This is a genomic window from Halomonas sp. V046, from assembly GCF_052645355.1.
Genome location: NZ_JBQXYF010000015.1, coordinates 55,759 through 113,429, shown reverse-complemented (window position 1 = coordinate 113,429; position 57,671 = coordinate 55,759). Strand labels below are relative to the sequence as shown.

At 64.1% G+C, this 57,671-nt stretch carries 47 protein-coding genes (2 of these 47 only partly in view); 22 read left to right on the top strand and 25 right to left on the bottom strand.

Features of this window, described 5'->3' with window-relative positions; genetic code table 11:
• On the top strand, positions 1-643 hold the 3' portion of the coding sequence (locus ACUN9Y_RS18790) for an oxidoreductase (protein ID WP_445462258.1). 215 nt of this gene lie to the left of the window's left edge; 643 of the gene's 858 nt are visible here — the last part of the coding sequence; the start codon falls outside the window, past its left edge; it ends in the stop codon at positions 641-643.
• A gap of 27 nt (positions 644-670) precedes the next feature.
• Here ACUN9Y_RS18790 and ACUN9Y_RS18785 read toward each other — a convergent pair whose 3' ends face one another.
• The 17 genes from ACUN9Y_RS18785 to ACUN9Y_RS18705 all read right to left on the bottom strand — a co-directional run bounded on the left by ACUN9Y_RS18785 (position 671) and on the right by ACUN9Y_RS18705 (position 20,777).
• Complete coding sequence (locus ACUN9Y_RS18785; RefSeq protein ID WP_445462257.1) at positions 671-1,810, bottom strand: isocitrate/isopropylmalate dehydrogenase family protein; 1,140 nt, start codon at positions 1,808-1,810, stop codon at positions 671-673.
• Positions 1,807-2,532 carry a transporter substrate-binding domain-containing protein gene (locus ACUN9Y_RS18780; RefSeq protein ID WP_445462256.1) on the bottom strand — a complete coding sequence of 242 codons (726 nt, stop codon included), beginning with the start codon at positions 2,530-2,532 and terminating at the stop codon, positions 1,807-1,809. The genes ACUN9Y_RS18785 and ACUN9Y_RS18780 overlap by 4 nt, the downstream gene beginning before the upstream one ends.
• Positions 2,533-2,587: 55 nt before the next feature.
• Positions 2,588-4,114 (bottom strand): tripartite tricarboxylate transporter permease, encoded by a 1,527-nt coding sequence (locus tag ACUN9Y_RS18775; RefSeq protein ID WP_445462255.1) that lies wholly within the window; start codon positions 4,112-4,114, stop codon positions 2,588-2,590.
• The gene (locus ACUN9Y_RS18770) at positions 4,114-4,569 is read right to left on the bottom strand and encodes a tripartite tricarboxylate transporter TctB family protein (protein WP_445462254.1); all 456 of its coding nucleotides are present in this window, start codon (positions 4,567-4,569) and stop codon (positions 4,114-4,116) included. The genes ACUN9Y_RS18775 and ACUN9Y_RS18770 overlap by 1 nt, the downstream gene beginning before the upstream one ends.
• A complete protein-coding gene (locus ACUN9Y_RS18765) occupies positions 4,566-5,543 on the bottom strand; it encodes a Bug family tripartite tricarboxylate transporter substrate binding protein (RefSeq protein WP_445462253.1) in 978 nt (325 codons plus the stop codon). Before ACUN9Y_RS18765 ends, ACUN9Y_RS18770 begins: the two co-directional genes overlap by 4 nt.
• Positions 5,544-5,860: 317 nt before the next feature.
• Positions 5,861-6,874 carry a Bug family tripartite tricarboxylate transporter substrate binding protein gene (locus ACUN9Y_RS18760; protein WP_445462252.1) on the bottom strand — a complete coding sequence of 338 codons (1,014 nt, stop codon included), beginning with the start codon at positions 6,872-6,874 and terminating at the stop codon, positions 5,861-5,863.
• Positions 6,875-6,952: 78 nt separating this feature from the next.
• Positions 6,953-8,008, bottom strand: coding sequence for a lactonase family protein (locus tag ACUN9Y_RS18755; protein ID WP_445462251.1), 1,056 nt, complete (start codon positions 8,006-8,008; stop codon positions 6,953-6,955).
• A gap of 67 nt (positions 8,009-8,075) precedes the next feature.
• On the bottom strand, positions 8,076-10,784 hold the full coding sequence (gene acnA, locus ACUN9Y_RS18750) for an aconitate hydratase AcnA (protein WP_445462250.1): 2,709 nt from the start codon (positions 10,782-10,784) through the stop codon (positions 8,076-8,078).
• Positions 10,785-10,934: 150 nt separating this feature from the next.
• On the bottom strand, positions 10,935-11,819 hold the full coding sequence (locus ACUN9Y_RS18745; RefSeq protein WP_445462249.1) for a LysR family transcriptional regulator: 885 nt from the start codon (positions 11,817-11,819) through the stop codon (positions 10,935-10,937).
• A 266-nt stretch (positions 11,820-12,085) separates the two neighbouring features.
• Positions 12,086-12,952 carry a transporter substrate-binding domain-containing protein gene (locus ACUN9Y_RS18740; protein WP_445462248.1) on the bottom strand — a complete coding sequence of 289 codons (867 nt, stop codon included), beginning with the start codon at positions 12,950-12,952 and terminating at the stop codon, positions 12,086-12,088.
• 116 nt (positions 12,953-13,068) lie between these two features.
• Positions 13,069-14,568, bottom strand: coding sequence for a tripartite tricarboxylate transporter permease (locus ACUN9Y_RS18735; RefSeq protein ID WP_445462247.1), 1,500 nt, complete (start codon positions 14,566-14,568; stop codon positions 13,069-13,071).
• 27 nt (positions 14,569-14,595) lie between these two features.
• Entirely contained in the window at positions 14,596-15,135 is a 540-nt protein-coding gene (locus tag ACUN9Y_RS18730; protein ID WP_445462246.1) for a tripartite tricarboxylate transporter TctB family protein, read from the bottom strand.
• Complete coding sequence (locus ACUN9Y_RS18725) at positions 15,132-16,097, bottom strand: Bug family tripartite tricarboxylate transporter substrate binding protein (protein ID WP_445462245.1); 966 nt, start codon at positions 16,095-16,097, stop codon at positions 15,132-15,134. Before ACUN9Y_RS18725 ends, ACUN9Y_RS18730 begins: the two co-directional genes overlap by 4 nt.
• Before the next feature lie 258 nt (positions 16,098-16,355).
• On the bottom strand, positions 16,356-16,886 hold the full coding sequence (locus ACUN9Y_RS18720) for a chromate transporter (RefSeq protein ID WP_445462244.1): 531 nt from the start codon (positions 16,884-16,886) through the stop codon (positions 16,356-16,358).
• Positions 16,883-17,482, bottom strand: coding sequence for a chromate transporter (locus tag ACUN9Y_RS18715; RefSeq protein WP_445462243.1), 600 nt, complete (start codon positions 17,480-17,482; stop codon positions 16,883-16,885). Before ACUN9Y_RS18715 ends, ACUN9Y_RS18720 begins: the two co-directional genes overlap by 4 nt.
• Positions 17,482-19,125, bottom strand: coding sequence for a gamma-glutamyltransferase family protein (locus ACUN9Y_RS18710; protein ID WP_445462242.1), 1,644 nt, complete (start codon positions 19,123-19,125; stop codon positions 17,482-17,484). The genes ACUN9Y_RS18715 and ACUN9Y_RS18710 overlap by 1 nt, the downstream gene beginning before the upstream one ends.
• Positions 19,126-19,307: 182 nt before the next feature.
• Positions 19,308-20,777 (bottom strand): Na+/H+ antiporter NhaC family protein, encoded by a 1,470-nt coding sequence (locus tag ACUN9Y_RS18705; RefSeq protein ID WP_445462241.1) that lies wholly within the window; start codon positions 20,775-20,777, stop codon positions 19,308-19,310.
• Positions 20,778-21,071: 294 nt separating this feature from the next.
• Here ACUN9Y_RS18705 and ACUN9Y_RS18700 point away from each other — a divergent pair, with 294 nt between their 5' ends.
• The gene (locus tag ACUN9Y_RS18700) at positions 21,072-21,764 is read left to right on the top strand and encodes a GntR family transcriptional regulator (RefSeq protein WP_445462240.1); all 693 of its coding nucleotides are present in this window, start codon (positions 21,072-21,074) and stop codon (positions 21,762-21,764) included.
• A 60-nt stretch (positions 21,765-21,824) separates the two neighbouring features.
• On the opposite strand, the gene ACUN9Y_RS18695 is transcribed toward ACUN9Y_RS18700, so the two are convergent.
• Positions 21,825-22,538, bottom strand: coding sequence for a GntR family transcriptional regulator (locus ACUN9Y_RS18695; protein WP_445462239.1), 714 nt, complete (start codon positions 22,536-22,538; stop codon positions 21,825-21,827).
• A 154-nt stretch (positions 22,539-22,692) separates the two neighbouring features.
• Complete coding sequence (locus tag ACUN9Y_RS18690) at positions 22,693-24,495, bottom strand: IlvD/Edd family dehydratase (RefSeq protein ID WP_445462238.1); 1,803 nt, start codon at positions 24,493-24,495, stop codon at positions 22,693-22,695.
• A 461-nt stretch (positions 24,496-24,956) separates the two neighbouring features.
• On the opposite strand from ACUN9Y_RS18690, the gene ACUN9Y_RS18685 reads away from it, so the two are divergent.
• The 14 genes from ACUN9Y_RS18685 to ACUN9Y_RS18620 all read left to right on the top strand — a co-directional run bounded on the left by ACUN9Y_RS18685 (position 24,957) and on the right by ACUN9Y_RS18620 (position 40,574).
• Positions 24,957-25,895, top strand: a complete 939-nt coding sequence (locus tag ACUN9Y_RS18685) for a tripartite tricarboxylate transporter substrate binding protein (RefSeq protein WP_445462237.1) — start codon at positions 24,957-24,959, stop codon at positions 25,893-25,895.
• A gap of 207 nt (positions 25,896-26,102) precedes the next feature.
• Positions 26,103-26,612, top strand: coding sequence for a tripartite tricarboxylate transporter TctB family protein (locus ACUN9Y_RS18680; RefSeq protein WP_445462236.1), 510 nt, complete (start codon positions 26,103-26,105; stop codon positions 26,610-26,612).
• Positions 26,613-26,721: 109 nt separating this feature from the next.
• Positions 26,722-28,233, top strand: a complete 1,512-nt coding sequence (locus ACUN9Y_RS18675) for a tripartite tricarboxylate transporter permease (RefSeq protein WP_445462235.1) — start codon at positions 26,722-26,724, stop codon at positions 28,231-28,233.
• Positions 28,234-28,490: 257 nt separating this feature from the next.
• On the top strand, positions 28,491-29,612 hold the full coding sequence (locus ACUN9Y_RS18670; protein ID WP_445462234.1) for a mandelate racemase/muconate lactonizing enzyme family protein: 1,122 nt from the start codon (positions 28,491-28,493) through the stop codon (positions 29,610-29,612).
• 61 nt (positions 29,613-29,673) lie between these two features.
• Positions 29,674-30,603, top strand: coding sequence for a dihydrodipicolinate synthase family protein (locus ACUN9Y_RS18665; protein ID WP_445462233.1), 930 nt, complete (start codon positions 29,674-29,676; stop codon positions 30,601-30,603).
• A complete protein-coding gene (locus tag ACUN9Y_RS18660; RefSeq protein WP_445462232.1) occupies positions 30,596-31,639 on the top strand; it encodes a 2-hydroxyacid dehydrogenase in 1,044 nt (347 codons plus the stop codon). The genes ACUN9Y_RS18665 and ACUN9Y_RS18660 overlap by 8 nt, the downstream gene beginning before the upstream one ends.
• Complete coding sequence (locus tag ACUN9Y_RS18655; RefSeq protein WP_445462231.1) at positions 31,636-32,814, top strand: alpha-hydroxy acid oxidase; 1,179 nt, start codon at positions 31,636-31,638, stop codon at positions 32,812-32,814. The genes ACUN9Y_RS18660 and ACUN9Y_RS18655 overlap by 4 nt, the downstream gene beginning before the upstream one ends.
• A gap of 306 nt (positions 32,815-33,120) precedes the next feature.
• Positions 33,121-34,041, top strand: coding sequence for a 50S ribosomal protein L11 methyltransferase (locus ACUN9Y_RS18650; protein WP_445462230.1), 921 nt, complete (start codon positions 33,121-33,123; stop codon positions 34,039-34,041).
• Between the two features lie 33 nt (positions 34,042-34,074).
• Positions 34,075-35,370 (top strand): hypothetical protein, encoded by a 1,296-nt coding sequence (locus ACUN9Y_RS18645; RefSeq protein ID WP_445462229.1) that lies wholly within the window; start codon positions 34,075-34,077, stop codon positions 35,368-35,370.
• 15 nt (positions 35,371-35,385) lie between these two features.
• Positions 35,386-36,258: an aKG-HExxH-type peptide beta-hydroxylase gene (locus tag ACUN9Y_RS18640; protein ID WP_445462228.1), complete on the top strand. Its 873-nt coding sequence runs from the start codon at positions 35,386-35,388 to the stop codon at positions 36,256-36,258.
• A 2-nt stretch (positions 36,259-36,260) separates the two neighbouring features.
• Positions 36,261-37,154 carry an aKG-HExxH-type peptide beta-hydroxylase gene (locus ACUN9Y_RS18635; protein WP_445462227.1) on the top strand — a complete coding sequence of 298 codons (894 nt, stop codon included), beginning with the start codon at positions 36,261-36,263 and terminating at the stop codon, positions 37,152-37,154.
• Positions 37,148-37,918, top strand: a complete 771-nt coding sequence (locus ACUN9Y_RS18630; RefSeq protein ID WP_445462226.1) for an aspartyl/asparaginyl beta-hydroxylase domain-containing protein — start codon at positions 37,148-37,150, stop codon at positions 37,916-37,918. Before ACUN9Y_RS18635 ends, ACUN9Y_RS18630 begins: the two co-directional genes overlap by 7 nt.
• On the top strand, positions 37,915-38,649 hold the full coding sequence (locus ACUN9Y_RS18625) for a hypothetical protein (RefSeq protein ID WP_445462225.1): 735 nt from the start codon (positions 37,915-37,917) through the stop codon (positions 38,647-38,649). Before ACUN9Y_RS18630 ends, ACUN9Y_RS18625 begins: the two co-directional genes overlap by 4 nt.
• The gene (locus ACUN9Y_RS18620; protein ID WP_445462224.1) at positions 38,646-40,574 is read left to right on the top strand and encodes a RiPP maturation radical SAM C-methyltransferase; all 1,929 of its coding nucleotides are present in this window, start codon (positions 38,646-38,648) and stop codon (positions 40,572-40,574) included. Before ACUN9Y_RS18625 ends, ACUN9Y_RS18620 begins: the two co-directional genes overlap by 4 nt.
• A gap of 102 nt (positions 40,575-40,676) precedes the next feature.
• Here the strand turns inward: ACUN9Y_RS18620 and ACUN9Y_RS18615 are convergent, their stop codons facing one another.
• Complete coding sequence (locus ACUN9Y_RS18615) at positions 40,677-41,099, bottom strand: SpoIIAA family protein (protein ID WP_445462223.1); 423 nt, start codon at positions 41,097-41,099, stop codon at positions 40,677-40,679.
• Between the two features lie 290 nt (positions 41,100-41,389).
• On the opposite strand from ACUN9Y_RS18615, the gene ACUN9Y_RS18610 reads away from it, so the two are divergent.
• Positions 41,390-41,863: a hypothetical protein gene (locus ACUN9Y_RS18610; RefSeq protein ID WP_445462222.1), complete on the top strand. Its 474-nt coding sequence runs from the start codon at positions 41,390-41,392 to the stop codon at positions 41,861-41,863.
• A 129-nt stretch (positions 41,864-41,992) separates the two neighbouring features.
• Here ACUN9Y_RS18610 and ACUN9Y_RS18605 read toward each other — a convergent pair whose 3' ends face one another.
• Both ACUN9Y_RS18605 and ACUN9Y_RS18600 read right to left on the bottom strand, forming a co-directional pair.
• The gene (locus ACUN9Y_RS18605; RefSeq protein WP_445462221.1) at positions 41,993-45,106 is read right to left on the bottom strand and encodes an efflux RND transporter permease subunit; all 3,114 of its coding nucleotides are present in this window, start codon (positions 45,104-45,106) and stop codon (positions 41,993-41,995) included.
• Positions 45,106-46,245, bottom strand: coding sequence for an efflux RND transporter periplasmic adaptor subunit (locus tag ACUN9Y_RS18600; protein WP_445462220.1), 1,140 nt, complete (start codon positions 46,243-46,245; stop codon positions 45,106-45,108). Before ACUN9Y_RS18600 ends, ACUN9Y_RS18605 begins: the two co-directional genes overlap by 1 nt.
• Positions 46,246-46,578: 333 nt before the next feature.
• On the opposite strand from ACUN9Y_RS18600, the gene ACUN9Y_RS18595 reads away from it, so the two are divergent.
• Positions 46,579-47,754, top strand: coding sequence for an NAD(P)/FAD-dependent oxidoreductase (locus ACUN9Y_RS18595; protein WP_445462219.1), 1,176 nt, complete (start codon positions 46,579-46,581; stop codon positions 47,752-47,754).
• Positions 47,755-47,915: 161 nt separating this feature from the next.
• Here ACUN9Y_RS18595 and ACUN9Y_RS18590 read toward each other — a convergent pair whose 3' ends face one another.
• From ACUN9Y_RS18590 to ACUN9Y_RS18580, 3 genes are read right to left on the bottom strand one after another with little or no spacing between them, the layout of a single operon-like run.
• Positions 47,916-49,157 (bottom strand): c-type cytochrome, encoded by a 1,242-nt coding sequence (locus ACUN9Y_RS18590; protein WP_445462218.1) that lies wholly within the window; start codon positions 49,155-49,157, stop codon positions 47,916-47,918.
• The gene (locus ACUN9Y_RS18585; protein ID WP_445462217.1) at positions 49,158-49,706 is read right to left on the bottom strand and encodes a (2Fe-2S)-binding protein; all 549 of its coding nucleotides are present in this window, start codon (positions 49,704-49,706) and stop codon (positions 49,158-49,160) included.
• Complete coding sequence (locus ACUN9Y_RS18580) at positions 49,699-52,524, bottom strand: xanthine dehydrogenase family protein molybdopterin-binding subunit (RefSeq protein WP_445462216.1); 2,826 nt, start codon at positions 52,522-52,524, stop codon at positions 49,699-49,701. Before ACUN9Y_RS18580 ends, ACUN9Y_RS18585 begins: the two co-directional genes overlap by 8 nt.
• Before the next feature lie 641 nt (positions 52,525-53,165).
• On the opposite strand from ACUN9Y_RS18580, the gene ACUN9Y_RS18575 reads away from it, so the two are divergent.
• The 4 genes from ACUN9Y_RS18575 to ACUN9Y_RS18560 all read left to right on the top strand — a co-directional run.
• Positions 53,166-54,191, top strand: a complete 1,026-nt coding sequence (locus ACUN9Y_RS18575; RefSeq protein ID WP_445462215.1) for an Ldh family oxidoreductase — start codon at positions 53,166-53,168, stop codon at positions 54,189-54,191.
• 176 nt (positions 54,192-54,367) lie between these two features.
• Complete coding sequence (locus tag ACUN9Y_RS18570; RefSeq protein ID WP_445462214.1) at positions 54,368-54,919, top strand: RNA polymerase sigma factor; 552 nt, start codon at positions 54,368-54,370, stop codon at positions 54,917-54,919.
• Positions 54,916-57,090 carry a YfbK domain-containing protein gene (locus ACUN9Y_RS18565; protein WP_445462213.1) on the top strand — a complete coding sequence of 725 codons (2,175 nt, stop codon included), beginning with the start codon at positions 54,916-54,918 and terminating at the stop codon, positions 57,088-57,090. Before ACUN9Y_RS18570 ends, ACUN9Y_RS18565 begins: the two co-directional genes overlap by 4 nt.
• A gap of 124 nt (positions 57,091-57,214) precedes the next feature.
• Positions 57,215-57,671, top strand: partial view of a CHAD domain-containing protein gene (locus tag ACUN9Y_RS18560; RefSeq protein WP_445462212.1) — the beginning only. 542 nt of this gene lie beyond the right edge of the window; only the first 457 of its 999 coding nucleotides appear in the window; the start codon lies at positions 57,215-57,217; the stop codon falls past the right edge of the window.

Genomic DNA, 57,671 nt, shown 5'->3' with positions numbered 1-57,671 from the left:
CGCGCTTACCGTCATCGATCGCGAGCAGCACCGCCTCGATGCATTGGTCAATAACGCCGGTGTTGGCGTCTATGGGGCCCTCGAAGAGCTGCCGATTGACCAGGCGCGTCGCCAGTTCGAGGTCAACGTCTTCGGCCTGATGGAGCTGACGCAGCGAGTGCTGCCTGGCATGCGCGAGCGCGGTGCGGGACGTATCGTCAATGTCGGCTCCATGGCTGGGCGCATCTGGATGCCGGTCGGGGGCTGGTATCATGCGTCCAAGTACGCCCTCGAAGCGCTCAGCGATGCCTTGCGCATGGAAACCCGGCCCTTCGGCATCCATGTCAGCCTGATCCAGCCGGGGGTGATCCGCAGCGAATGGGCCGATATCGCCCAATCGAATCTGGCCCAGGGAAACGACGACTCGCCCTATGCGTCGATCAAGCGCCAGGTGTTAGGGGCGCTCAAGGACAGGCGCTTCGCCGGCCAGCCCGATCAGGTGGCCGATGTGGTGGCGAAAGCCCTGAGTGCGCGGCGTCCACGACGGCGCTACGCGGTGCCGCTGGATGCCAAGCTCTTCATCTTCCTGCATTGGTTGCTCCCGACCTTCGTCTATGAAGCCGTGCTGAAGGCGATGCTAGCGCGCTACGATCGGCGTCGTTGAACCTGGGTACGCTATTTTCGCCAGACCTCAGTCCTTTATCCGGTTCGCGACCCTACCGGCAAACGCCTGGCAGCCGAGTGTGCCACCGAGATCAGCGGTGCGTGTTGCGGGATTTTCCAGCACGGCGTCTACGGCAGCGGTCATCGCGATGGCGGCGTCGGTCAGCTTGTGGCTTTGGTGGCGTTCGCCCAACCAGCCGATCAACATGGCAACAGAGAGCATCATCGACGTCGGGTTGGCCTTGTCCTGACCTTGCAGGGTAGGAGCCGAGCCATGTTGCGCCTGGGCGCAGCAATGGGTGTCGCTGGCCATCATCGAGCCGGCGAGCCCCAATCCGCCGCTTAGTTCACTGGCTAGGTCACTGAGGATGTCACCATAGAAATTGGTGGTGACGATGACATCGAAGCGTTCCGGGGTGCGCACCAGGTGGGCGGTAGACGCATCGATCAGCAGATCATCGACGTCGACGTCAGGGAACTCTCGAGCGATAGTCTCCACTGCTTCTAAAAACAAGCCGTCGGTCATCTGAAAGCTGTTGGCCTTGTGAACGGCGGTCACCTTTTTTCGTCGGGTCATTGCGAGTTCAAAGGCCCGTCGGGCGATTCGCTCACTTCCCTGGCGGGTGATCTTTCGTGTCGATAGCGCCATGTCCGGTGACGGCATGACCTCGCCCCAACCCCGGCTCATGTTGCGGTCCGGGTAGAACCCCTCGGTGGCTTCGCGCATGATCACCAGATCCATCGACCTTCCTGGCGCCATATTGGTGTCAAGAAAGGCGCGTGTTCTGGCGGGTCTTACGTTCGCATACAGATCCAGGCCGAGGCGAAATCCGGCCGATACGTTCTTGCCACCGTTATCCGGGGCGGGGTAGTCGGCGTGGGACTGGGGACCAAGGAGGATGCCGTCGTGGCGCTTAGCCTTGTCGAGGACATCCTCGCGCAGCGTGGTGGCGTATTTCTCCAGACTGGCAAAACCGACATCGTCGTAGTGATAGCTGAGGCCGAGAGCATAGCGTCGATCGACTTCATGCAGGACAGTCATGGCCGCCGTGATGATCTCTGGCCCGATGCCGTCTCCTGGCAGGACGAGAAGCTTCATTGAGGTGATCTCCTGGAGGCGTTGGTAGCCGCGTGGCGGGGTATCTGGCCGGATCGGGCTGACGTTCACGGAGCAACGTCGACATCGGATTGCCCCGATTCGTCCAAGGCTAATCGGACTTGGCCCTCGGCCTTGGTGTCCGTCAGCAGGGACGACAGAAGGACGAGAGCCTCGGTGCGTTCGGCGGGAATGGCCATCGCTTGCTCGATACGGGTGAAACTGCCCTCGATCACTCGATAGCCGGGGTGCTCCTTGGCGTAGCGCTCGAGTGGTTGACGGACACCGGCGGCGGCATCCAAGTCGCGCTGAACTTTCCACATCACGGCATCGGCGGAGGTCGGCGCTCGAACGATGTCTGCGTGTTGCAGGGTCCTCGACAGGTAGAGGTCGTAGGCAGCGCCTTCGCCAACGGCGATGGCGACGCCATCTCGGTCCAGATCGTTGACACGCTGGTACGACGAGGCACCATCGACCAAGTAGGTGCCTTCGATGATCACGTAGGGGGCGGTGAAGGCAAGAGTCTGTGCTCGTTTCGGATCGCGTGCCAAGAAGGCGAGGTCCCAGGTATCGCTTGCCCGCGCGGCGACGACCTTGCCTGCGGCGTCATAGACGACGAACTCGATGTCGACGTCCAGGCGCTCGGCCAGGGTCTGTGCCAAGACCACGGAGACGCCACCGAGTGTCCCGTCGTCACGGCGCTGTGCCAGCACGGGGTTCCCCAGGTTGATGGCGGCACGCAGGGTGCCACTGGGGGCAAGGATCCGACGCAGATGATTCGGTACGGTGTGCATGGAAGTTCCCGGAGGGAGGGCGCCGGGGAGTACCCGGTGACGCCCATTGGAAGGGTCAATCGGGGAGGCTATGGGATTCGCTGGCTCCGGCCTGCATGCGCTTGCGCAGGATAGGACCGACGATATACGGCAGGACCAGGCCGATGATGGCGAACGCCCACAGGCCGATGGCCAGGCCGCTGCCCCACAGGATGGTCCAGTCGCCGTCGGAGATGTCCATGGCGTGGCGCAGGTTCTTCTCCATCTCCGGACCGAGCAACAGGCCCAGGATCACCGGCACCAGCGGTATCTCCAGCTTGCGCAGCAGATAGCCACCGACGCCGAAGGCGACCATGAAGTACAGATCGAAGGTGGTGTTGCTGATCGAGTAGATGCCGACGAAGGCCACCATGGTCACGATCGGCAACAGGAACATCGGCGGCACCGACAGCAGCTTGACGAAGATTCCCACCATCGGAATGTTCAACAGCAGCAGCAGGAAGTTACCGATCAGCAGTGCCGCGATTACCCCCCAGACGATGTCCGCATGCTGGGTGAACATCAGCGGGCCCGGCGTGATGTTGAGCGAGATCAACAGCGCCAGCAGCACCGCGGTGGTACCACTGCCCGGCACGCCCAGGGTCAGCATCGGCACCAGGGCACCGCTGGAGGCGCCGTTGTTACCAGCCTCGGGGGCGGCCACACCGCGCGGGTCGCCTTCACCGAAGTGGCCCTTGCTACCAAGCACCTTCTTTTCCAGGGTATAGCTGATGAAGCTGCCAAGCGATGCCCCGGCGCCGGGCAAGACGCCGGCGACGAAGCCGAGCACACCACCCCGGATGCTGGTTGGCATGATCGCCTTGATGTCCTTCCACGACAGCTTCAACTTGTTGACGGTGATGGTCTTGTGGCCCTTGCCGGCACGGTCCTCGATGAAGAACAGCAGCTCAGAGATGGCGAACAGGCCGACGATGGCGATGATGAAGTCGACGCCCTCGAACAGCTCAAGCACGCCGAAGGTGTAGCGCTGCACGCCGGTGTTGTCGATGCCGACGGTGGCGATCATCAGGCCGATACAGGCCGCGACCACGGTCTTCATCGGGTTCTTGCCGGTAATCCCCCCCAGGGTCGCGAAGGCCAGCAGGAAGAGCGCGAAGTACTCCGCCGGTCCGAAGGTCAGGGCGAAATCGGCCAGAATCGGCGCCAGCAGGATCAAGCCCACCGTGGCGATCAGGCTACCCATGAACGAGGCCACGGCGGAGATCGCTAGTGCCTCTGCGGCCTTGCCCTTCTGGGCCATGGGGTAGCCGTCCAGGCAGGTCATCATCGCCGGCTCATCACCGGGAATATTGAGCAGGATCGACGAGATGCGTCCGCCATACATGGCGCCGGCGTAGACGGCCGTGAGCATGATCAGCGCCGTTTCCGGCTTCAGCCCCAGGGTGAAGGCCAGCGGGATCAGGATGGCGACGCCATTGGCCGGACCGAGCCCCGGCAGCGCGCCGATCAAGGTACCCAGGAAGGCCCCCATCAGCGCAAACATCAGGTTTTCCGGGGCGAGGGCCACCCCGAAACCATCGATCAGATAACCGAGCGTTTCCATCAGTCCACCTCCAGGAAGGACAGCAGACCCAACGGCAGTTGCAGGTCCAGCAAGAAGTTGAAGATGACGAACACCACTACACCCGACAGCGCCCCGGTGACGAAGGCCTTGAGCGGCCGAGCGCCCATTCGCCAGCACAAGGTACCCACCGCGAGCGTCGTGCTGACGATGAAGCCGAGTGGCTCGAGCAGGCCGGCGTAAAGCACCAGCACGATCACCGCCACGATCAACTCGACACCGGTCCGGCTCCAGGGCCAGGCATTGTCGGGGTCGGGACGTAGCATCAGGTACAGACTTGCGATACCTAGCGTGGTGGCTAGGAGATAGGGGAAGGTCTCGGGACCGATGGCCTCCGAGCCGCCGCCGAACGGCTCCGGAAACTGCGAGGCACCCCAGCCGTACGCGACGGCCAGGATGATCAGCAGCACACCGAAGAATCGGTCGTTGTAGGTCATTCGGTGATCATTCCCAATTCGACGGAGAGGTCACGAATATCGGTTACCTGCTGTTCCATGAAGTCTCTGAACTCGTCGCCGCTGTAGTGAAAAGGCATCAGGCCGTTGGTCGCCATGACTTGCTTCCACTCGTCGCTCTCGTACATGGTGTTGACGGCCTCCACCCAGTATTCATAGGCTTCGTCGCTGATGCCTGCCGGCATGTAGAAGCCTCGCCAGTTGGGTCCGATGGCGTCGATGCCTTGTTCTTTGGCGGTGGGGATCTCGCTGAACTCGCCCGGTAAGCGTTCCGGCGCGAGAACGGCTAGAATGCGTAGGTCGCCAGACTCCCAGAAGCCACGCGCCTCGGAAATATCGCCGGTGAAGGCGTCGAGATGTCCACCGACGACCTGAGTCAGGGCTTCGCCGCCGTTGTTGTAGGACAGGTAAGGAATCTCGCGCAGGGTCTCGACGCCGGCTGCCTTGGCGGCAATCAGTGCCTTGAGATGGTCCCAGCCGCCCTTGGCGCTTGCCCCGGCGAACTTGACGGCACGAGGTTCGCTCTTGATGGCGTCCATCAGCTCACCAAGGGTTTGATAAGGCGAGTCATTGGTTACTGCGATGACGCCATAGTCAGAGCCTACGGTGCCGATCCAGCGCACCATGTCCATGTCCATGCCGGGGAATTGCCCTTGCGCCAGGCGGGTGGGAACGGCAGTGGATGCGGCGATCACCAGATCCTCGTCACCTTCACGCTTGCTGACGACATGGGCATATGCCACACCGCCACCGGCGCCGGCCATATTGATGGTCTGCACGTTGCCGGGCACGAGGTTCAGCTCGGAGAGCACCTGACCGCCGGTGCGGCAGGTAAAGTCCCAGCCGCCACCCGGATCAGACGGGGCGATGCATTCGACGCCTTGGCCGGGCTCGAAGGCGAAGGCAGTCAGGGGCAGGGCGGTCAGAGCGGCCAGGGTGATCGTGGCGGTGCGCATAGTGGATTCTCTCTTGTTCTCATGGATGTGGATCGAGGTGCGGTGGTCGGGCCCGAATGCGATTTTCGGTGTCAGCAACCGTGGTGCCTTGTCAGGCTAGAACGACGTGGCAGCGGCGAGAATTGGCCATTGCACAAGCGTGCGTTCTGCTTAGAGCAATGATCTATTGTGTTGAAAGTTATGTGTATTTTCTGGCGGCCCTAGAGTCGTTCGACGATGGTCTAGTACTGCGGTAGGCGACCCCACATAGGCGAAACGATGCAGGCTCCTGAAAAGGAGCCTGATCGTCGTCATGGAATTGAGAGGGTGGTCATCGATCAGCGTAGACTGAGCATCACGTTCTCCAATGAGGCGATTTGCTCGCGCAGGAACTGGTCGAACTCCATGCCAGTGAGGTGGAAAGGGGTAAGGCCGTTACGGGTCATGATTTCCTGCCAGGCGGCGCTTGCGTAGACCCGATCGAGAGCCTCGATCCAGTATGCCTTGTCGTCCTCACTCAACTCGGCGGGCGCGTAGAAACCACGCCAGTTGGGTGCTACCACATCGATGCCTTGCTCGACTGCAGTGGGCATCTCGGCCATCGGCGCGGGGAGACGCTCGTCGGCGAGTACCGCCAAGACCCTGAGATCGCCACTATCGACGAAGCTTTTGACCTCGGAGACGTCTCCGACCACGACATCCAGGTGCTGTCCTAGGACTTGGGTGATGGCGCTGGCGCCGTTGTTGAAATCCAGATACGTCACCTCCTTCAAGGAGGGAACCTCGGCGGTGAAGAGTACGCGTAGCAGGTTGAGCTGGTCCCAGCCCAGCGGACCGCTGCCTCCGGAGAAGCTGACCGACTTGATGTCCTCTTTCAGCCGATCCGTCATGTCGCTGAGATCCTGGATCGACGAGTCACTGTTGACCGCGAGCACGGCGTAGTCGGCGCCGAGGGTGCCGAGCCAGGTCATATTGTCGACGGTCAGTCCGGGGTACTGATCCTGGGCGAGTCGAGTGGCGTTGGACGAGGAGGCCGCCACGATCAGGCCATCGTTGCCGCGGCGCTTGCTCGCCACGTGGGCGTAGGCCACTCCACCCGCTGCACCGGCCATGTTGATGGTCTGCATGCTGGCATCGGTTAGACCGGATTGCTGCAGCACCGAGGCAAATTGGCGACAGGTGAAGTCCCAGCCGCCGCCGGGGTCCGCTGGCGCGATGCATTCCAGGCGATTTTGTGGAGGTTCGGCCGCATTGACAGCCGTAGTGACACCGAGGGCGGACACCACTACTGCGGTAAACATGGCTCCGTAAGGCCTGGACCGAGAGCGAGTCGAGCGGGTTGGCGTGGTCATGAGAAAGATTTCCTCGTTGTTGTGGCGCTAGCGAGACGACCGTTTTCCTGTCGAACTGTACGTCGTCCTGTGTCCTGCTCAGTCGGGTCGAAAGGCCAGGCATACCGGGCTGGGAGTCGACAGCTGGTGCACGGGCTTTGCCAGTGCCGATGGGCTCTGGGCATCGAAGGTGGCGATGTTGTCGCTGTCCTCGTTGGCCACGTGGAGCTGCCCGTCGGGGTCGAAGCCAAGGAAGCGAGGTGTCTTGCCTCCCGAGGCCACGGTCTTGACGTATTCAAGGCGGGCGTGGCGCGTATTCACTTCGAACAACCCCAGGCTATCCTCGCCGCGGTTGGTCACCAGGACGTAGCGGCCCGACGGTGAGACGACGATGCCGGCGGCGCGATTGTCACCGGTGTAGAACGACGAAACGCTGGGGAGAACCTGTAGCGCCGTCAATTGGCCGCTGTCGGCATCGAAGCGGTAGCTGGTCACGGTGGAGTCGAGTTCGTTGATGGTGAAGGCCAGCGGCTCGCTGGGGTGAAAGTCGATGTGGCGCGGTCCGGCTCCTTCGCGGCTGCGTACCGTCTGTTCCGGGCGTGGCTCAAGGTGTCCGCTCTGGGCGTCGAAGGCGAATACCAGCACGCAGTCGAGGCCCTTGTCGGGCACCATCAGGTAGCGCCCATCCGGCGAGAAAGGGTTGGCATGGGGCTTGGCAAAGGGCTGCTCGACGCGATGAGGCCCTAACTTGCCACTCAGTTCCACGAGATCGACGACCCGTTCCAGGTGACCATCGCCGCCCAGCGCGATCACCGCGACGGAGCTCGAGATGTGGTTGGAGACGACGATGAAGCGCTCGCTGGGATCGAGCGCGAGATGAACCGGGTTGGCCCCGCCGGTGCTGGCCTGGTTGAGTACGCGCAGTTCGCCGGTCACCGGGTGGACGGCGAAGGCGCTGATGTCGCTGCGATCACCGTGGAGGCAGTAGAGACGATCGCCGTCTCTGTTGAGCACCAGATAGGACGGGTTGACCAGACCTTCCATACGCTGAAGGTGCTCCCATTCACGCGCGTCTTGGGTCACTCGGTAGACCTCGATGCCCTTGCCTCTGGCGTGACGTCTCTTGGTCGTGCGACAGCCAATATAGGCCAGCATGGTCGAATTCCTCTGTGTCTCTTGGGGCAATGACGTGGCGAACCGGGTGTCGATTCCAGTCACTGACTTAAGCGGTTCGAGCCAGGTTCTTGCGCACGACGTAGGGCAGAATGCCGCCGTGGAGCAAGTAGTTCATTTCCTGCTGTGAGTCGATCTTCAGCCCGACGATATGGCTCTCCTGGCCCGAGACACGGTCGATGGAAAGGTGCACGTCGTTGTCTCCGACCATAAGGCGATCCGGCATTGTGATGTCCAGGTGTTCTTCGCCGGTCAGCTCAAGCGCCGCCGCGCTGAGGCATTCGGGCAGGCGCAAGGGCAACACACCCATGCCGATCAGGTTGCTGCGATGGATGCGCTCGAAGCTTTTCGCGATCACTGCCCGAATGCCCATCAGTGCCTGAGCCTTGGCCGCCCAGTCACGGCTCGACCCGGCGCCGTAGTTGCTGCCCGCAATGACGACGAGGGGTACTTGCTCGTCTAAATAGCTTTGCGTGGCCTCGAACAGCGGACGTGGTGCACCCCCGTGCCAAGGGCGAGCCCAGACGCCCTTGCCCTCTGTCGCGGTGCCCGGCAGACGGTTATCCACACGGGCATTGGTGAAGGCACCGCGCAGCATGACCTCGTGGTTGCTGCGACGCGTGGAGTACTGGTTCAGATCCTTGGGATTCTGACCGTGCTCGATCAGGTAGCGACCGGCCAGGCTATTGGCCGGGATCGCTCCGGCAGGCGAAATGTGGTCGGTGGTGACGTTGTCGCCGAGCACCATGATGACCCGTGCATTCTCGATGCTAAGGCTGGGCCATGGGTCTTGTGCGACCGCCTCCAGATAGCGTGGTCGACGCAGATAGGTGGAGGCTTGATCCCAGGGGAAGTGCAGGCTGCCATCAGCGTTCAGTCGTCGCCACTCTTCGGTGCCTTGCCATAGTGTCGTATTGCGTTCGGTGAAGCCCTCCGGGGTGACGAAGCGATCCACCATCGCGTTCACCTGCGTGTCGTCGGGCATGATGTCCTGCAGGTACACCGCCTTGCCGTCTTTGTCTAGGCCCAGCGGCTCTCGGGTGATGTCGCGAGTCACATTGCCGCACAAGGCGTAGGCCACGACCAGCGCGGGAGACATCAGATAGCCGGATGATACCTTCGGGTTGACCCGCCCCTGAAAGTTGCGATTACCCGACAGCACGGCGACGCCGTCGAGGCCATTGGCCACGAGCCGATCCACCTCGGGAATCAGGCCGCCGGAATTGCCGATGCAGGTCATGCAGCCGAAGCCGGCGAGGGCAAAGCCCACTGCGTCGAAGTCACGCTGCAGTCCCGAGGCCTCCAGATAGTCACCGACCACCCTTGAGCCCGGCGAAAGCGAGGTCTTGACCCAAGGCCGGCGGCGTAGCCCCAACTCGTTGGCGCGACGGGCCAACAGCCCCGCCTGAATCATCTCGGCTGGATTGGCTGTGTTGGTGCAACTGGTGATAGCGGCGATAACCACGGCACCGTGGTCCAGGGCCTGTGCCCAGTCCGGTGCATCGTCAGCAAGCTCGCAAGTACGGCTGGTGGCGACAACGGTGCTCGCCTTCTTGCCGCCGTTGTCACCGGTAGTTGCCTCGAGCGTCCGGGCGTAAGAGGTGGGCACGTCGCCCAGGGCCTGCCGTTCGTGGGGCTGGTGAGGGCCGGCGGCGCTGGGTTCGATGCAGGACAGATCGATGTGCAAACAGGTGTCGAATCGTGGCTCGGGGTCGGCGTCATGGCGCCACAGACGCTGTTGCTCGAGATAGGTCTTGACCCGCGTCTGCAACGCCGGATCGCGACCAGTGAGCGTTAAGTAGTCCATGGTGATATCGTCGAAGGGGAAGAACATCACGGTGGCGCCGTATTCCGGCGCCATGTTAGCCACCGTTCCGCGGGCAGCCCAGCCTAACTGGGACAACCCCGGCCCGCAGAATTCAACGAACTTGCCGACCACGCCGATGCCACGCAGCAACTCAGCGACATGCAGCGCCAGGTCCATGGCGGTAACGCCAGGCGCCAGACGTTCGGTCAGGCGGATGCCAACAACCTCCGGCAGTGTCAGGGTCACCGGTTCGCCGAGCATGGCAGCCTGGCCCTCCAAGCCCCCTACGCCCCACGCCAGAACACCGAGGGCGTTGACCATCGGCGTATGACTGTCGGTCGCCACCATATTGTCGGGGTGGATCCAGTGCCTGCCGGCCTCATCTTTATCGGTCCATACCACCGTGGCCAGCGACTCCATGTTGATCTGGTGAATGATGCCCGTCCCCGGGGGCACGACGTTGAAGTTGTCCAGGCTACGTTCGGCCCATTTGATGAAGCGATAGCGTTCGCCGTTGCGATGAAAATCGAGGCGCAGATTTTCATCGAAAGCGTCGGGCTGGTCGAAGTGTTCCACGATCACCGAATGATCGATGGCGAGGACGGCGGGGATGGCCGGATTGAGGGCTCTAGCGTCACCGCCTAGCTCACTGACGGCGTCTCTTAAACCGGCGAAGTCCGCCAGCGCTGGTAGACATGTCGTATCGTGAAACATCAGCCGGTTGGGATAGTAGCTGACCTCACCACTACGGGTACGCCCGTCGATGAAGGCGATGAAGTCCGCCAGCGCCAGAGGAGAGCGGCGAGCGACGTTCTCGAGCAGGATGCGCATGGAGTAGGGCATACGGCGCAATTGATCCGGCGAAGCGACATCGGCGAGGTCGATGTAGTGGTATACGCTACCGTCGACCTCGAGCCGGCGAGGTACTACCTGGGGAAAAGATGACGCCATGGGATCCTCGAGCCTTGAACAGGGGATGCTCGAACCATAAGGCAGCGGATGAGAGAAAAAAATTGCGCCTTGGGCAAGGCAAGCTTCCCCAGGCGAGAACGATCGTCGTGAAGACGCAGCGGAGCGGCTCTTGCACTAACCTCGCACTGATCAACCGGCGCGCAGGTGTTCGACGAAAGCCTTGGCCGTTGGCGACAGTTGCCGGAAATCCTTGACTCCGATTCTCAGGCGCCGAACCGCCCAACTTTCATCGAGCGGGATGGCGACGATGGGCACTGACTTGGCGTAGATGCGAATCACGTGCTTTGGCAGCAGGGCAATGCCTAGCCCACCGGCGACCAATTGACACATGCAATCGAAGCTGCTCACTCGCACCTTGATTCTCGGAGTGGCTCCAAGCTTTTCGGCTTCATGAATCAGAAGCGCATAAAGCGCGCTCTCGGCGTGGGAGGCGATGAGGTCATGATGCAGTACCTCGGAAAAGCGAACGACATTGCGTTCGCTCAACGGGTGCTGCCGGGCTACGGCGAGGGCAATTTCATCGCTGCGATAGTCGAAGACTTCTAGATCATCGGACAGCGTGTGATTGGCGAATATGCCCACTTCCGCGCGTCCATCACTGACCGCTCGGACGATGGCCGCGCCGACCCGTTCCTCGATGTCGAGGCGGATACCTGGAAACTGGTGGGAGAAATCCCTGATATCCTGAGGCAGGAACTGCGCCAGGGCCGATGTCGTAGCGTGTAAGCGAACCTGGCCCTTGATACCGTCGGAAAAATCGCCTAATTCCTCTTCCATGCGGTAGAGCGTCTCAAACACTTGACGCGTGTAGGTCAGCATAGATTGGCCCGCCGGAGTGAGTTCCACGCCGCGAGCATTGCGAGTAAACAGCGGCGAGCCAACGCGATGCTCGAGCTCTCCGATGCGGCGGCTGATTGCGGAGACAGCAAGGTGGGCGCGCTTCGAGGCCCGAGTGAGGCTCTTTTCCTCGGCAACACAGAGGAATATCTGTAGGGAGGTCAAGTCAAAACGCATACCGACGCACTCGAGGGGATTTTGCCGCTATTGGTACCATGGGCAGGCACAAGCGTCCATTGCGAGCGGCGTGGTTGGTCAGGTGCTCGCTCTAACGACTCAAGACGAGAGGCGCAATCGTCAGACGCTGGGCTTCTCGGCATCCTGTGATGCGCAGGTACGTCCTGTCTTATCCAGCGATTATCGCCAGTGGTGGGCTTGGGTCACGAAAGAAAGCGCCAGACAAGGCAAAGACTGACTGGGCCAATGTGAGGTCATACAAGGGATTATAGTCGGCTGTCCGGACGCAGATCGTAGTCGAAGTACTGCGTCATCAGGCGCTCGAAGGTGCCATCGGCGTAGACCTCATCGAGCGCTGCGTTGAAGCGCTCCGCCAGAGCTTCGTCCCGGGGACGCACGGCGATGGCGTTGCCGCGACCGAAGATCGACTCGGGGCTATTGATGCGCTCGCCGACCTGGGTGAAGTCGCTGTCGGGGTCGTTGATCGCCAGGCTGTCGATGGCCACCGGGTAGTTGATGAAGGCAAGGTCCAGGCGCTGGCTTTCCATGTCGAGGGCCACGTCATCGGCGGTGGCATAGCGGCGCACCGTAACAATGTCGTCGAAGCGCTGGGTGATGTAGGTGTCCTGGGTCGTGCCGCGCTGGACACCGACGGTCTTTCCTTCCAGCGTCTCGGGTGCCTCGGGGTCGAGTTCGGCGCCCTTGCGTGCCACCCACACTTTGGGCGACATGGCGTAGGGCTCGCTGAAACGGACCTGGCGTTCGCGTGCCTCGGTGATCCGCATCGACGACAGGATGGCGTCATATTTGCGCGCCAGGAGCCCCGGAATGATGCCGTCCCAGCCTTGCACGATCCACTCACAGTCGAGATTGGCGCGCTGGCACAGTTCGTTGCCAAGGTCGATCTCGAAGCCGGCGAGTTCGCCGTCGGCGGTACGGTATTCAAACGGTGGATACGGCACGTCGACGGCCAGGCGAACCTGGCGCGGCTCGTCGGCGGCGTTGGCGGCACTGGTGGTGAGCAGCGTAGCCGCCAGCGCGGTGGCGGTGAGCGTGGCCGAGGCGAGGCGGCGAGCGAGCGTGGTCTGACGGCGCCTGGCACCGAGAGTGGAAGTGTCAGCGGAGAGAAGCATGGCATGTCCTTGTCGTTGTGTGACGCCATGCCGCGGCGAGGGAGGCGCCGCGGCATGGGCCTGTGAGAGTCGAGAACGGCGCGTGGGTGTGCCTCGGGTCTGCCCTTGGGGCCGGCTCAGGCCATGGCCGCCCGTTTCTGGCGGCGGTGGTGGCGAATCGCCAGTCCCACCGAGATCGCCGCGAGCACCAGCAGGGCCAGCGAGATGGGCCGGGTAAAGAACAGCGTCCAGTTCTCGTCGGTCATCAACGCCCGGCGCAGGTTGGTCTCGGCGATGGGCCCGAGAATCACGCCCAGCACCAGCGGCGCGAGGGGATAGTCGAGCTTGCTCAGCACATAGCCGAAGACGCCGACGCCGAGCAGCAGATAGATGTCGGTGACGCGATTGTTCAAGGCGAAGGCGCCTACCACGCAGCAGGTCAGGACCACCGGCACGATCACCGAGCGGGGGACGTCGGTCACGCGCAGAAACAGCTTCATGCTGAACAGGCACACCACCAGCACCATGAAGGCGGCCAGCAGCATGGCCATGAACATGCCGTAGACCAGGTCGCCGTGATCGAGGATCAAGCGAGGACCCACACCGATGCCGTGGACCATCAACGAGGCCATCAATACCGCATCCACCGCACTGCCGGGGATACCGAGGGCGATCATCGGGATCAGGCCGCCGCCGGAGGTGGCCGAGTTGCCGGATTCCGAGGCGATCACGCCTTCCGGGTTGCCGGTGCCGAAGGTTTCCGGTTGCTTGGAGGCGCGCTTGGCCTGGTCATAGGCCAACAGGTTGGCGATGCTGCCGCCGGCGCCGGGCACCGCGCCGATAAACACCCCGACCAGCGATGAGCGGATCAGATTGACCGGATACGACAGCGTTTCGCGCAGGGCGTCCAGGGGGCGAAACGAGACGTCATCGGGAATCAGCGCCTTGCCGTGCTGTATGGCGTCGGCGTCCTCGACCTCCGAGAGCAGCTGGCTGACGGCGAAGATGCCGATCAGCACCACCAGAAAGGGGAAGCCGTTGGCCAGCAGATCGGCGTCGAAGGTGAAGCGCGGCACGCCCATCATCGGGTCGGCACCGACGGTGGCGATAAAGAGCCCGAGCAGGCCGGTCATGAGTCCCTTGAGCATCGACTTGCCGACCAGGCTTGCGACCACGGTCATGGCGAAGATGATCAGCGAGAAGTATTCCCAGGCGCCGAGCTTGACCGCGATCAAGGCCAGCGGCGGGGCGGCGATGATCAGCACCACGGCGCTGACCAGGGCACCGAAGAACGAAGCCCAGATGCCGAGCGCCAGGGCGCGACCGGGTTGACCGTTTCTGGCCATGGGGAAGGCATCGAAGGTGGTGGCCACCGACGAGGGTGTGCCCGGAATGCCGAGCAGGGCGGCGGAGATCAGCCCGCCGGTGTAGCCGCCGACGTACACCGCGAGCATCGTGGCAACGCCCTGCAGGGGGTCCATGGTGAAGGTCAGCGGCAGGGTCAGCACGATGGCCATGGTGATGGTGAAGCCGGGGATCGCCGAGGCGATGACGCCGGCCACCACGCCGAGCAGCATCGTGATCATGGTCGAGAGGGTAAAGAGCTGATCCATGCCGGCCAGCAGTGCATCCATCATGTCGGATAATCTCCCACAGTCGAGTCGTTAGCCCAGCAGGCCGCGCGGCAGGCTGATCACGAAAACGTCACGAAACAGCGTGTCGACGCCGAACGAGAACACCAGGGCGACCACCAGGCCGATGAGCAGGGCCTTGCCCGATCGAGCGCCGAGCAGCCACTGGCCGGCCAGCAGGAAGCCAAGAGATGCCAGGGCGAAGCCGAGCATGGGCACGGCGAGAATGTAGAGGCTGAACAGGGCCAGCACACCGAACGCCAGGCGATGACGCCAGCACCAGCGCCCCACCAGGCCCTTCTCGGCCGGTGCCAAGGCGGCGAAGGTGCGGGCCTCCTTGAGGATGAGGGCCAGGTTGATCGCCACCAGGGCGGCCAGCACCAGGCGCGGGAAACTGCCGGAACCGAGCGGCTCCCACATCGACGATGGCAGCGCGCCGGCGCGCACAAACAGGATGGCGAACACAGCGGCCAGCGTGGCGTTCAAGATCAGATGCGCCAGCGGTCCGCTGCGACCGGTGTTTTCGCTGGACCGCTCCCCCTGAGGGGAGCGGGTCGAGGTGGGCGAGCTCATCGTGCCAGCTTCCCGGCGAGGCGTTCGATGGTGGCGTCGGTGGTCTCCAGGTAGTCGCCGAAGGCCTCGGGGCCTTCGAAGACGACGCTGGCGCCGGCGTTGTTGACCGCGGTGATGAAGTCTTCATTCTGGCTCATGGCCTCGAAGTCGCTGGCCAGGGTGGCGATGCGATCGGCCGGCGTGCCTTTCGGCGCGAGAATCCCCCGCACGATGTTGAGCTTGAGGTCGTCATGACCTAGCTCTGTAAAGGTCGGCACATCTGGCGTCACCTCCTGACGCTCGGCGCTTCCCACCGCCAGAAAGCGCAGGTCACCGTTCTTGACGAACTCGCCGCTCGAGGAGATATCGCCGATGGCGGCATCGATGTGGCCACCGACCAGCGCCCGGATGCGCGGACCGGTGCCTTCGAAGCCGACGTAGCGGAACGACAGGTCTTCGGCGTCTTCCATCATGGCGGCGTGGACGTGGGGCACGCCGCCGAGGGTCACGCCGAAGCGGATCTCGCCAGGATTGGCCTTGGCGTACTCGACGAACTCCTGATAGGTGGTGTAGGGGCTGTCGGCGTTGACGGTCAGGTATTGGGGCGATTGGGTGACCGCGGCCACCGGTTCGAAGTCGTCCCAGTTCTGTGCCGTGAGTCCGGTGTGGTGAGCCACCATCAAGCCCTCGTGCACCTGGCCCACGGTGTAGCCATCGGCGTCGCGACGGGCCAACTCCTTGAGGCCAGTGGTGCCGCTGACACCGGGCATGTTGATCACCGGCATGGCCTCGCCGAGATACTCCTCGGCATGGGCAGAGACCAGGCGCATCAGGGTGTCGCTGCCGCCGCCCGGCGACCAGGGCACGATGAATTCGACGGGCTTGTCGGGGAAGGCATCGTCCTGGGCAATGGCGACGGAGGTGGCGGCGCAGCCGATGCCGGCCAGTGCCAGGCCAAGAGTGATGTAGGTGTTTGTTTTCATGGGTGTTGTCCTTGTTGATCGGCATTTGGTGTTGAAGCGGAGCGCCTTAGGGTCGCCCCTGGGTCCGGGCGGCCTTGGCAGCGCCCGGTGAACGCGGGTCTTGAACCGTTACCCCAGCAGCTGGGCGTCATAGCCGAGACCGAAGCACACGACCAGCGCCGGGTGACCGCGGGTCTTGAGCCGTTACCCCGGTAGCCCAGTGCCATAGCCGAGACCGAAGCACACGACCAGCGCCGGGTGACCGCGGGTCTTGAGCCGTTACCCCAGCAGCAGGGCGCCATAGCCGAGACCGAAGCACACGACCAGCGCCGGGTGAACGCGGGTCTTGAGGAGTAGCCCGGCGGCGACGGCGGCGATGATCAGGGTATGTATCAGCCCCGAGCTCGCCATGCCCTCGCGCAGGAAACTCCAGGTCAGGTAGGCCATCAGCACCATGACCACCGGACGCACCCACTGGCTCATCGACTTGACCTTGATCGAGTCGCGATAGCGGTAGAGCGTGCCGAGGGCGGCGAGCATCAACAGCAGCGACGGCCCGACGGTGGCCAGTACCGCGACGAATGCCCCGCCGGCGCCCGCCACGTCATAGCCGATGTAGCCGGCCATCTTGGTGGCGATGGGGCTGGGCAGGGCATTGCCCAGCGCCAGGGTCTCGGCGAAGGCCTGGTGGGTCATCCAGCCGTAGTTGCCGACCACCTCGTTCTCGATCAGTGGAATGATCGCGGGGCCGCCACCATAGCCGACGATATTGGGCACGAAGAACGCCAGGAACAGTTGCCAGTAGATCATCGGGCGGTCTCCTTGTTGGCGTCGGCGCGGCGCTGCTTGGCATCGGGGTCGGGCCTTAGCAGCGCGGCTACCAGGATGGCGCCGATGACCAGGCCCGGGTGGACGCCGAGCCCGTAGATCAGACCGCCGGCGACGGCACCCATGATCAGGGTCGCGATCACGCCGAGCCCAGCTCGCGACTTGTGAAAGAAGTCCAGCGTCAGCTGGGCCATCATCACCATGACCACCGGCACCACGCCCTGGCCCATGCCCTGGACCCAGCGTTGGTCACCGTAGCGGCCATAGAGGCCAAGCACGGCGATCATGGCCACGATGACCGGCACGATGACCGCCACCACGGCGATGATGGCGCCGAGTGTGCCGGCGACGCGAAAGCCGATATAGCCAGCCATCTTGGTGGCGATGGGACCGGGCAAGGTGTTGCCGATGGCGAGCACATCGGCGAAGGCATCGTCATCCATCCAGGCGTGGCGCTTGACCACCTCCTGATGCACCAGGGGAATCATCGACGGGCCGCCGCCGAAGCCGAAGATGCCGATGCGAAAGAAGGCCATGAACAGCTCGGCCTGGGTGGACAGGACGGAAGGCGTTGCCATCACAGCACCGCGATGGTGGCATCGGTGCGGGGCTCGGTGCCGCCGCAGTAGATGCCACTGTCAGGATCGCGCAGGATCACCTGGCCGCGGCCATAGCTGCGGCTGTCGGCGTCGACCTTCATGGCATGTCCGCGGGCGAGCATGGCGCGCACCAGTTGCGGTGGGTAGCCGTGCTCGATACCGATGGTCTTGTCGCCCATCCACTGCCAGCGCGGGGCGTCGAGCGCGGCCTGGGGATTGAGGCCGAAGTCGACCAGGTTCATGACCACCTGGACGTGTCCCTGGGGCTGCATGAAGCCGCCCATCACGCCGAATGGCCCCATGGCCTTGCCGGCCCGGGTCAAGAAACCCGGAATGATGGTATGGAAGGTCTTCTTGCCCGGGACGAGGCAGTTGTCGTGGGCTTCGTCGAGGCTGAAGTCGTGGCCGCGGTTCTGCAGGGCGATGCCGGTACCGGGCACGACGACGCCGGAGCCGAAGCCGTGATAGTTGCTTTGGATGAATGACACCATGTTGCCATCGCCATCGGCGGTGGCCAGGTACACGGTGCCGCCGGCGTTGGGCTTGCCCGCTTCGGGACTAATGGCGGTGTTACCGATCAGCGCACGGCGCTTTTCGGTGTAGGCGTCTGACAGGAGCTGCTCGACTGAGTAGGTCATGGCCGCCGGTTCGCTGATGTGGGCCTTGCCGTCGGTGTAGGCGAGCTTCATGGCCTCGAGCTGGCGGTGCAGCAGCTCGGGGTCATCGCGGTGCGATGGCGCGTAGCCATCGAGCAGACGCAGCGCCATCAGCGCGACCAGGCCCTGGCCGTTGGGCGGAATTTCCCAGACGTCGACGTCGCGGTAGCGTGCCGAGATCGGCGTGACCCACTCCGGGTGATAGCCGGCCAGATCTTCCTTGCGCAGGTAGCCACCGGTATCGCGCGAAAAGGCGTCAATGCGCTCGGCGAGCTCTCCCCGATAAAAACTCTCGGCACCGCTGTTGGCGATGGCTTCCAGCGTTTGCGCTTGGTCCTCGCAGCGGAACCATTGGCCGGCCTCGGGGGCGCGGCCGTCCACGGTGAAGGTGTCAAACCATGCCCGTGTTGCGTCACCTTCCAGGTGGCGCTCGAAGTTCGCCGTGTCGCGCTGCCACAGGCTCGCGATCACCGGCGATACCGGGAAGCCCTCCCGGGCCAGACGAATGGCCGGCGCCAGCAGGGTGGTGAAGTCGAGCTTGCCGAAGCGTCGCGAGAGCTCCGCCCAGGCCGATGGCGTGCCCGGCACGGTGACCGGCGTCCAGCCATAGAGCGGTACGTCCGTGTGGCCCTGGGCCAGGACGGCTTCCCGGGTCAGGGCGGCGGGGGCGGTGCCACTGGCGTTCAGCCCATGCAGCTCGCCATTGCCGTCGCCGTCGCTGGCGATCCAGACCAGGGCGAAGGCGTCACCGCCGATGCCGCAGCCGGTGGGTTCGACCACCGTCAGCGCCGCGGCGGTGGCGATGGCCGCATCCACGGCATTGCCACCCATGGCGAGCATATCGCGCCCGACCTGGGCTGCCTGGGGCTGCGATGCCGCCACCATGCCATGGCGAGCATAGGTGGGGCTGCGGCGAGACGGATAGGGGGTGCTGTCGGGATAGGGGCGGTTTGCCAGGGACGTCATGACGACTCCGAAAATGTGAAATCGGTATTGTGAAAAAAATCGATTTTATGTGATGGGACTATGCCGTGCCTCGTCAGGGGCGTCAATGGCGTGAGGGAAATTGCTCCCTGCATGCCGAAGCGCCCCGGGGTTCACGGGGCGGGGCTCACAGGGCATCAGCCCCGAAAGCCCACTCCACAAGTCTAGGCCTGTTGGGCGCCGGTGCTTCGCACGGGACGCTGGCCGAGACCGATACCGGTCACCACATAGAATAGCGAGAACAGGATCGCGCCGTAGCAGAGTATGGCGTAGAGGAAGAAGTCGGCGGTGGCCACGCCCAGGGTCGCGGCGGTGAAGGCGCCGGTGACGCCCCAGGGCACCAGCGGCGACAGGGTGGTGCCGGTGTCTTCGAGGATGCGCGACAGGTTCTTGGTCTCGGCGCCGCTGCCGGCGACCAGTGGTCGCAGCATCGGGCCGAGCAGCGAGAAGGTGACGTAGTAGCTGCCGGTGAGCAGAAACGCCAGGCTATGCAGGGCCATGGAACCGCCGAGGACATGGCGACGGCCGGCGTGGCGCTTGGCCAGATAGGCGATGGCCGCGTCCAGGGTACCGGCGCTCTTGAACGGCGTGCCGAGCACCGAGGCCGCGATCAGCACCGCCACCGTGGACATCATGCCCTGTAGCCCCCCGCGGGAGAGCATGTTGTCGACCATGGCAACGCCGGTATCGACGCTGTAGCCGCCGTTCATGGCGCGGCCGATTTCGCCAAGCGATGCGCCTTGCAGCAGCAGGGCGATCAGGGCACCACTGGCGATGCCGAGCATAAAGGACGGTAACACCGGCTTCTTGAGCAGGATGCAGCCGAAGACCACCACCGGCGGCAGCAGGGTGATCAGGTTGGTGCTGAACAGACCCGCGATGGTGTCGACGATGGTCTGAGTTTCGCCACCGATGCCGGATGCGTCATTGGCCACGCCGGCGCCGAGCCAGGCGTAGACCACCAGGGCGATCAGGTACGCGGGCAGAGTGGTGTAGAGCATGTGCTTGATATGGGTGACGATATTCACTTCGCACACCGCCGAGGCCATGACCGTGGTATCGGACAGCGGCGACATCTTGTCGCCGAAGAAGGTGCCGGTGATGATGGCGCCCGCGGCATAGGCCGGCGGCACGCCAAGCCCCACTGCCACGCCCATCAAGGCCACGCCGATGGTGCTGAGGGTGCCCCAGGACGTGCCGGCCATGATCGACATCAGCGAACACGACAGGCAGGCAACGACCAGGAACAGTCCCGGCGATAGTGACTTCAGGCCGAGGGTGACCATGGCCGGAATGGTACCCGAGAGCATCCATACGCCGACCATCATGCCCACGCACATCAGAATCAGGATCGGCACTAGCATGGATTGAATGCCGGCGAGCAGGTCGGCTTCGAGCCTCGCCCAGGGCACGCCCCAGGCCAGACACAGCGTCATGGCCAGGCTACCGGAGACAATCAGCGCCACCGCCGTGGGGATCTTGAGCGCCATGATGGCGATCAGCAGGCTGCCGATCGCGACGGTGAGCAGAATCAAGTGGCGGCGACCACCGAGCTGGCGAGGCGGTGACATCTGGTCGTCGGACTGTGGTGGTGGGTTCGGTGACGAGGCGTCGAGGTCGGGAGTATGGGCCATGACGGGGTTCCGTAGGGCGGTGCCTTGTGCCTCGCCCGCGATGTCTGTCCTGCGCCCGCCGACCAGGGTCAGAGCGACCGGGCGGCCATCGAGAGCAGCATTGGCGGGCAGATGTGCGAGAAAGGCAAGGTTTGTTGTATGAGATGGTCACGCAGCACTGCTGTGATATCTCGATTGTTGTAAGAAAAATCGTCTACTAATGGAATAATCGATTTTCTATGTCGACTATGACCTAGCGCTTGGCGAACGTCAATCGGCGACGTACCCTGCACTCTGATCCCTGAGAGCGGTGATATGACAGCGCCCAACCCGGTGGACTCCACCTCCCTCAGCCTCGGTTCCAGCGCGACCGCGGCGACCCAGATCTTCGATGCCTTGAAACGTGACCTGATTCGCGGGCGTTTCGTCGCCGGTGAGAAACTGGCCATCAGCGCCTTGAAGGAGCATTACGACGTCGGACTTAGCCCGCTGCGCGAAGCGCTCAACCGGCTGGCCGCCTATGGCCTGCTCGAGCAGCATAACCAGCGCGGCTTTCGCGTGCCGCCACTGTCCGACGGTGAACTTGAGGATATCGCCAGGCTGCGCATGCAGCTCGAGTGCATGGCGCTGACCCAGGCCTTTCAGCAGGGCGATGCCGAGTGGGAGTCGCAACTGCTGGCGGCGAGCCACCGGCTGACGCGCGCCGACCAGGTGCCCAAGGAAATCGAACAGTGGGAGCAGGCGCACCTGCGGTTTCACCGTACCCTGCTGGCGCCCTGTGGTTCCCATTGGCTGCTGCGGTTCATCGAGCAGTTGCATGACCAGTTCGATCGCTATCGGCGCCTTGCGCCGGGTAACCCAGCCATCCGAGAACGGCTCGACGCCCAGCACGGCCAGTTGGTCCAGCTCGCGCTGGACCGTCATATTCACGGCGCCAGGGAGCTACTCGAAGAGCACATTCGGTTGTCGTGGGATGTGGCGCGGGGGGCCTGTCTCGACACCGAGTGAGCGCGGTGCTGGCGGTGAGCCACGGCGCCTGACGACCACCGAGCGGCAACCCTTGGAGCGTTATGGCGCCGTCGATGACTCGGAAAAAGCCTGCTGATAGAGCCGCAGGTAGCGGTTCTTGGACGGCAGTAGATGGGCGCGACACAGCTCGCGCAGCCGGGCTCGGTCTTCGTCTCGAATGGCCTCGAGCATGGCGTGGTGTTCGTGTCGGGCCTGGAACAGGCTGGCGCTGTCGGCAATGGCGATGAAGCGAATACCGTGGGCCATCTGGGCGAAGTCGTTGATGGTCTGGCAAAGGTAAGGATTGCCGCTGGCCGCGAAGAGCGTGCGATGAAATGCAATATTGAGGTGAAAGACCCGGCGGAGGTCGTGGGCATCGACGGCGGCGCTGTAGCGCTGGTGAATGGCCTCGAGCTCGGCGAGCCACTCCTGTGGGGCCGGGAGCGGCAGGGCCTCGACGCCGGACAGCTCCAGGATTTCACGCATGGCGTAGAGGTTCTCGACCTCCTCGGCGGTGTAAGCCTTGACGAAGGCACCGCGATTCTTGATGCGCTCGACCAGTCCGATGCTCTCGAGCTGGAACAGTGCTTGCCTGACGACGTGGCGTTTGCAGGCGAAGCGCTCGATCAAGTCCTCCTCGACCAAGCGCTCCTTGGGGTGCAATCGGCCAAGCACGATGTCTTCCTCGACGGCGCCGACGATGTCATCGACGCCGGTGATGGCGTTGGACGCGGTGTTGGCAGCAGAAGGGCTGGCGGTGATCGTTTGGCTCATGGTCGCTTCCCCTGCGATCCTCGACGGGGCGAACAGGCCACGAGATCATGTGGCCTGTTCGGCGTTTCCCGCTCAGTCTACCAAGTGCGGCGCTCGGGTTCATCGGGTGGCGTTTATCGGCTTCCGGCAACGACTCGCGCTCGTCGACCCGGGGTTATCGGTTGCCCGTGAGCTTGACGCTCGGCACGCGGCAGCGCGGGCTTGGGCGACAGACGCGAAAGTCACAGCCTTCTTCGGCCTGCAGAATCTGCTCCATAAACAGTCGCCGGTAGCCGAGAATCGGTTCGCCCTGGCCATTCGGCGTGGCTGCCTCGCGGCGCCTCGCCTCGAGCGTGGCTTGTTCGACCTCGAGTTCGAGTCGGTTCGCCGCCACGTCGAGGCTGATGGTATCACCATCGCGCACCAGTCCGAGCGGTCCGCCCTCGGCCGATTCCGGGGAAACATGCAACACGATGGTGCCGGCCGCGGTGCCGCTCATGCGGCCATCCGAGATCCTGACCATGTCCTTGACGCCTTGGGCCGCAAGCTTCTTGGGAATCGGAATGTAGCCGGCCTCGGGCATGCCGGGGGCGCCCTTGGGCCCGATGTTCTGCAGCACCAGCACGTCGTCGGCGCGCACGTCCAGGTCCGGCGCATCGATACGCTCGGCCAGATCTTCCAATGACCGGAAGACCACGGCGCGCCCCCGGTGCGTCATCAATTCCGGCGAGGCAGCAGACTGCTTGATGATGGCGCCTCTCGGGGCCAGGTTACCGCGCAGCACCGCGATGCCGCCCTGGGCATAGACCGGGCTCGATAAAGGACGCACGACCTGTTGGTCGACGAGATGGACCGCGGCCTCGATGTTCTCACCGAGAGTGCGGCCATTGATGGTCATGGCGTCGAGATGCAGCAGCGGGCGTAGTTCGCGTAGCAGGGTCGGCAGGCCACCGGCGCGGTGCAAGTCCTCCATGTAACCTTCCCCCGATGGCTTCAGGTCGACCAGCACCGGCGTCTCTCGACTCATCTGGTCGAAGGCGTCGAGATCGATGTCGATGCCAAGGCGTCCGGCCATGGCGGTGAGATGAATCAGCGCATTGGTCGAGCCGCCGAGTGCCAGCAGCACGCGCAGGGCGTTCTCGAAGGCGTCGGGGGTGAGGATCTGGTCGGGCGTCACCCCCTCGCGAGCCACACGCACCGCCTCGGCGCCGGACTGTTCGGCGATCCGCAGACGGTCGGCGTAGACCGCCGGTGCCGAGGCGCTGTTGGGCAACATGATGCCAAGCGTCTCGGCCAGGCACGCCATGGTGCTGGCCGTGCCCATCACCGAGCAGGTGCCGACGGTGGGTACGAGTTTGTCGTTGACCTCATTGATCTCGTTTTCATCGATGTCTTCCCCGCGGTAGGCCGCCCAGTAACGTCGGCAGTCGGTACAGGCGCCGACCCGTACGCCACGGTGGGACCCCGACAGCATCGGCCCCGTGACCACCTGCACGGTGGGCACTCCTGCGCTGGCGGCGGCCATCAACTGGGCCGGCACCGTCTTGTCACAGCCGCCGATCAGTACCACCGCATCCATCGGTTGAGCACGGATCATCTCCTCGGTATCGAGCGCCATGAGGTTGCGCAGGTACATGCTGGTGGGGTGGGCGAAGGACTCGTGCAGGGTGATGGTCGGGAAGTCGACCGGGAGCCCACCGGCCAGCATCACCCCGCGCTTCACGCTCTCCACCAGCCCCGGAACATTGCCGTGGCAGGCGTTGTAGCCGCTGTAGGTGTTGGCGATGCCGATGACCGGGCGTGAAAGGGCATCGTCGGTGTAGCCCATGCCCTTGATGAATGCCTTGCGCAAGAACAGCGAGAAGTTGGCGTCACCGTAGTTGGTCAGGCGGTTGGACATGCCCTTGGTGTTGGACTCGGTGTTGGACTCGGTATCGGGCTTGCTGTTGGCCTTGTTGTTGTCGAAATCCTGACTCATCTCATCGTCCTCGTATCGGTCGCGGCGTTCGCATGGCTAGTCGGCGTGGCTGGCTGCTGAGGTCCTCTCGGCCAGTACGGGGGCGGCGACGTTGTCGGCATTCCTTCACGGAAGCGACCGCCAGCCGTTTCGTTCCCGCCTTTCCTGACAGAGGCTAGGCCGATAAATCATAATTGACAAGATTATTGACAATTTTGTTATCGATCTACTAGGTTGATTCAAGCAGCCACGACTCGCCCACGGCTGGTGCGTCTTCGGAGAGCGCCAGGGGGGGAGAAACGGAGAAGAGAAAAGAGAACTGCTGCACGAAGAAAGAAGGAAGGAGCGAAGGAGCGAAGGAACATCGAGAGCAGGACGCCAGCGCGACGCCAACGGCGCTGCGCTGACAGGGTGCAAGACAACGACAACAGCACTAGAGGGCCTACCCAATGAAAAAATGTGGAGCATACGCCGCCATCGCAATGTCCAGCCTGATGCTGCCGGGGCTAGCCCTGGCCGACTATTCGGTAAGCGATGAGATCAAGGTACTGCAGGGGTTCAAGGCGGGTGGGGGCAGCGATGCCCTGGCACAGCTGACCCAGCCTTTCCTGCGTGAATCGCTGGGCGTCGATTTCATCAATGAGTATTTGCCCGGCGCTACCGGCGCGATTGCCTGGACGCGCCTGGCCAAGCAGACCGATGCCGACGGAGCCACCATCAGCATCACCAATACGCCGATGCTGATGACCAACTACATCATGAACGACAGCATCACCTACTCGGTGCAGGAGCTGACGCCGATCGCCAATGTGGTCACCGACCCGGGCATCATCGTTGTGCCCGCCGACAGTCCCTTCGAGACCGTCGAGGACTTCCTGGCGGCCGCGGAGGAAAGCCCCGGCACGGTGACGGTGGGCAACTCAGGCGTCGGTGGCGATGACTTCTTCTCGACCATTCTGATCGAGCAGGCCACCGGGCTATCGTTCCAGAAGGTGCCGTTCCAGGGCGATGGACCTTCGGCTACGGCCGCCATGGGCGGTCAGATCGATGCCAGCTTCAACAACCTCGGCAACGTCTACGGGCATATCCAGTCCGGCAGCCTGCGTCCGCTCGCCGTATTCGCCAAGGAGCGGGTATCGATGCTGCCGGATGTTCCCACGCTGAGCGAGAAGGGCATCGAGGTGGTGGCGGGCTCTTCGCGGGGCTACAGCGCGCCCGCGGGCATTCCCGAGGAGGCTCGTCAGGAGCTGATCGAGGCCTTCGACGCGCTCAAGTCCAACGAGGAGTTCAAGAAGGTCGCCGAAGAGCGCGCCATGAACCTCGATATTCAGACCGGCGATGACTATCGCCAGATGATCGAGGACATGGAGGTTCAATTCGAGCAGATCTGGGCCGACGTGAAGGACGACATCAACGGCTGAGGTGAGCCGACAAACGTCTCGTCGTGGCGGAGTCGCAAGCGCTGAGCGGAGGCTCGACCGAGGGCCTTTGCCAGCGCAAATGGCGTCCACCCATGATTCTTCACGAGCCTGGATACTCCATCAGAGGTGGTCGTTTGTGGATGTTCAGACCCGGGGGCTCGGTCATGAATCACCAGTCATGAGTCTTCGACAACAGAGGAGATGCGCATGAACCTCAGCCGTCTGGTCTTTGGTCTTTTTGCCATCGGGGTGGCGGCCACCTTCGGGATCACGGCGCTTGGCTATCCAAGTGCCGCGGCCAAGATGCCGCTGATCTATTCCGTGGTCGTGGGTCTGCTGGGCGCCGGGATGATCGCTCAGGAACTCGTCGGGGGCTCACGTCAGCGCCAGCAAGACGCTGTCGTCGGGAAGCGTGAGGTGCCGCCGGGAGTTCCCGAAGAGGGGGAGCGTGTGGCGGCATCTCACCCAGAGCCCGACGCCTCCAAGCGCTGGAAGGCGCTGGTGGTATTCGTCCTCGCCGCTGTCTACGTGGCCAGCATCTCGTGGCTTGGATATGTGCTTGCCACGGTCGCGTTCATGGCGCTGTCGCTGACGCTGGTGCGCCACGTCACGGTGCGCTTCAGCCTGATCGGTATCGCCGGGCTGGTCACGGTGGTGTGCCTGGTCTTTATCGGCTTTCTGGGCTTGCCCGTGCCGCTACTGCCGCCAGTGTTCTAGATCGATCCTTCCATGTCTCAGGCTCGCACCCGGCGACTCAGGCCGTGGCCAGCCGGGACTCACTTCAGTCCTGCACCGACGCGCCGGACGGCGCCTGGAGCAACGCTAGATGGACAATTCCCTCGTTCTCGTAGGGTTGAGCAACGTGCTTACCCTGACCAACATCGGGCTGATTCTCGGTGGTACTCTGCTTGGCCTTTTTGTCGGCGCCATGCCCGGGCTATCCGCGACCATGGCGCTGGCCCTGCTGCTGCCGCTGACGTTCAGCCTGGAGCCCGCCACTGGCCTGAGCATGCTGGCCTCGCTCTATGTCGGTGCCTCATACGGTGGTTCCATTGCCGCCATTCTGCTGCGAACCCCGGGCACGCCCTCGGCGGCGGCGACGGTGCTGGATGGCTATCCGCTGTCACAACAGGGACAGGCGGGCAAGGCGCTCGGCGTGTCGCTGTTTGCCTCCTTCTTCGGTGGCTTGATGAGCGGTGTGGCGCTATTGACCGCGGCGCCGCTACTCGGGGTACTGGTGCTCAAGTTTGGCCCGGTGGAGCTGTTTGCCATCGCCGTTCTCGGCATCACCATCATCGGCTCGCTGTCCCAGGGCTCGGTGATCAGCGGCCTGCTGTCCGGCACCATGGGCTTGTTGCTCAGCACCGTGGGCATGGATCTGATCACCGGCACGCCGCGCATGACCTTTGGCAATATCAACCTGTTTTCGGGTATCGAGTTCACCGTGGCACTGATCGGGCTGTTTTCGATTCCCCAGGCCCTGATCCTGATCGAGAACGCCCACGACAGCGACAAGATCGCTAGCAAGATCACCGATCGGCTGGTGCCTAGGCTCGCGGAGATTCGCAAGCTGATGCCCAATATCCTGCGCTCCGGCGGGATCGGCATAGCAACCGGGCTGATTCCGGGTACCGGGGGCGATACCGCCAGTTGGTTTGCCTACAACGAGGCCAAGCGTTTTGCCAAGGACAAGTCACGCTTCGGCAAGGGGGATATCGCCGGTGTGGCGGCGCCGGAATCGGCCAACAACGCCGTGGTCGGTGGGGCATTGATCCCGACCATTGCGCTTGGCATTCCCGGCAGTTCATCCACGGCGATCCTGCTAGGTGCGCTGATGGTTCAAGGCATCCTGCCTGGCCCCAACCTGCTGACCGACTATGGCGACGTCACCTACACCCTGATCTGGGCGGTGATCTTCGCCAACGTCGGCCTGCTGGGGGTGGGGCTGATGTTCACCCGGCTGTGCGTCGGCGTGACCAAGGTGCCGGACAGCTTCGTCGGCTGCGCGATCATCACCCTGTGCGTCATCGGTGCCTTCGCCATCAACAACAGCCTGTTCGAGGTCGGCCTGATGCTCGGCTTCGGCCTGTTCGGTTATTGGATGACCAAGGCTGGGGTGTCTCCTGCGCCCATGGTCATCGGCTTGATTCTCGGCCCGGTGATGGAAACCAGCTATCAGCAGTCGATGCTGATCGGCCAGGGCAGTCCGACCATCTTCCTCGATAGCCCCATCGCCATGGTGCTGTTAGGCATCGCCGTGCTGTCTGTGCTGCAGGCCACGCCGTTCTTCCGCTGGCTGGGAAGTTCGTTGCGTCGGCGCGCCAAGGCCGATAGCTGAGGGCAATTTATGCCCGACCGCTTGAGGCGCTTTATCGCCGACCGCTGAAGGCTCTTTATCGCTAACCGCTGAAGGCTCTTTATCGCCGACCGCTGAAGGCTCTTTATCGCTAACCGCTGAAGGCTCTTTATCGCCGATCGCTGAAGGCTCTTTATCGCTAACCGCTGAAGGCTCTTTATCGCTAACCGCTGAAGGCTCTTTATCGCTAACCGCTGAAGGCTCTTCCAAAAACCGATACCAACCACAAGGACAACGCCATGACGCGTATCACCGACGTTCGCGCGCGCACCGTCAGCGTGCCGCTGGACAAGCCCACCAGTTTCTCCAATCGCCAGGTCTTCAAGCGTGACTACGTGCTTGTCGAGGTCCAGGGGGACGATGGCCACGTCGGCATCGGCTTCTGCTATGGCGGCAACAACGCCGGGAGCCTCGTGGCCCACGCCGTGCGCGACCTGCTGCGCCCGGTGCTGGTTGGCAGCGACGCCCACGCCACCGAAGGGCTGTGGCAGTCGATGTATCAGGAGTCGTTGCTCCACGGCCGCTGCGGCTCGGTGATGCGGGCGATCAGCATCCTCGACACCGCGCTGTGGGACCGCAACGCCCGTGCCGCCGACCTGCCTTTGTACAAGTATCTGGGCGCCAGTGATGTTGATAGCGTGCCCGCCTACGCCAGCGGCGGGTATTACCTGGACGGCAAGACGCCGGCCATGCTCGGCGATGAGATGGCGGGCTACGTCGCCCAGGGCTTCACGGCGGTGAAGATGAAGGTGGGCCGAGAAGACCTGAAGGGTGAGGAGGCGAGGCTCGCTGCGGTTCGCGAGGCCGTGGGCCCGAATATCCAGGTGATGCTGGATGCCAACAATGCGTGGCGCGACCTGCCGACGGCGCTGGAATTCATGCGCATGGCCGAGCCCTATGCGCCGTTCTGGATCGAGGAACCGTTCAGTCCCGACGATATCGACAACCACCAGCGCCTGGCCAGCCGCACGCCGATTCCGGTGGCGACCGGAGAAATCGAGGCCGGCCGCTGGCGCTTCAAGGAACTGCTCGAGAAAGACGCGGCGATGATCCTGCAGACCGATGCCGCGGTCTGTGGCGGCATCACCGAGTTTCGTCGCATCACCGCCACGGCGGCGAGCTTCGGTGTCGATGTCTACCCCCACTGGTTCCACGACCTGCACGTACACCTGGTCGCCTCGGCGCCGAATGCGCGCATGGTCGAGTTCTTCGCCGATGACCAGGTGCTCAACTTCCGCCGCCTGGTCGATACCCAGCTCGAGTTTGCCGACGGCAATCTGCTGTTGCCAAGCCGTGCGGGCCTTGGCTTCGGCTTCGATGCCGAGGCGCTGGGGCGCTTTGCCAGCGAGCCCTGGCATTGAGCGCGGTCCTTCCCTGCGCCGGTATCGCGTCGCTACCCCAGGCCATCCTCAGGAGAGTCCCATGAACGTAGCGCAAGGAGACGCCTGGTCTCCGGTTATTACCCCGTTTCGCGCCGACTCGTCGGTGGACACCGAGCGCCTGGTGGCCCACGCGCGCTGGCTCGAGTCTCACGGTATCGGCCTTGCGGTATTCGGTACCAATTCCGAGGCCAACTCGCTAAGCGTGGCGGAAAAGCAGGCGCTGCTGTCGGCGCTGGTCGAGGGCGGCATCGACCCGGCACGGCTGATGCCAGGCACCGGGCACTGCGCCATCGCCGACACGGTCACACTGACCCGCGATGCGGTCGGTCTTGGCTGTGCCGGTGTCTTGATGTTGCCGCCGTTCTACTACAAGGGCGTCAGCGACGAAGGCCTCTTCCGCTATTACGCCGAGGTCATCGAGCGGGTCGCGGACCCGCGCCTGCGCCTCTATCTCTACCACATCCCACCGGTAGCCCAGGTGCCACTCTCTCTGGCGTTGATCGCGCGACTGCGAGAGGCCTTTCCCGAGGTCGTGGTCGGCATCAAGGACAGCGGTGGCGACTGGGGCCATACCCAGGCGCTGATCGAGGCGTTCGCCGGTGATGACTTCGCGGTCTACGCCGGTAGCGAGCGCTTTCTGCTCGATACCCTGCGGGCCGGCGGTGCGGGGTGCATCAGCGCCACCGCCAATGTCAATCCGGCCGCGATCGCAGCGCTCGCCGCGAACTGGCAGGCCGCCGATGCCGAGGATCGGCAGCGGGACCTCAATGCGCTGCGCGATCTGTTCGAAGGCTATCCGGTGATACCGGCGATGAAGGCCGCCACCGCACACTGCTCGGCCAGGCCAGACTGGCGGCGCGTGCGCCCGCCGCTGGTAGCGCTTGATGAAGGGCGCAGCGCCGAGTTGGTGCGATCGCTGGAGGCGATGGGCTTTGCCATGCCCGGACTGGCGGAGGTATCCCATGGGTGAGCCCTCTCGTCATCTACGCATCGTCGCCTTGCGGCGCCTGCGCGAGGACCACTTGGAAGCCCTGAAAGGCATCGCCGAGGTGGACTACTTCGAGGAGTTGACCGAGACCAATCGGGACGCCTTCTTGAGCGCCCTGGAAAAGGCCCATGGACTGATCGGCGGAAAGCTGGCGCTGGATGAGCAGATGCTGTCCAAGGCGCCCAAACTCGAGGTGGTCTCGACCATTTCGGTGGGCTATGACCATCTGCCGCTAGCGGCGATGAATCGGCGAGGGGTGCTGCTTTGCAATACGCCCGACGTGCTGACCGAGACCACCGCCGATACCGCCTTTGCACTGATCATGGCGACCCAGCGCCGGCTAGTGGAGCTTGCCAACCTGGTGCGGGAAGGGCGCTGGACACAGCATATCGGGCGCGAGCACTTCGGCACCGATGTGTACGGCAAGACCCTTGGCATCGTCGGCGCCGGGCGCATCGGCGCCGCCATCGCTCGGCGTGGGGCCCTGGGTTTCGACATGCGCATTCTCTATACCGCCTCGTCGCCCAAGCCCGATCTCGAGAAAGCGATCGGCGCACGCCGGCGCGACTTGACGCAACTGCTTGGCGAAGCGGATATCGTCTGCCTTGTCGTACCCTATCAGGACAGCACCCACCATTTGATCGATGCCAAGGCGCTGGGACTCATGCAGCCCCACGCGGCCTTGATCAACGTGGCGCGAGGCAATGTCGTCGACGAGCAGGCCCTGATCGATGCACTCGACGGCGGTGTGATCCGGGCCGCAGGCCTGGACGTGTTCGCCCAGGAGCCCCTGGCCAAGGACTCACCGCTGGCGATCATGGATAATGTCGTGGCACTGCCGCATATCGGATCGGCAACCCACGAGACCCGCGATGCGATGGCCCAGCGGGCGGTCGACAATATGATCGGTGCTCTGACCGGCCGTGGGCCCGTGAGTGCCGTCAACGCAGAGAGCTGTCGCCGCGCCGCGGGAAGGACAGACAAGCGGGAAGAGGGCACTGGAGGGCCCGGAGAATGAGACAACAGCGCTTACAGCGATTGCTTAGCCTCGACGACTTCGAGCGGGCCGCGCGGCGTCATCTGCCGCGCCCGCTTTACGGCTATGTGGCAAGCGTCGCCGAAGACGGCAGGACGGCCCGGGCCAGCCGCGAGGCCTTCGACGATTATGTCTTCCTGCCCCGCGCCCTGGTCGATGTCTCGACGGTGTCCACCGAGGTCGAGCTGTTCGGTGAACGCTACGCTCAGCCGTTCGGCATCGCGCCGATGGGCATCAGCGCCCTGAGCGCGTATCGCGGCGATGAGGTGTTGGCGCGCTCGGCACGCGAGGCGGGCATTCCGATGATCGTCAGCGGCTCGTCGCTGATTCCCATGGAAGACCTGGCGGGGCCGAGGGGCTCCGACTGGTTTCAGGCCTACCTGCCGGCCACCTCGGAAGACATCGAAGCGCTGCTGGATCGAGTTCGGCGAGCGGGGTTTTCGACGCTGGTGGTCACCGTCGATTTCGCGGTCCCGCCCAATCCGGAGAACCACCGTCGTCGGGGCTTCTCGTCGCCCTTGCGCCCGAGCCTGCGCTTGGCCGTCGATGGCCTGATGCGCCCACGCTGGCTGTGCGGCACCTTTCTACGCACCTTGTGGCGCCATGGTGTTCCGCATTTCGAAAACAACGCCGCGACACGTGGCGTGGCGGTGCTGGCCAAAGACGTCAACCGGGATTTTTCCGGGCGTCGGCATCTGGACTGGTCGACCCTCGAGCAGGTCAGGCGCCAGTGGCCCGGCAAGCTGGTGGTAAAGGGCATCCTTCACCCCGACGACGCTCGCCGCGCGGTGGATGTCGGCGCCGATGGACTCATCGTCTCCAATCATGGGGGCCGACAGCTGGATTCGACGGTGGCGCCACTGCGCATGCTGCCGGAGGTGCTGGCCGCGGTGGGCACTGAGGTCCCGGTGATGATCGACGGCGGCTTTCGGCGTGGCAGCGAGGTACTCAAGGCGCTGGCGCTGGGCGCACGCTTGGTGTTTCTTGGCCGGCCCTTCAACTACGCCGCGGCCATCGGCGGCGAGGCCGGCATCGCCCGAGCGGTTTCGCTGCTTGGCGATGAAATAGAGCGCAACATGGCGCTTCTGGGCGTGACGCGAATCGATCAATTGGGGGGCGAGTGCCTGCGGTCTACGGATTTTCGCGATAGGGTTTAGGGCGCGCCATCGCGTTCTCCCAAAGGTGGTCAAGAAAGCCCTCAGATCGTGACATGGCATGGATGACCGTCTCGTTGCGGCAGCCAGACAGTCCCTGTATTTCATGTCCGCACGCGGTGGCCGAGGCGCCATCGCTCCCTGGTTCAGATATCTTGAGCTGGGAGCCGTGTGACGCCGCCCGAGTTAGATTATGGGGTGATTGCGCACATTTATAATGTGTTTTTTCCTACATACCAGGATGTCATTGCTGGCTAGTGTTGATGAGAGTCGCTCAGTTTTTCGGGTGGTTTCTGGGAGGCCAGCATCGTGATCGCCTTAAGCGATGAGTATCAGCGGAAGAAATGGTCTGATTTGGTTCAGCATCGTTTTTATTTGTCGGATGGCGTTCGAAATGACGCATTCACGCGCGCAATAGAGAATGCCGTTGATGCCGAGTCAACGGTTCTTGATGTCGGTGCTGGCAGCGGAATATTCTCACTCGTCAGCGCCCGATCTGGGGCCCGAGAAGTGGTGGCCGTCGAGTGGTCCTCTCTTGCCGAGCGCATCGATGAGTCGGCGAGAAGAAATGGCTACGGGGACGTCGTCAATGTGATCTGCGAGGATATCAGGAATCTGGTCGTTGGCCGGCCTCCCGATGTGGTGGTTCATGAGCTGATCGGTGGTTTTTTGTGGGACGAGAATTTTATCGAGATTCTCGATTACGTGCGTAAGAATATTGCCGATAATTCGACGCAGTTTATTCCTTCTGTCGTGTCGCTCTATATTGCTCCTTTTTCTGCCGATGGTGAAATCGATCGCCTGTTCTGGAGCGAGAAGCACGAGGGGTTCGATTTCAGTTCGCTGGAAAATGTCGCCACGCAAAGGCCATGGGTCGAGGTCCCGACGGTAGTGTTTTTGAATAATGAAAATGGGTTTTTAGCGCGACCGCGGAATGTCTGGAGGTGGGATTCTCGTGATCGCGAGCCCAATATGAGGAGAATTCGGGCGCGCTTCGTTGCCCACAGAAATGGCACTCTGGACGGTTTTATTGGTTTTTTTAGAATCGAGGTTTGCGGCGGTATCTGTATCGAGACACGCCCCAGGGAACCGGTGACGAGTTGGGGGCAGATGGCGATCCCGCCGATGCGACGAGTCAGCGTAAAAAAGGGTGACAGTGTGTCATTTTGTTTGACACCGTCCCGGTGGCCAATGGACTGGAACGTTGTCTCTGTATGTACCGCGAGATAGAGATTCTCGTCTCGCTACGGGTGAGATGATCCGATGGACACTCCATTCGAAGTGCTATGTCGTAGTCTGCTGGCGTTTGGTGCGGTAAGCGAAATTGAAGAGTCGGAGCAGGAGTCTCATGAATTCCAGCACTCTGGAGGGCTGATGAGCGCCTCCTTGATACTGGATAACGGCGAATGTGTGGTGACAGTGACCTACGAAGAGCACCTGGACACGGGGGTATCGATTGTCATGGAGCTGCCCATGACCGCCATGGTATCCGATGAGGAGTTGGCCGGGCGCGCAGCAGATTTACTCTACATGGCAACACAGCCGGCGACGGGCTGGTGCTTTGGCCTGGTGGGTGGCATGCGTATCGGGCTGGTGACGCAGCTCGATGTCGAGGCGGCGGGTGATGCCCTCGAGGCGATCCTGTTCGATGAGTTGATGACCGGCATCGCTTTCGCTACCGAGTTCCGCGCCTTTGCGCAGTCGGTCGGCCTCCCTGTGGACCTGGCCCAGGATCCGCAACTCGTTGCACTTCACGAACGGTCGACTCCACTTGCGCCTACTCCTGACGAGGAGAGTGTCGCCGGCGGGGCCGCTGCGCCCGTTGAGATGCTGGGTGGCGAGGATATGGCCGCGTTTCGCAGCCGGCGTATGGCGGTCTCACCCGGCACCATCTTTCAGGGCGGTTATCCCTCATCGACACTCGGCGGCATTTCGCCGGTCATTGTCGCTAACCGGCGTATGGCGATGGCAGGCGTTGATATTGGCGTGGCGCTGCCCAATCGGCGCATGGCGATGGCGGGCGTTGATATCGGCGTGGCACTGCCCAATCGGCGCATGGCGATGGCAGGCGTTGACGTGGGTGGCGGCGTGGCCAACCGGCGTATGGCAGCGGCGGGCGGTGATATCGGCGTGGCGCTGCCCAATCGGCGCATGGCGATGGCAGGCGTTGACGTGGGTGGCGGCGTGGCCAACCGGCGCATGGCGGTGGCGGGCGGTGATATCGGCGTGGCGCTGCCCAATCGGCGCATGGCGATGGCGGGCGTTGGCATGGGTGGCGGCGTGGCCAACCGGCGCATGGCGGTGGCGGGCGGTGATATCGGCGTGGCGCTGCCCAACCGGCGCATGGCGATGGCGGGCGTTGGCGTGGGTGGCGGCGCGGCCAACCGGCGTATGGCGGTGGCGGGCGATGGTGTTGGCCTGCCGAATCGACGCATGGCGATGGCGGGCTCTGGGCTCGCGAATCGCCGAATGGCGCTGAACCCTTCCATGTCTCGATCTTCCCAAGACAGTGATGACCCCAATGATGCGCCCGACGGTGCCGGTGGCGATGAAGCCTAGCGCAGGGGAGGCGTCATGTACCGATTACTGGGACCCGAAGCCTTTGCCAGCAACCTGCACTCGGTATTGGCACCTTGGCTATTGGTCGCGCACGACCCCGGTGAGGACGACTGGTGGCAGGCGTACGTGCGATTGTTGGGGGCGGTCAACCCGGCGCTGCCGGCTGCGCCATCGAGTGGCGTCACTTTTGTCGACAATCCGTCCATTGAAGACGCGCTGATTCGGGCGTTCTATGCGCCTTCCGTGCTCGACGATATGCCTTGGTATCGAGATTCGGAGTACTTCGACAATACCCCGCGCGATCGTGATGTCGTCGAGCAGGACATCGCTTACGTGTGGTCACGCCTTGAATTTTTCGGTCATTTTGAGGCCGGTTTCTGGGAGGCCTTCCAGTTTCTCGTGACCTATCTGATGTTTCCGTCGACACGCTTTGCGCTCGGTGGCACCGACTCGGCGGCCATCGGCAGCATCTTCGTCAGCCGGCCTCGTCAGTATGCCAACCGAGACCTGTATGAGCTGCTGGTACACGAGTTTACCCATACTGCCATGTTCGTCGATGAACTGGGGGCACCTCATTACGCCAACGAACGGCTGCTTGCGCGGCAGGAGAACTTTGCCGTCGGTGCGATTTCCGGACTGCGCCGGCCCCTCGACAAGGTGCTCCACAGTCTCGCCGTTGCCAGTGAGATATTCCTGCATCGAGAGGCGTGTATCGGGCACCCGAAGGGGCCTTCGGTTCACCCCTTGACGCCTGATCTGATCGCCGGGGCGCTGCGCTGCGCGCAAAGCCTGCTGGACCATGAGCATCGCGATAGCGTCCTCGGTGAGCGGGGGCTGGAGATCACCCTAGCCTGCCAGGACATCATGCTGAGGGCGAGAGGAGGCTAGCCATGCGTGCACACCTGGGTGCTGACGCTCTCATCTCGCTGCTGCGTCATCTAACGATCCGGGCCGGTGTGCTCGTCGCAGGCCAAGCTGGCGATCTGTGCCTGACGGCGTTTGCCTACCGCCGCTGGCTGGCGATGCGTCAAGGGGCGGTCACGACCGGGTCAGATCTGGTGACGGAGTTTGTCTGTGACCCGGCGGCCGAGCGCGAGCTCTTGTCCGGGTTCATCGAGAGCGATAGCGAGAGTCGCGCGGATGAGCTGTTGGCCCCGCTGACCCCGCAAGGGGTCGATGAGGCCATCGCCCAGCGAGATCCCTGGCATATCGCCGCGCAGTACGCCCAGGTGGTGGAGGCTCGGGATCTTCTGTGGCGTTTGCTACCGGTGCAGGCGCTGCTCAATGACATCGTGCTGGCACGGATCTTTTGCGCCCAGGTGCCGAACTCGCTGGGCGGGTCGACGGCATCACGGATCGGGGTGGTGTGGATCAACCTTCCTTTACCGATGGCGGTGTTCGAGGTCGCGGAGTTGCTGGTTCACGAGGCGACCCATCATTGGACCTTTCTCGATACCCTGGTTGCCGGTCCACATGTCCGCCCAGAGGCCAATGGAGCCATGGCGTGTTCGAGTATTCGTCACACACAGCGCCCGCTGGTGTGTGCCTTCGACAGCCTTCTGGTCGCCGTGGAACCGCTGGCGCTGCGTCGTGACCTGCGGGTAGCGCTGGGCGCCATGGTGGATCAGTCGGGCATTCATCCGAGCAGCCGAGCACTGCAAGAGAGTGCCGGCGACTGCTTGGCCTCAATCACGGCACAGTCTCAATGCCTTACCGCGCGGGGCAAGGCCATACTGGTCCGCAGCGCCGATAGCCTCAACACCCATGCGGTGCCTGGGTGCTGAGGCTCAGTCGTCGTCAGATGGCGAGCCTCGAGGATGACCTGGGGGGCTTGCCGAGCCGAGTGCGGACGGCACTGCGCAATCTCACGGCCGCGAATCCCATCGACGGGGATGAGGGGCGCCATGGGCGGCAACGGGTCACGCGGATCTGGATGCCGGGGCTGGACGCTCGCCCCTGGTGGGATCCGGTGAGGGTCGGACTCGGCGGCTGGCAGGGAGGACTCTGTCTTCGCCTGATGAAAGAGGCGATGCTGCTGGTGCGGGCCGGGGTGGCAACTCGTCCCTATGAGCGGTCGACATCGCCCCCGCCCAGCGACTACCCGACGCCGCTGGCCCAGGGCTGGCGGGTGCTGGCGCTGATTGAAGACGGCGTCTGGAGTTACGCCATGGCGCGCCGGGCCGCTCAGGGGCTGGCGCTGCTGGATCGTCTGCCCTGGTACCCGGGTGACGCGATGTACTCGGTGCTGCGGGCGTCCACTGCAATTCCGCCCCATCACGGACTCGACAACCTCTGTTTGACGATCCACCTGCCGCTGGTGGCACCGCGTGGCGCGGCGCTGACGGTCGCCGGAAGCTCGCGCGAATGGCGCCTGGGACAGCCGCTGGTCTTCGATGACTCCTTCGAGCATAGCGCCGTCAATCCGGCCGCCCATGATCGCATCGTGTTTCTGGTCGATGTCTGGCACCCCGGGCTCAGCGAGGTGGAGCGCCGGGCGTGGCGCTGTATTGTTCAGCGGTGCAAGGCTCTCTACCGTGGGAGATCATGACGATGACTGAAAATCGCTGCGTTGCCCTTGGACCGGTGTTGCCGAAGGAGCTGGGGGAGCGGCTGACCGGTGCGATCACCCGCGGTGAGGGAGCGGCGCTCCGAGACCAGCTCGAGGGGCTGATTGGGTGCGCGATCGATGGTCTCGTCGTGTACGGTTCGGCGCTGGTGTCGCTCTCCAGTGCGTCCGATATTGATCTGCTGATTCTGAGCGCCGAGCTGGTGCAAGGAGGGCTGTGGGGGGACTCGGGGGATGTCCTGGTCGACGCTCATCTGCATCCTCGTCGGCGCTGTCTCGAGGCCCCTGTCGATCATTGGAGTCATCTTTACGGCGGGCGAGTCTTGTACGACGACGCGCCGCCCGCGCTTGAGACGTGGCTGGAGAGCATCGCACGCTGGCGTCTGGCGACGCCAGACCCTTGGCGGTGCGATGAGCGCCTCAGGGATCGGGTATGGGCGCTACGCAGTATTGCGCGTATCGCGCGGCTGAACGCAACCGACCCGCTGCGTGCGACGCTCCATGAGGCCGAGCTGTTGGCGGCGGTGCCGACACTCTATGCACAGGCACGTGGCATGCACCCGGGATCGATCGGTAGTTGGTGGGCCAGCCCGCCGGACCCAAGGCTCATTCAAGCCCTCGATGCGGTGCGCCGGCGCCGCGGCGTCACGCCGAGTCCGGCCTTGCTGCGTGCCGTGATCGAGCAGGTTTATGACGCCGAGGGTGCGCCATGACGCTCGCTCGGCGGGTCGTGCTGGTGAACCTTCCCTTCGCATCGCCGGCGACACCCTCGATAGGGCTGGGCCTGTTGGCGACGTCGTTGCAGCGGGCCGGTCATAAGGTCGCGGTGCTGGATCTTCAGCTCGACTTCGAGCGACTGATTGGGGCCAGGGCCTACCGAGCCATCGAGGAAACCGCCAGTATCGGGCCTTTCGCCGGAGAGTGGCTGTTTTCACTAGATCTGTTCCCGGGGCGCAATCCGGCCCGTTACCTTCAGGATATTCTGATGGGGGGGCTGAGCGACCAGCCTGGCCGCGTCGATGGCGAGGTGGTGTCGCATGTTCAGAACACAGTGGCGCTGATCGCGCCATTTCTGAGTGATGCAGCGGCGCTGGTGCGGCGCCTGCACCCGGAGGTGGTCGGTCTGACGAGCCTGTTTCAGCAGCACTGCGCCTGCCTTGCCCTGGCCAAGCGTTTGCGACTCGCCGAGCCGACGCTACCGATTCTCCTGGGAGGCCCCAACTGCGATGATGAAACGGGGCGCGAGACTCAGCGCAGCTTTCCCTTCTTGTCGGCGGTGGTCATGGGCGAGGCCGAGACGATTATCGTCGAACTGGTCGAGCGCCTGTGCGAGCGGCGTACGATCGACGATCTGCCTGGCGTGGTGACACCTTCGTCGCGCACGGCGCGGGAGTTGCGGGTGGCGACGCTGGATGACAGCCCGCCGCCGAATTACGACGACTATTTTGCCTCGCTGGCGGCGGTGGGGCGCTCGACGCATGATGTGTTGCTGCCGTTTGAAACTTCTCGTGGGTGCTGGTGGGGGGCAAAGAGCCACTGCGTGTTCTGTGGCATCAACCCGACGGCGATGGCATCACGCTACAAGTCGCCAGCGCGTGCGCTGGCGGAGATCCGCGATCTTGCCAGGCGCTACCCGTCGTCTCGGATGTTGGCGGTCGACAATATTCTTCCCCACGCCTACTTGAAGACGGTGTTGCCTGAGCTGGCGAAGCATCCGATCGATCGGTCGCTGTTCTACGAGGTCAAGTCCAACCTGCGTGACACCGATGTCCGGGTACTTCGGGCGGCGGGCGTCACCGCCGTGCAGCCGGGCATCGAGTCGCTGGACAGCGAGATTCTGACGCTGATGCGCAAGGGCGTGTCGGGACCGCAAAATGTGCTGATGTTACGCTCCTGCGAGCTGCACGGAGTCGCCGTCTACTGGAACCTGCTCTACGGATTTCCCGAGGAGCCCGCCGCGGCCTATCGGCGGCTCGTCGAGCAGATGCCATCGCTTTATCATCTGGCGCCGCCGGGGGCGGCAAACCGCATCGTGCTCAATCGCTTTTCGCCCCACTTTAACGCCCCGGATCGGTTTCACCTCGAGAACATTCGGCCTTACCCGGCCTATCGCTACATCTATCCGTTTGACCCCGAGCGGGTGCGGCGGCTGGCGTACTACTTTTGCTATGACGTGGCGAAGACGGCGAGAACGCCGCTTGACGAAGGCCGGTTGCGTGCCGGCGTCGCGGCCTGGCGTGATCGTTTCGAGCGGGCGTTTCTGTTCTGGGCCGAGGATGACGACGGTGTCGTGGTGCTGGACGGACGCGGTGAGCCAGCTCGAACGATTCGTCTGGACGAGACGTCTGCTGCGTTGCTGCGCGGCGGTGACACTCTCTGGACGTCGCGATCGCGTGAGGCCCTTAGCGCACCAGCGGCCGATATCGCATCGGCCCTGGCGCGCTTGGCGCAAGAGGGCCTGATCTTTCGCGAAGCCGACACGCTGGTCAGTCTGGCGCTGCCGCTGGCGGATTACGCCGTGAACAGCGGCGATGAGCAGGCGACGCAGCGCCGGACCAAACTGCATAGGGCCCAAGGCCTGCTGCGGGCGGCATCGGTGTTGCCGGGTGTCGATGGAGACGATAGCGGGCCCCCTTGAGAGGGCCCTTTGAGAAGCCCTCATATTGAGGGCTCTTGTTGAGTGGATCTTGTGGAGAGGATGCGGGTGCGATCAAGGCGGGGGCCGGATCGTCATCTTCGTTCAGGCGCCGTGGTAGCCGTCCTGTTCCGGTTCGCCGTCTTCGCTACCCGGCGGCACTTCGGCTACCCAGGCCATTGCCGCCGCACGCTCCTTGCTGGCGAAGGTGCGAATCTCCAGCGCCTTGAATAGCCGGTCCTCGAGGTGGGCGATGTGCTTGATCCACTCCTTGTCGGTGATCACCGCGGCGCGATGATAGCGCTTGATATCGCCGATCTGGGTGAGGCCGTAGCCAATGTCCCGCAGCAGGGCGGTGAAGGTCATCCAGCGCAGATCGTCGAGCTCCGCCACCATGTTGATACGCGGGTGCTTGTTCTTGTGGGCTTCGATGGCATCGATAGCCTTCTGCAGCTCGTTGGCGGTGATGGTGCCGCTGGCCTTCATGGCCACCACGTGGCTGGCGGGGGGATGCGTCAGTTCGAGCATGGGGTCTCTCCTTGGCCTGTCGGTAGCCGGCAATAGATGCCGGGAGTCGCGGGTGGCCGACGTCGCGCGGGTTCGTCGCCACATGACCTGCTGTCAGCATAGCCGTTGCCGATGCCGACTGTGCCCATCGGGGCCGGCGTCGGCAGTCGCACCCGTGATGTCGGTCGGTCTCTTCCTTCCTTCTGGTGTTGACAGTGTTGTGTAAGGAGACGTTCCTGGGCGTCGACTCTTTCCTTGCCCACCGGCCTGCGCCCCTGGCCGCGGCGTGCCTGACAACGAGGAGAAACCCCATGATACCCATGACAACGCGCCTGGCGGCGGCGCTGATCGTCGCCGCTGGCGGCTTGACGCTGGTCGCTGGCGCGCAAGCCGACGAGCCCACCGTTATCGAACTCACCCAGGTCGGTTGCCAGTTTCTGGAGAGCGAGAACGGCGCCAATCACGGCATCCACCCGAGCTCAAAGGCCGAATGCGAAACCTTCAACGAGGCCACCGGCGACGACCGCCTGGCCGAGGCCAAGGTGCTGCGGGTATCCGCCGGGGACTATGTGTTTCGGGTGGCCAATCAAGGCGTTCCCTACGAGCTTGGCTTCTGGCTGCGTGGCGATGGTCTGATCAGCCGGGCGCGGCTGCCGAGCGTCTCCGGCGGGGGCCTTGCCGATGGCGATAGCGAGGACTTCGCGGTGACGCTGGTGCCGGGCGAGTACCTCTACTCCTGTCCGCTCAATCCGACCCTGGACTACCGGCTGGTGGTCGACGGCTAGGTCGACGCAGGCTCGCTCGGCGGCGCCGGGCGTGGTGGGTTGAGTATCAGCTCGACACGCCAAGGGCCGGCTCTTGGGAGCCGGCCCTTGGCGTGTCGAGGTGTTGTCGAAAGCTGACAGGCGCCGTCCTTAGTGGGCGTGGGGCGAGCCTTCCAGTTCCTTTTCCAGGCGCCGGGTGACATCGCCGGGGGAGCCGGTGCGTCTGGCCATCAGGTCGTAGGCCACCGGTACCACGAACAGCGTGAACAGGGTCGCCGCGGCGACGCCGAAGAAGATGACGGTGCCGATGACCAGGCGCGTTTCGGCGCCGGCGCCGCTTGAGAGGATCAGCGGAACCGAGCCGGCGATGGTGGTCACCGAGGTCATCACGATGGGGCGCAGACGGGTCAGCGAGGCCTGAATCAGCGCTTCACGGAACTCGTGTCCCTCGTCGCGCAGCTGATTGGCGAACTCGACGATCAGGATACCGTTCTTGGCCGCGAGTCCCACCAGCATGACCAGTCCCACCTGGCTGTAGATATTGAGCGACTGTCCGGTGAGCAATAGTCCGAGCAGGGCGCCGCCGATGGCGAGCGGCACGGTGAGCATGATCACCAGGGGGTGAACGAAACTCTCGAACTGCGCGGCGAGCACCAGAAAGACCACCAGGGTCCCGAGCACCAGCAGGAAGGTGGTGGCACCGCTGGATTCACGGTAGTCCCGGGCGGCACCCTTGACGTCGGTCTGCACGCCGGCGGGCAGCACCTCGTTCACCGCGTTCTCAAGATAGTCCAGCGCCTCGCCGATCGAGTAGCCATCGGCCAGGTCGGCCTGCAGGGTGATGGCGCGCAGGCGGTTGTAGCGATTGAGGGTGCTGGGGCCGGCGAAGGATTCGATATCCACCAGGCTCGATAGCGGGATCAGCTCGCCGCTGCGATTCGAGCGTACCCGCACGCTGTCCAGGGCGCTCGGGGTCGGGTTGTCGCCGCGTTCGGCCTCGAGGATGACGTCGTACTCCTCGCCCTGGTCGGTGAACTGGGTCACGGTGCGGCCGCCGAGCAGGGTCTCGAGGGTGCGGCCGATCTCGCTGACCGTGACGCCAAGATCCGCCGCCCGGGTGTAGTCGATGTTGACCGATAGCTGCGGTTGGCTTTCTTCGTAGTCGCTCTCGAGGTTGAGCAGCCGAGGGTTGTCCTGGCGAATATGGTCCATCAGGGCGTCGCGCCAGGCCACCAGTTGCTCGTAGCTGCCGCCACCGAGCACGAATTGCACGCCCTGTTCGGTGCCGCCACCGAAGCCCTGGCGCATCACCGGGAAGGCGCGGATGCCCGGCAGCGCGCCGAGGGTCTCGCGGACCTCGTTCATGATCGGCCAGGCCGGACGTCGCTCGGCCCAGTCGCTCAAGCCGACGATGGCGAAGCCGGAGTTGAAGTTCTCGGTGTTGCCCCGTCCCCCCGGCGCCAGAATCAACACCCGCTCGACTTCCCCGTCCTCGCGCAGCGGTAGCAGACGCGCCTCGACCTCGTTCATGTAGTCTTCCATGTAGTCGAAGGTCGCCCCCGGCGGGCCGTTGATGATGACGAAGAAGGTGCCGCGGTCTTCCCGCGGCGTGTACTCGGCGGGCAGCAGGGTATAGACCCAGGCCACCGCGGCGACCAGCCCGATAAAGCCGACCACCACCAGCCAGCGCAGGCGCAGCACGCCTTCCAGGAGCCGGCGATAGACGCGTTGAGCCGCGTGCAGGCCGCTTTCGACCCAGTGCGCCAGGCGCCCTTCATGCAGGCTCGGCGAGAGAATCTTGGAGGCCATCATCGGCGTTAGCGACAGCGCCAGCAGTGTCGAGATGGCTACCGCCGCCGACAGGGTCAGGGCAAATTCGGTGAACAGCTTGCCGACATCGCCCTGGATAAAGCTCAGCGGCAGGAACACGGCGATCAACACCAGACTGGTGGCGATGACCGCAAAGGCTAGCTGGCGGGCGCCGCGATAGGCCGCCACCAGCGGCGTTTCGCCATACAGTTGCATGCGCCGATGGATGTTCTCGAGCACCACGATGGCGTCATCGACCACCAGGCCGATGGCCAGCACCAGGGCCAGCAGCGTCAGCAGGTTGATGGTAAAGCCGAGGGCGGCCAGCGCGGCGAAGGTGCCGATCAGGGTAATGGGGACGGTCACGGCCGGGATCAGCGTGGTGCGCAGGTTGCCGAGAAAGACGAAGATCGCGATCACGACCAGGCCGATGGCCACCAGTAGGGTGGTGATCACCTCGCGGATGGCGCCGGAGACGAAGGTCGAGGCGTCGTAGTTCAACGACAGGCTCATGCCGTCGGGCAGGCGCGGCGCCAGGCGCTCCATTTCGGCTTGAACCCCGGCAGACAGGGCCATGACGTTGGCCGTCGACTGCTTGTTCATGCCAAGGCCCACGACGCTTTCGCCGTTGCCACGAAACAGCGAGCGCTCCTCCACGGTGCCGAGCTCTACCCGGGCGACATCGCCAAGGCGGACCAGGTAGCCGCCCTGGCCGCGGTCGAGCACCAACGAGCGAAAGTCGTCGGGGTCGGTAAAGCTACGCGGCAGGCGCACGATAAACTGACGGTCCTCGGACTCCACGGCACCGCCCGGCAGCTCGACATTCTCGGCGCGCAGGGCGTCCTCGACATCGCTGACCGTCAGGCCGCGGGCGGCCAAGGCGTCACTGTCGAGCCACACGCGCATGGCGTATTCCTTGGCCCCGCCGACGCGCACGCTGGACACGCCGTCCTGGACCGAGAAGCTGTCGACCAGGTAGCGCTCGGCGTAGTCGGTCAGTTCACTGGTGGTGTAGCCCTCGCCGGACAGCATCAGCCACATCACGACTTCGGAGCTGGTGTCTTCCTTGCGTACCTCGGGGGGATCGGCCTCGTCCGGGAGGTTATCGGCGGCGCCGGAGATGCGGTCACGCACGTCATTGGCGGCGGCGTCGATATCACTGGACAGGCCAAATTCGATGGTGATGTTGGAGTTACCGTCGCTGCTGGTCGAGGTGATCACCTCGATGCCGGCGATGCCGGCGATGCGATCCTCCAGCACCTGGGTGATGCGCGTCTCGACCACGTCGGCGCTGGCGCCGGGGTACGACGTCTGGATGCTGACGATGGGCGGATCGATGGTCGGGTATTCCTGCAGCGGCAAGCGGGTCAGGGCGAGCAGGCCGAAGGCGACGATAAGCGCGGCGATGACCATCGCCAGCACGGGACGCTGCACGGACACATCGGACAGGCGCATCAGCGGGCACTCTCTTCGCGCTGCGCCTGGAGGATGTCGGTGATGCTGGTCTGATCATCCTCGACGCCGATCAGGTTGATGCTGGCGGCGGTATGCAGGCGATCGCCGCCGTGGCTGACCACCAGTTCGCCTTCGTCCAGACCATCGATGATTTCGACGTCGCCCTCGCGGCGGGCGCCGATCTCGACCTCGCGACGTTCGACGCTGCCTTGTTCGGCCGAGGTGATCACCCAGACGCGCTGCAGGCTGCCTTCCGGCACCAGGGCCCCTTCGGGTATCACCAGCGCCTGGCGCGGGGAGCGTGCGATGGTGACGCGCATCAGCATCCCCGGACGCAGCAGGCCGTCGCCGTTGTCGAGAATGGCGCGCACGTTGATGCTGCGACTGATCGGGTCGACTCGGGAGTCGATGGTGGCGACCTCGCCTTCGAACACGCGCTCGGGATAGGCCGCCGTGGTGGCCGTGAGCGTCAGCCCGCGCGAGAGTGTGCCAAGGCGTACCTCGGGGACTTCGAAGTCGAGTTTCATGCGCGAGACGTCATCGAGGGTGGCGAGCTCGGTACCGGGGGTCACCAGGGTGCCGGCGCTGATCTGGCGTACCCCGACCACGCCGTCGAAGGGCGCGCGCACGCGATAGTTGTCGAGCCGGGCCTGCAGCGCTTGAATGTCGGCGTCGACTTGTTGCAGCTGGGCCCGGCTGTCTTCCACATCGGCCCTCGGTGCCATGTTGCGAGCCTGCAGCTGGGTGAAGCGGTTGACCGCATTCTGGCGCTCCTGGCGCAGCGCCTGGGCCGAACGCAGGTCGGCCTGTTCCTCGGTGTCGGAAAGTTCGACCAGCACATCACCCTTGCTGACCGTTTCCCCGCCTTCGAAGTTGAGTACCGAGACGGTGTCGGTGACCGTGGCCGACAGGATCACACTTTCGTTGGCCGCGAGGGTGCCGAGTGCCTCGAGGGGATCCGACCAGGCCTCGCGGGTGACCTCGGCGCCGATCACCGGCGTCGGGGGCATGGTGCCGCCTTGTTGGGCGAGCGCCGTAGCCGGGGCCAGCAAGGCGGTCACCAGGCTCGCGAGTGCCGCGCAACGCCGCCATGCGAAGGGCTGGCGTCGGACGAGGCGCAAGGTGAAGGCATTGTTCATTGTCGAGAGTCCAGCGTCGAAGAGTCGGCGAGTCGGTCACCTTGAGTAGCACGAGTGTCCGAGGATAGCGACAGAATGCCTCAACCCGGTGTCCACGGGGCTCGACTCGTGGCGGTTGCACATTCTTTTCGCATGTCGTTCGCCAAGTAACAACCGGGCGTTGCGCGTTGTCGTCGGGGAGGGGAGTCGTGGCCCGCGCGTTGCACCGCTCGGATGACGTTGCGTGATCGCGTTGTCCGGGAGGGGAATCGCGGCCCGGGCTTTGCTACCATGGCCGGCGATTTTTCCCCGCGACGCGCCTGGCGCGCTTCGGGTCTTCCATGAGGGTGTGGCATGAACTATGACGTGGTGATCATCGGCGCGGGTGCCGCAGGGCTGATGTGTGGCCTGACGGCGGGCTACGCCGGACGCTCGGTGCTGGTGATCGATCACGCCAACAAGGCCGGCAAGAAGATTCTGATGTCCGGTGGCGGGCGCTGTAACTTCACCAACCTGGCGACGACGCCGGCCAATTTCTTCTCGGCCAATCCGCATTTTTGCATCTCGGCGCTCAAGCGCTATCGACCGGAGCATTTCGTCGAGCTGGTGGAGCGCCATGGGCTCGAGCACGTCGAGAAGGCGCCGGGGCAGTTGTTCTGCGCGGACTCGGCCAAGGATCTGTTGAATGTTCTGCTGACCGAGTGCGAATGGGCGGGCGTCGCGCTTAGCCTCAAGACACGGGTAGAGCGCCTCGAGGTGCAAGGGCAGGGCATGCGCCTTGTTACCTCGAGAGGGCGTATCGATGCCGGCGCCGTGGTCATCGCCAGCGGCGGCCTGTCGATTCCGACCATGGGGGCCACGGGGTTTGGTTACGACATCGCTCGCCAATTTGGCCTCGCGGTCGGCGAGACCCGGGCAGCGCTGGTGCCCTTCACCTTGAGTTCTCAGTGGAAGGATCGCGCCGAGGCGCTGTCCGGGCTCTCCAGCGACGTGGCGGTGCGCTGTCGCGGTGGAGCGTACCGGGAGCCGATGCTGTTTACCCATCGTGGCCTGTCGGGGCCGGCGATGCTGCAGATATCGAGCTACTGGCAACCCGGTGACGAACTCGAGATCGACTTGCTGCCCGGCCACGATGCCTTCGACGCCTTGATTCAGGCGCGTCGCGAGACGCCCAAGCGCCAGCTCTCGACCTGGCTCGGCGAGCGCTTGCCCAAGCGTCTCGCCCAGGCACTGGTCGAATGGCACGGCGACGACGGCCTGCTGGCCGAGCGCTCCAACGCGAGCCTCGAGGGCTGGGCCACCCAGCTCAACCGCTGGCGCATCAAGCCTTCCGGCACCGAGGGCTGGCGCACCGCCGAAGTGACCATGGGCGGCGTCGACACCAGCGCAATCTCGTCGAAGACCTTCGAGGTCCAGGGCCTGCCCCAGCTCAGGTTCATCGGCGAGGTGCTGGATGTGACAGGCGAACTCGGCGGCTATAACTTCCAGTGGGCCTGGGCCTCGGGGGTCGCTTGTGGGCTTTCGGTGTAGTCAGGTGCGAGTCTTGGCAAGGTGAGCCGCTGCCCGGAGGCATTTTCCCGGTGATGCCTGCCGTGGACACCAGCGCGGGTGGTGGCTGTGGTCGGCGTCATGGGCCGCGTTCGCTCCTCCCCGCCGCTGGCGGGGAAAGGGTAGGCGTCTGGGTGATGAGGTCACGGGTCGTCATGGGTGCCGCTGACGCGGGCGTCGGCGACATCTTGCGGGCTGACGTTACCCGGCTGGCCGCCCCAGGTTTCTCGTAGATAGTTGCTCAGATCGGCGATCTCTGCATCGCTCAAGTCATCGCCGAAGCCCGGCATCTGCTGCAGGCGTGAGAACCCCGGGAAGTCACGCTCCTCGATGCCATCCAGCGTCACGCGCAACAGATTGGTGGGATCCTTAAGGCGCAGCGTGGTGTTGCTGGCCATCGCCACGGCAACCTCCGGCTTGCCCTTGCCGTCACCGCCATGGCAGCCGGCACAAGTCTCCAGATACCGCTGACGTCCGCGTGCGGCCGATTCGCCGACCGCGTCCAGCGCCTTGACCTCGATCGTCCGCGGCTCGGGAGCCGCGTCGCCGAGCAGGTAGGTGGCCATGGCGGCAAGATCGTCGTCTTGCAGGTACTGGGTGCTATGGTGCATCACCGGATACATCTCGTTGAATGCCGAGCCTTGTGGGCTCATGCCCTGCTGCAGAAACTGCGCCAAGTCGTGCGGGTTCCAGCCGCGCTCGGCCAGGGCCTCGGCGCGCAGGCTTGGCGCCAGATAGCCCTCGAGCATGCCGCCTTCCAGGTGCCGGTCGAGATCCATGGCACCGGTCCAGCCGCGGGGGGTATGGCACTCGCCACAGTGTCCCATCACCTCGACCAGATATTGCCCGCGCCGCCACGCAGGGCTGCGGTCCTCCGCCGGCGTCGGCGCAAGATCATCGGCGTAGACGATGTTCCACAGCGTCAGCCCCCATCGTTGATTGAAGGGAAACCCCAGGTCGGTTGGCGGCGCGGCACGAGCAATCGGCTCGCGGCTCATGAGAAAGGCATAGATCGCGTCCGAGTCCTCGCGGCGCATCAGGTGATAGGAGGTGTACGGCATGGCGGGATACAGCTGGCGCCCATCCGGCACCTCGCCCCGGGTGATGGCATGGTAGAACTCATCGGCACTGTAGTTGCCGATGCCGTAGTCCGGGTCGGGGGTGATATTGGTGCCATAAATGGTGCCGAACGGCGAGGCGATGGGCACACCGCCGGCGAACGGCGCACCATCGTCTGTGGTGTGGCAGGCGGCACAGTCGGCGGTGCGCGCCAGGTAGCGGCCCTGCTCGACAAGCGCGGCGTCGTTGGTCGCGCTGGCGCTGTCCGCTGCCTCGGCGGTGAGGCTCGGCAACAGCACGAGGGTTCCGATCATCAGTCGTTTCATCTAGCCCTCCCTGACCAGGCCGAGGTCGTCGATGGCCGCTCGGGCGGCCGCGTAGTAGCGCACGTATCCGGTACACCGGCAGATATGGTGCCCCAGGGCCTCATCGATCGCGTCCTCGAGCCGGTCACGGGGCACGGGGTCGCGCTCCAGGCGCTCGACGAGCACGGTGGCGGCATTGACGAAGCCCGGAGCGCAATAGCTGCACTGAAAGGCGAAGTGGTCGACGAACTTCTGCTGCACGGGGGTGAGAGCGGTGACGTTGCCGGCGGCGTCTCGGGAGGCATGGCCCTCGATCGTGCGGATGCGCTTGGCGCTGAAGAAATGCGCGCCGGTGATGCAGATACGCATTTCTTCGCTGGTCCCGTCGTCATGGTCCAGGATCACTACACAGGCGCGGCAGATGCCCTGGCCGCAGCCGAGCCGAGAGCCGGTGAGGCCCAGGTACTCGTGCAGAAAGTCGATCATCATCAGGTCGTCGGGCACCTCGATCGGGCCGACCGATTCTCCGTTGATGGTCAGCGTCAATGGGCGTGTCGCAAGCTCAGCCATGCAGGGCCTCCTTGATCCGTTCGGGCGTGACGGGCAGGTCACGAAAGCGTTGCCCGGTGGCGTGGGCCAGGGCGTTCACAATGGCGCCGACGATGGGGATCATCACCACCTCGCCCATGCCCTTGGCGGGGTCGGTCTCGGAGAGCGGAGGGAGAATCTCGCTGCCTTGATTCCACACCGCACAGTGGCGCGCCAGTGGCAGTTGGTAGCGGTTGAAGTTCCAGCTGCCGTTGCCGGGGCCGTCTTCGTACAGCGGCATGTTCTCGAGCAAGGCGTGTCCGATGCCCATGGCGATACCGCCTTCCAGCTGCCCCTTGACCAGCTCAGGGACGATCGGCTTGCCGCACTCGACCCAGGAGTAATGTTCCAGTATCTCGACGTCGCCACTGCCCTTGTTGACGCGCAGATCCACCAGGGTGGCAACGGGACTGTAGTAGGTGACGTGAGCGTTGTTGAGCTGGGTATCGGGATACTGGACGTTCGCGCGATCGAGTAGATGGTAGCCGTGGGCGGCCATCAGGCCGCGTTTGGCATCGTCGGCTCCATCGCCGTACTTCACGGCGACGGCGTCGAGTGGTACTCGGGAGGGCTCATCGCCAAGGGGGAATTCGGCGCTGGCCCAGCTCCAGCGGTTGAAGCCGTGGACGCTGGCGCCGGTGATCAGGCCAAGGTCATGCGCCTTGGCGGCCAGCTTTGCCATGGGCAATGGCGTCATGCCATTGGCCGTGAGATGCCCCTCTATCCAGCGGGCGTCTTCGATGCGCAGGACATACGGGTTGGCCTGGCCGCCATAGATGCCCTGGCGCCAGAGCGATAGCGCCGCCGGCCACAAGCCATGACGGAAGATCAGGCGTGCCGCTTCGCGGGTCGCGTGGCTCGCGTAGTAGGCCGAGTTGGAGGCTGAAGAGGCCGAGGCCAGTTTCGGTGTCCAGCGAGGGTTCTGACTCGATTGGTCTTGCTCTTGTTGCTTGATGGTATAGGGGTTGCCACTGGTCTGCAGCTCCAGCTCAGGCCAGTCGGTTTCACCGGTCTTGATCTCGTCGGCCGCTCGGCCGAGATAATCGGCGACGATGATGGCCTGAGATGTCGCGGCACCGGTACCCATGTCGATGCTGATCTGGCGCAGCGTGATGTGTCCGTCAGCATCGAATTCGATGCTGGCCATCGGGGCTTCTGCCCCGGTGCCGAAGTCTTTTTGGGTGATCGCGAAACCGGTCCCGTAGAGGTGGTCGAGGTCATCGGCCTGGCGCCGGTCACGGCGCGCGTCGCGATCCTTCCACAGGGGATGCTGCTCGGCCTTGTCGAGCATCTCGCCGACGCGGATGGCCCCCCCGGGAATCGCGCCCTGGGTGTTCTTCATGCCGGCTTCGAGCAGGTTGGCTCGGCGCAATGTCATGGCATCGACGCCAAGACGCTCGGCGAGTTCGTCCACCATCATTTCCGTGGCGGCCATGGTCTGTAGCGTGCCGTAGCCACGCATCGACCCCGCTTCGACGGCGCGAGAGGGATAGGCCGTGGTCGCCAGATCACTTTGCGGCAGGTAATACACCGACTGCGCCGCGGTAGCGCCGACGGCGGCGACGGAAGCACTGTAGTTGGCACGGCCACCGCCGTTGACGTCCATGTGGGCACGAAATATCTGGAACTTCAGGTTGTTACGGTCGACCGCCAACTGGTAGTCCATGTCGAAAGGATGGCGCTTGATGCCACTCTGGAACTGTTCGTAGCGGTCATTGGCCAGGCGCACCGGGTGGCCTTCGCCGTAGAGCGCGGCAATCACGGCGTAATAGACGAAGATGTTGTGGTCCTTCGACCCGTAGCCCACGGTGTAGCCCGGATGGACATTGAGCTGGGTGACCCCGAAGCGTGACCCCTCCACCATCTGTGCCGCTTCATGGGCAGCTTCGAAGGGGCACTGGGTCGCGACCACGAAGTGCAAGGTGCCTGTCTCGGCGTCGAACCAGCCGTTGCCGTTGTCGGGTTCCAGGGCCGCGGGTTCGATATAGGGTGTGGTGTAGGTGGCGCTGAAGACTTCCCAGTCCTCTTGCGGGGCGTCTAGTGCCTCTTGCATACGCTGGGCGTGGTAGACCCCCTGCTCGCCGATATCGCCGTTCAGGCTCGGACTATCGGGCCAGACGGGGCGTCGGTTCTTGATCGCCGGAAACAGGTCGGTGTCCTTCAGGCTGGAGAAGACGTCTGGGGCATAGGGCGTATCGCCTCCCACCCGGACATAGCGAAAGCTGCCGTAGGGCGGACGTTTGACCTCACCGGTGTGCTCGCCATAGAGGATGAGGTCGTCGCGGAACTGCAGGGCGTTCTTGGCGGCACGATAGTGAGCGAAGTCGTGCCAGATGAGCACGGCGACCGGGTGGCCGAGAAACAGTGGTGTCTGCCCCTCGGGCAGCAGCGGGTCCGGTCCGTGGCTCTGCGGGAAGCCGAGGCCGTCGCGTTGAAGATCGTTGGCGGTAACGATCCTGTCAGGCTGCAGCGATGCGTCCAGAACCGACAGGTCAAAGCCTCGATAGCGCCGGTCGGCACGAGTGGCCTTCAGCAGCATCGCGTGGCTTTGCCGCTCGGGCCAGCCCGGCATGTCCCGGGCCCGAATATCCCGGGCGAAGACCTTGGCTCCACTGACCTTGCTGATGGCGTCGATGCGAAAGCGTGCGCCCGAATGTGACGCCCACTGCTCCTGGGGGGCGGTGACGCGCGATTCGAACAGGGCGGCGAAGGCCTTGCTCCCCAGCGGCGCGACGGTAATGCCGATACCGGCGGCGCTGCCTTTGAGGAAGGCGCGCCGAGTGACACGAGGAGACTGCATGGTCTGCCCTCTTTGTTGGCTGGACACGGTTGTCTGACTGTTTGGCTGTCATGGTACTGCGTAGCTTGCTAATTGACCAATCGGGCAGGTTCGGCGTCCGAAGTTGACTCTTTGGCCTTGAGCCAGGCGCAGTATCGAGCGGCAATGTCGCCTTTTCCGTGCTGGTAACGGTCGCTTTCGTGGAACTCAGGCCTGCGTCGAGAAGCCCTGCTATTCACCATAGACGTCCCCAGGCCCAGTGATGGCGGCGATGGCGGGGATATGTCGTAATCCTGCCGACGTCTGGAGATATCGATAGGAGGCGTCCCGTTGCGGCAAGCTCACGGGAGGCCCAAATGGTGCGAGAAGGAAGGGGGACCTTGCCCTGGTGGGCGCTACAGGACCACGATGCATTGCCTCTGCCACCGTGGAGAAACGTGTATTTGTACCCCACGCCAAGAATCGACTCGACGCGTGCGTCCAAGGGGGAGGCGGAGGGTCTGGCCGGTCAGCCCGAGACGAGCATGGCCAAGAGGACGCTGAACTGATAATGATAGAGGTCTAAACATCTGATGTATGACTTTTGGCTGTCGGCCGAGAGGATCAGGCATCGGAAGGTCAGCCCTTTCACGAATCTACGACGCGATCGAGGAGCAAGCGTTATGCAACAGCAGGTCACTCTCTCCATTGAACAGGCTCAAGCGCTCGGGCTCGAGGTGTTGCTGGGCAACGGTTTCAATCATGAGCATGCCACAGCGATCACCCGCAGCGTGGTTAGCGCCCAACGTGATGAGTGCCACTCGCATGGGCTCTACCGCCTGATCGGTTGTGTCGATACCGCCCGACTTGGCGGTATCGATGGCAACGCACGGCCCGAGGTCGTTGATCACGCGCCTTCGATAGTCAAAGTGAAGGCCAACCGGGGCTCATCGCTTTCTGCCTTCGAGCGCGGCAAGCCGCTGCTGGTGGAAAAGGCCAATGCCACGGGCATCGCGGTGCTGGCGATCACCGAAAGCTTTCATTTTTCGGCGCTGTGGCAGGAGGTCGAGGCGCTGTCGGACGAAGGGTTGGTGGCGCTGGCGATGACCCCCACTCACCCATTCGTGGCGCCGGCCGGTGGCACGAAGGCCTTGCTCGGCACCAATCCCTTTGCCTTCTCCTGGCCGCGTCCGGGCAAGGCCCCTTATACCTTCGATTTCGCCACGAGCGTCATCGCCCGTGGTGAGATCGAGCTGCATCGGCGCGCTGGCGAGGCCATTCCCGAGGGCTGGGCGCTGGACGCACAGGGCAACCCGACGACGGACCCTGACACCGCCCTGAAGGGCGCCATGCTGGCATTTGGTGGCCACAAGGGATCGGCGCTGTCGACGATGATCGAACTGCTGGCGGGGCCACTGATCGGCGATGTGCTCGGTCACGAGACCGCGGCTGCGGCCGAGAGCGGCGAGAAGCGGCCGTATCACGGCGAATTCGTCGTCGCGATCTCGCCGCGGGCGTTTCTCGGCGAGGCCGCGGACGAGCATCTGGCCCACGCCGAGACGCTGTTCGAGGAAATCGCCGGGCAGGGGGCTCGGCTGCCTTCTCAGCGACGGTTTGCGGCAAGACAGCGCAGCCTGGCCGATGGGGTCAAGATTCCCCGGCAGTTGCATGAGGAGCTCAAGGCGCTGATTCCAAACTCAAGGCGCTGATTCCAAGCTCAAGGCGCTGGTTCCGCTTGACCCCGAGCGAGTCTTGTTTTGGTATGCGGTAGCGCTTGAGGCGCGATGTCGGCAGCGTCGGGGCAAGCGCCATGATACCGGCACTGGGCACCAGTCGCCGTAGTACTGCAACTAGCGCCAAGCTTGCGCAAGCTCGAGGAACCCTGGTGCCGTCACCTTCCGAACCCACCGATGAGGCTCTTGCCGCCGCCGCCGCGTCGGGCGACAAGGCCGCGTTTACGGCGTTGCTCGAGCGCCATTACGAGCGCCTGTTCGCCTTCGCCTGGCGTCACACCGGCTCGCGTCATGAAGCCGAGGACCTGACCCAGGACATCTGCGTGGCACTGCCCGAGAAGCTTCGCCGCTATGATGGCCGCGCGCAGCTGGTGACCTGGTTGTACCGTGTCGCGGTGAATGCCGCTCATGATCGCCGCCGACGTCAGGCCGCGCATCGGCGTGCCGCCCTGGGCTGGGGCGAGAGCGAGCTTGCTCGCCAGGACGAGAACGATGATCGCCTGGCGGCGAGCGACTGGCTGGCCCGGGCGATGCGCGCTTTGCCCGATGAGCTGCGCGATACCGTCGCGCTGACCCTCGGCGAGGGCCTACCCCAGGCCCAGGTCGCCGAGATTCTTGGCACCTCCCCCGGCACCATCGCCTGGCGCATGAGTGAGGTGAAACGGCGATTGCGGGAATGGGCCGCGATGGAGGAAGGACGATGAGCGACGAACTCGATCGGCTCAAGGCCGAGCTGGCAGCGCAAGCACGCAAGCCCGATGACGACGTCAGGGCCCGCCATCTACGCGCGGCGGCCCAGGCCTTCGATCGTCATCGCGCGACGTCCCAAGAATCCGACGCCGAGCGGCGTCCTACTCCTGATCGTCCGCGGTGGACGTGGATACAAACAGGAGTGAACGCCATGTCGAGTCGAGTCAAGAAACTGCCGATGTTTGCGGCCGGGGCCGTGGTGGCGGGTCTTGGGGTTGCACTAATTGTCGCGCCGCAGTGGGATTCGTCGCGTCTGCCGGCGCCTCATCTGCCTGCACCCGAGGCGCCGTCACCGGCCGAGCCCGAGGCGTTAGTGTCATCGGCCGAGACCGAGGCGTTAGTGTCGTCGGCTGCGTCGGACGTGGAGGCGCCGTCACCGAGTGAAGGAGCGCTATCGTCGAGTGAAGGGGCGGCCCTGGTGGACGCGATACCCGCAGAGGTACAAAGCCGTCTGATTGTCTCTGGCAAGGTGGTGACCGGCGCTTCCGACAAGGCAGACGCCTATAGCCTCACGTCCAGGTCCGTCACCGTCGAGCCGGCGCCGCAGCCAGCCCGAGAGTCTGCTGCGCCGCCAAGAGCCAGGCAGGTGGCGCCGGCGAGTCCCCAGGTGGATGTCAGCCCGCGGCGGCTGACCGCCGACCCTGATAGCGAAGCTTTCCCCGACGTTGACGAGAGTGGCGTCATCTTGACGGCCGAGGAGCCGGTGTCGACGTTCTCGGTGGATGTGGACACGGCAAGCTATGCCATCGTGCGCTCGTCGCTGCTGGCCGGGCACTTGCCGCCCAGGGAGGCGGTGCGGGTGGAAGAGATGATCAACTACTTCCCCTACGATTATCCCGCGCCCGAGGCGGGTGAGGCGCCCTTCAGGCCAACGATCAACACCCTGGTAGCGCCCTGGGACGAGCAGAAGCGTCTGGTGCATATTGCCATTCAGGGCGCGCTGCCGGCCGTCGACGAATGCCCGCCGCTGAACCTGGTGCTGCTGATCGATACCTCGGGCTCGATGCAGGCACCCAACAAGCTGCCGCTGCTCAAGCAGTCGATCCGGCTGATGCTCGGTGAGCTGCGCGACGATGATGAAGTCGCCATCGTTGCCTACGCGGGCTCCGCCGGACAGGTGCTGGCGCCGACGCCGGCGTCACAGCGTGGCACGATCCTTGCCGCCCTGGATGCCTTGCAGGCCGGCGGAGGTACCGCCGGGGAGGCGGGCCTTGCGCAGGCGTATCGCATCGCCGGTGAGATGGGCAACGACGGCGAGGTTTCTCGAGTGCTGCTGGCCACCGACGGCGACTTCAACGTCGGCATCAGCGATCCAGACGAGCTTAAGGACACCATTGCGCGTGAGCGCGCCAGCGGCGTCTATCTATCGGTGCTGGGCTTCGGTCGCGGCAATCTCGACGATGCGACGATGCAGGCGCTGGCCCAGAACGGTAACGGCCAGGCGGCCTACATCGACACCCTGGCCGAGGCTCAGAAAGTGCTGGTGGACCAGTTGGCGGGAGCGCTGATGCCGATCGCCAACGACGTCAAGATTCAGGTCGAGTTCAACCCCGCCACGGTCCAGGAGTATCGCCTGATCGGCTACGAGACCCGCGCCCTGCGTCGCGAGGACTTTCGCAATGACAAGGTGGATGCGGGCGATATCGGCGCCGGCCATCAGGTCACGGCGATCTATGAGATCACGCCGGTGGGGGGGGAGTCGGCGTTGGTGGCTCCGAGTCGCTATGGACCCTCCCGCTCCGCCGAGCCAACGACACCCGACCCGCAGGCGGCCGGGGACGACGGCCGTTTGGCGTCCCACGGCAACGAGTTCGGCTATCTGAAGCTGCGCTACAAGCTCCCCGGTGAGTCGACCAGCCGGCTGATCGAAGCGCCTATCCTGGCAACGTCGGTCGCGTCAGCGCCTGTGCCACGGGGGGAGGCGCCGGCCAGGGAGTCGGGCGACGCCGAGTTTGCGGTCGCCATCGCGGGATTCGGTCAGTGGCTATCGGGCGCGACCTACCTGTCCGACTGGGACCTGGACGATGCCATTGCCTTGGCCAAGGCGTCCCAGGGGGACGACGCGTTTGGCTATCGCGCCGAGGCGATACGTCTGATGAGGCTCGCCGCAGGCTTGTCGCCGTGACGACGGCGTGGCCGTGTTCGGCGTCGGCGCCGTGGTGGTGCCGTTGCCATGGATCTCTTCATTAGCGGCTATGCTTTAATCGAGTGCGAAGGCTCGATTCAACCCGTCTTAGTGAGGAGCGATGATGGCAAAGCCCTTAGCCAGGCGCCGGCTCGGCGCCGTCGTTGAGGAGATCGTTATTGAGCGACTCGATGAGGCGCGCACGGCCTTCGCGCGCCTTCAGGATCCGGCCGATATCGAGGCATTGCACGACTTTCGGGTGGCGCTGAGGCGCCTGCGTTCGTGCCTGAAGGATTATGCCAGAGCGAGCCTGAGCGAGACGACGAATGCGGCCGGCGTGGCGCTGCCAAAACGGCTGCGGCGACAGGTGCGTGACCTGGCGCGGCGGACCAACCCGGCGCGCGACGCGGAGGTGATGCTGGCGTGGCTCGAGGCGGGTCGTGACGGCGCCAGTCGCGCCGAACAAGGGGCGATCGACTGGTGGCGGGAGCGCTTGCGGCAGGAGGTGCACGGCCACTACCAGGCCTTGGGCACGGAGGTGGCGAGATTTCCGCTGCTGGATGCGGAGCTTCGTCGCTTGC

Bases quoted from the DNA above. Each gene is read 5' to 3' on its own strand.
- ACUN9Y_RS18745 (WP_445462249.1), bottom strand. From the start codon at position 11,819: ATGCGTTTTGACTTGACCTCCCTACAGATATTCCTCTGTGTTGCCGAG.
- ACUN9Y_RS18675 (WP_445462235.1), top strand. From the start codon at position 26,722: ATGGACAATTCCCTCGTTCTCGTAGGGTTGAGCAACGTGCTTACCCTG.
- ACUN9Y_RS18670 (WP_445462234.1), top strand. From the start codon at position 28,491: ATGACGCGTATCACCGACGTTCGCGCGCGCACCGTCAGCGTGCCGCTG.
- ACUN9Y_RS18620 (WP_445462224.1), top strand. From the start codon at position 38,646: ATGACGCTCGCTCGGCGGGTCGTGCTGGTGAACCTTCCCTTCGCATCG.
- ACUN9Y_RS18735 (WP_445462247.1), bottom strand. From the start codon at position 14,568: ATGATGGATGCACTGCTGGCCGGCATGGATCAGCTCTTTACCCTCTCG.
- ACUN9Y_RS18645 (WP_445462229.1), top strand. From the start codon at position 34,075: ATGGACACTCCATTCGAAGTGCTATGTCGTAGTCTGCTGGCGTTTGGT.
- ACUN9Y_RS18780 (WP_445462256.1), bottom strand. From the start codon at position 2,532: ATGCACACCGTACCGAATCATCTGCGTCGGATCCTTGCCCCCAGTGGC.
- ACUN9Y_RS18680 (WP_445462236.1), top strand. From the start codon at position 26,103: ATGAACCTCAGCCGTCTGGTCTTTGGTCTTTTTGCCATCGGGGTGGCG.
- ACUN9Y_RS18760 (WP_445462252.1), bottom strand. From the start codon at position 6,874: ATGACCACGCCAACCCGCTCGACTCGCTCTCGGTCCAGGCCTTACGGA.
- ACUN9Y_RS18685 (WP_445462237.1), top strand. From the start codon at position 24,957: ATGTCCAGCCTGATGCTGCCGGGGCTAGCCCTGGCCGACTATTCGGTA.
- ACUN9Y_RS18595 (WP_445462219.1), top strand. From the start codon at position 46,579: ATGAACTATGACGTGGTGATCATCGGCGCGGGTGCCGCAGGGCTGATG.
- ACUN9Y_RS18700 (WP_445462240.1), top strand. From the start codon at position 21,072: ATGACAGCGCCCAACCCGGTGGACTCCACCTCCCTCAGCCTCGGTTCC.
- ACUN9Y_RS18775 (WP_445462255.1), bottom strand. From the start codon at position 4,114: ATGGAAACGCTCGGTTATCTGATCGATGGTTTCGGGGTGGCCCTCGCC.
- ACUN9Y_RS18600 (WP_445462220.1), bottom strand. From the start codon at position 46,245: ATGAACAATGCCTTCACCTTGCGCCTCGTCCGACGCCAGCCCTTCGCA.
- ACUN9Y_RS18580 (WP_445462216.1), bottom strand. From the start codon at position 52,524: ATGCAGTCTCCTCGTGTCACTCGGCGCGCCTTCCTCAAAGGCAGCGCC.
- ACUN9Y_RS18660 (WP_445462232.1), top strand. From the start codon at position 30,596: ATGGGTGAGCCCTCTCGTCATCTACGCATCGTCGCCTTGCGGCGCCTG.
- ACUN9Y_RS18705 (WP_445462241.1), bottom strand. From the start codon at position 20,777: ATGGCCCATACTCCCGACCTCGACGCCTCGTCACCGAACCCACCACCA.
- ACUN9Y_RS18635 (WP_445462227.1), top strand. From the start codon at position 36,261: ATGCGTGCACACCTGGGTGCTGACGCTCTCATCTCGCTGCTGCGTCAT.
- ACUN9Y_RS18655 (WP_445462231.1), top strand. From the start codon at position 31,636: ATGAGACAACAGCGCTTACAGCGATTGCTTAGCCTCGACGACTTCGAG.
- ACUN9Y_RS18730 (WP_445462246.1), bottom strand. From the start codon at position 15,135: ATGAGCTCGCCCACCTCGACCCGCTCCCCTCAGGGGGAGCGGTCCAGC.
- ACUN9Y_RS18565 (WP_445462213.1), top strand. From the start codon at position 54,916: ATGAGCGACGAACTCGATCGGCTCAAGGCCGAGCTGGCAGCGCAAGCA.
- ACUN9Y_RS18640 (WP_445462228.1), top strand. From the start codon at position 35,386: ATGTACCGATTACTGGGACCCGAAGCCTTTGCCAGCAACCTGCACTCG.
- ACUN9Y_RS18625 (WP_445462225.1), top strand. From the start codon at position 37,915: ATGACGATGACTGAAAATCGCTGCGTTGCCCTTGGACCGGTGTTGCCG.
- ACUN9Y_RS18585 (WP_445462217.1), bottom strand. From the start codon at position 49,706: ATGGCTGAGCTTGCGACACGCCCATTGACGCTGACCATCAACGGAGAA.
- ACUN9Y_RS18690 (WP_445462238.1), bottom strand. From the start codon at position 24,495: ATGAGTCAGGATTTCGACAACAACAAGGCCAACAGCAAGCCCGATACC.
- ACUN9Y_RS18605 (WP_445462221.1), bottom strand. From the start codon at position 45,106: ATGCGCCTGTCCGATGTGTCCGTGCAGCGTCCCGTGCTGGCGATGGTC.
- ACUN9Y_RS18715 (WP_445462243.1), bottom strand. From the start codon at position 17,482: ATGGCAACGCCTTCCGTCCTGTCCACCCAGGCCGAGCTGTTCATGGCC.
- ACUN9Y_RS18610 (WP_445462222.1), top strand. From the start codon at position 41,390: ATGATACCCATGACAACGCGCCTGGCGGCGGCGCTGATCGTCGCCGCT.
- ACUN9Y_RS18665 (WP_445462233.1), top strand. From the start codon at position 29,674: ATGAACGTAGCGCAAGGAGACGCCTGGTCTCCGGTTATTACCCCGTTT.
- ACUN9Y_RS18590 (WP_445462218.1), bottom strand. From the start codon at position 49,157: ATGAAACGACTGATGATCGGAACCCTCGTGCTGTTGCCGAGCCTCACC.
- ACUN9Y_RS18695 (WP_445462239.1), bottom strand. From the start codon at position 22,538: ATGAGCCAAACGATCACCGCCAGCCCTTCTGCTGCCAACACCGCGTCC.
- ACUN9Y_RS18615 (WP_445462223.1), bottom strand. From the start codon at position 41,099: ATGCTCGAACTGACGCATCCCCCCGCCAGCCACGTGGTGGCCATGAAG.
- ACUN9Y_RS18740 (WP_445462248.1), bottom strand. From the start codon at position 12,952: ATGCTTCTCTCCGCTGACACTTCCACTCTCGGTGCCAGGCGCCGTCAG.
- ACUN9Y_RS18755 (WP_445462251.1), bottom strand. From the start codon at position 8,008: ATGCTGGCCTATATTGGCTGTCGCACGACCAAGAGACGTCACGCCAGA.
- ACUN9Y_RS18720 (WP_445462244.1), bottom strand. From the start codon at position 16,886: ATGATCTACTGGCAACTGTTCCTGGCGTTCTTCGTGCCCAATATCGTC.
- ACUN9Y_RS18770 (WP_445462254.1), bottom strand. From the start codon at position 4,569: ATGACCTACAACGACCGATTCTTCGGTGTGCTGCTGATCATCCTGGCC.
- ACUN9Y_RS18725 (WP_445462245.1), bottom strand. From the start codon at position 16,097: ATGAAAACAAACACCTACATCACTCTTGGCCTGGCACTGGCCGGCATC.
- acnA (WP_445462250.1), bottom strand. From the start codon at position 10,784: ATGGCGTCATCTTTTCCCCAGGTAGTACCTCGCCGGCTCGAGGTCGAC.
- ACUN9Y_RS18765 (WP_445462253.1), bottom strand. From the start codon at position 5,543: ATGCGCACCGCCACGATCACCCTGGCCGCTCTGACCGCCCTGCCCCTG.
- ACUN9Y_RS18710 (WP_445462242.1), bottom strand. From the start codon at position 19,125: ATGACGTCCCTGGCAAACCGCCCCTATCCCGACAGCACCCCCTATCCG.
- ACUN9Y_RS18575 (WP_445462215.1), top strand. From the start codon at position 53,166: ATGCAACAGCAGGTCACTCTCTCCATTGAACAGGCTCAAGCGCTCGGG.